The 57671-nt window shown below is 53.6% G+C and carries 51 protein-coding genes and 1 other RNA gene (1 of these 52 running past the window's edge); 31 read left to right on the plus strand and 21 right to left on the minus strand.

Going from position 1 to position 57671, the window contains the following annotated elements:
- The 3 genes from ACF8D4_RS17140 to smpB all read right to left on the minus strand — a co-directional run.
- Positions 1-233, minus strand: a 233-nt coding sequence (locus tag ACF8D4_RS17140) for an integrase arm-type DNA-binding domain-containing protein (RefSeq protein ID WP_392465965.1), incomplete at its 3' end; no start/stop codon positions are given.
- A 202-nt stretch (positions 234-435) separates the two neighbouring features.
- Positions 436-790: a transfer-messenger RNA gene (gene ssrA, locus ACF8D4_RS17145) on the minus strand.
- A gap of 116 nt (positions 791-906) precedes the next feature.
- Positions 907-1392, minus strand: coding sequence for an SsrA-binding protein SmpB (gene smpB, locus ACF8D4_RS17150; protein ID WP_025009743.1), 486 nt, complete (start codon positions 1390-1392; stop codon positions 907-909).
- 207 nt (positions 1393-1599) lie between these two features.
- On the opposite strand from smpB, the gene ACF8D4_RS17155 reads away from it, so the two are divergent.
- Both ACF8D4_RS17155 and ACF8D4_RS17160 read left to right on the plus strand, forming a co-directional pair.
- On the plus strand, positions 1600-2037 hold the full coding sequence (locus ACF8D4_RS17155; RefSeq protein WP_025009744.1) for an SRPBCC family protein: 438 nt from the start codon (positions 1600-1602) through the stop codon (positions 2035-2037).
- Positions 2027-2362: an RnfH family protein gene (locus ACF8D4_RS17160; protein WP_025009745.1), complete on the plus strand. Its 336-nt coding sequence runs from the start codon at positions 2027-2029 to the stop codon at positions 2360-2362. Before ACF8D4_RS17155 ends, ACF8D4_RS17160 begins: the two co-directional genes overlap by 11 nt.
- A gap of 85 nt (positions 2363-2447) precedes the next feature.
- Here the strand turns inward: ACF8D4_RS17160 and ACF8D4_RS17165 are convergent, their stop codons facing one another.
- Entirely contained in the window at positions 2448-2945 is a 498-nt protein-coding gene (locus tag ACF8D4_RS17165) for an outer membrane protein assembly factor BamE (RefSeq protein ID WP_345885998.1), read from the minus strand.
- 517 nt (positions 2946-3462) lie between these two features.
- Between ACF8D4_RS17165 and ACF8D4_RS17170 the strand changes: the two genes are divergently transcribed.
- Entirely contained in the window at positions 3463-5232 is a 1770-nt protein-coding gene (locus tag ACF8D4_RS17170; RefSeq protein ID WP_044734152.1) for a monovalent cation:proton antiporter-2 (CPA2) family protein, read from the plus strand.
- 49 nt (positions 5233-5281) lie between these two features.
- Here the strand turns inward: ACF8D4_RS17170 and ACF8D4_RS17175 are convergent, their stop codons facing one another.
- Positions 5282-7708, minus strand: coding sequence for a TonB-dependent receptor (locus tag ACF8D4_RS17175; protein WP_345855553.1), 2427 nt, complete (start codon positions 7706-7708; stop codon positions 5282-5284).
- A 731-nt stretch (positions 7709-8439) separates the two neighbouring features.
- Between ACF8D4_RS17175 and aceB the strand changes: the two genes are divergently transcribed.
- From aceB to ACF8D4_RS17190, 3 genes are all read left to right on the plus strand, one after another.
- The gene (aceB, locus tag ACF8D4_RS17180) at positions 8440-10050 is read left to right on the plus strand and encodes a malate synthase A (RefSeq protein ID WP_345855554.1); all 1611 of its coding nucleotides are present in this window, start codon (positions 8440-8442) and stop codon (positions 10048-10050) included.
- A gap of 73 nt (positions 10051-10123) precedes the next feature.
- Positions 10124-11446 carry an isocitrate lyase gene (gene aceA / locus ACF8D4_RS17185; protein ID WP_028779181.1) on the plus strand — a complete coding sequence of 441 codons (1323 nt, stop codon included), beginning with the start codon at positions 10124-10126 and terminating at the stop codon, positions 11444-11446.
- Between the two features lie 295 nt (positions 11447-11741).
- Positions 11742-13130: an HDOD domain-containing protein gene (locus tag ACF8D4_RS17190; RefSeq protein ID WP_221058659.1), complete on the plus strand. Its 1389-nt coding sequence runs from the start codon at positions 11742-11744 to the stop codon at positions 13128-13130.
- Here the strand turns inward: ACF8D4_RS17190 and ACF8D4_RS17195 are convergent.
- From ACF8D4_RS17195 to ACF8D4_RS17210, 4 genes are all read right to left on the minus strand, one after another.
- Positions 13110-13655, minus strand: a complete 546-nt coding sequence (locus tag ACF8D4_RS17195) for a nuclear transport factor 2 family protein (RefSeq protein WP_144133775.1) — start codon at positions 13653-13655, stop codon at positions 13110-13112. The genes ACF8D4_RS17190 and ACF8D4_RS17195 overlap by 21 nt on opposite strands.
- Positions 13656-13771: 116 nt before the next feature.
- The gene (locus tag ACF8D4_RS17200) at positions 13772-14596 is read right to left on the minus strand and encodes a zinc-dependent peptidase (RefSeq protein WP_025009748.1); all 825 of its coding nucleotides are present in this window, start codon (positions 14594-14596) and stop codon (positions 13772-13774) included.
- A 179-nt stretch (positions 14597-14775) separates the two neighbouring features.
- The gene (locus ACF8D4_RS17205) at positions 14776-15180 is read right to left on the minus strand and encodes a CopG family transcriptional regulator (protein ID WP_096141378.1); all 405 of its coding nucleotides are present in this window, start codon (positions 15178-15180) and stop codon (positions 14776-14778) included.
- Positions 15140-15883 (minus strand): AAA family ATPase, encoded by a 744-nt coding sequence (locus ACF8D4_RS17210; RefSeq protein ID WP_208190252.1) that lies wholly within the window; start codon positions 15881-15883, stop codon positions 15140-15142. Before ACF8D4_RS17210 ends, ACF8D4_RS17205 begins: the two co-directional genes overlap by 41 nt.
- A 668-nt stretch (positions 15884-16551) precedes the next feature.
- On the opposite strand from ACF8D4_RS17210, the gene ACF8D4_RS17215 reads away from it, so the two are divergent.
- A complete protein-coding gene (locus ACF8D4_RS17215) occupies positions 16552-17031 on the plus strand; it encodes a GNAT family N-acetyltransferase (RefSeq protein WP_186299515.1) in 480 nt (159 codons plus the stop codon).
- A gap of 9 nt (positions 17032-17040) precedes the next feature.
- On the opposite strand, the gene ACF8D4_RS17220 is transcribed toward ACF8D4_RS17215, so the two are convergent.
- The 3 genes from ACF8D4_RS17220 to ACF8D4_RS17230 form a co-directional block, all read right to left on the minus strand.
- Positions 17041-18108, minus strand: a complete 1068-nt coding sequence (locus ACF8D4_RS17220; RefSeq protein ID WP_392465973.1) for a saccharopine dehydrogenase family protein — start codon at positions 18106-18108, stop codon at positions 17041-17043.
- A gap of 82 nt (positions 18109-18190) precedes the next feature.
- Positions 18191-19135: an NAD-dependent epimerase/dehydratase family protein gene (locus ACF8D4_RS17225; protein WP_345845215.1), complete on the minus strand. Its 945-nt coding sequence runs from the start codon at positions 19133-19135 to the stop codon at positions 18191-18193.
- A gap of 277 nt (positions 19136-19412) precedes the next feature.
- A complete protein-coding gene (locus tag ACF8D4_RS17230; protein WP_345845216.1) occupies positions 19413-19844 on the minus strand; it encodes a MerR family transcriptional regulator in 432 nt (143 codons plus the stop codon).
- 118 nt (positions 19845-19962) lie between these two features.
- Here ACF8D4_RS17230 and ACF8D4_RS17235 point away from each other — a divergent pair, with 118 nt between their 5' ends.
- The 4 genes from ACF8D4_RS17235 to ACF8D4_RS17250 all read left to right on the plus strand — a co-directional run bounded on the left by ACF8D4_RS17235 (position 19963) and on the right by ACF8D4_RS17250 (position 21735).
- Positions 19963-20178 (plus strand): DUF3820 family protein, encoded by a 216-nt coding sequence (locus ACF8D4_RS17235; protein WP_028779188.1) that lies wholly within the window; start codon positions 19963-19965, stop codon positions 20176-20178.
- Between the two features lie 93 nt (positions 20179-20271).
- Positions 20272-20571, plus strand: a complete 300-nt coding sequence (locus ACF8D4_RS17240) for a hypothetical protein (RefSeq protein WP_025009756.1) — start codon at positions 20272-20274, stop codon at positions 20569-20571.
- A gap of 107 nt (positions 20572-20678) precedes the next feature.
- Positions 20679-21218: a GNAT family N-acetyltransferase gene (locus tag ACF8D4_RS17245; protein ID WP_231473479.1), complete on the plus strand. Its 540-nt coding sequence runs from the start codon at positions 20679-20681 to the stop codon at positions 21216-21218.
- 7 nt (positions 21219-21225) lie between these two features.
- Complete coding sequence (locus tag ACF8D4_RS17250; RefSeq protein WP_044734161.1) at positions 21226-21735, plus strand: GNAT family N-acetyltransferase; 510 nt, start codon at positions 21226-21228, stop codon at positions 21733-21735.
- A gap of 76 nt (positions 21736-21811) precedes the next feature.
- Here the strand turns inward: ACF8D4_RS17250 and ACF8D4_RS17255 are convergent, their stop codons facing one another.
- Positions 21812-22504 carry a pirin family protein gene (locus tag ACF8D4_RS17255; RefSeq protein WP_345845220.1) on the minus strand — a complete coding sequence of 231 codons (693 nt, stop codon included), beginning with the start codon at positions 22502-22504 and terminating at the stop codon, positions 21812-21814.
- Positions 22505-22628: 124 nt separating this feature from the next.
- Complete coding sequence (locus tag ACF8D4_RS17260) at positions 22629-23072, minus strand: DoxX family protein (protein WP_025009758.1); 444 nt, start codon at positions 23070-23072, stop codon at positions 22629-22631.
- A gap of 138 nt (positions 23073-23210) precedes the next feature.
- Between ACF8D4_RS17260 and ACF8D4_RS17265 the strand changes: the two genes are divergently transcribed.
- A complete protein-coding gene (locus tag ACF8D4_RS17265) occupies positions 23211-24104 on the plus strand; it encodes a LysR family transcriptional regulator (RefSeq protein WP_025887500.1) in 894 nt (297 codons plus the stop codon).
- Positions 24105-24239: 135 nt separating this feature from the next.
- On the opposite strand, the gene ACF8D4_RS17270 is transcribed toward ACF8D4_RS17265, so the two are convergent.
- Both ACF8D4_RS17270 and ACF8D4_RS17275 read right to left on the minus strand, forming a co-directional pair.
- Positions 24240-25985, minus strand: coding sequence for a bifunctional UDP-sugar hydrolase/5'-nucleotidase (locus ACF8D4_RS17270; protein ID WP_044735740.1), 1746 nt, complete (start codon positions 25983-25985; stop codon positions 24240-24242).
- Between the two features lie 170 nt (positions 25986-26155).
- Positions 26156-27232 carry a CNNM domain-containing protein gene (locus ACF8D4_RS17275; protein ID WP_025887502.1) on the minus strand — a complete coding sequence of 359 codons (1077 nt, stop codon included), beginning with the start codon at positions 27230-27232 and terminating at the stop codon, positions 26156-26158.
- A 202-nt stretch (positions 27233-27434) separates the two neighbouring features.
- Between ACF8D4_RS17275 and ACF8D4_RS17280 the strand changes: the two genes are divergently transcribed.
- The 8 genes from ACF8D4_RS17280 to der all read left to right on the plus strand — a co-directional run bounded on the left by ACF8D4_RS17280 (position 27435) and on the right by der (position 36290).
- Positions 27435-28556: a bifunctional tRNA (adenosine(37)-C2)-methyltransferase TrmG/ribosomal RNA large subunit methyltransferase RlmN gene (locus tag ACF8D4_RS17280; protein WP_025009762.1), complete on the plus strand. Its 1122-nt coding sequence runs from the start codon at positions 27435-27437 to the stop codon at positions 28554-28556.
- A 32-nt stretch (positions 28557-28588) separates the two neighbouring features.
- Positions 28589-29374 carry a type IV pilus biogenesis/stability protein PilW gene (gene pilW / locus ACF8D4_RS17285; protein ID WP_028779192.1) on the plus strand — a complete coding sequence of 262 codons (786 nt, stop codon included), beginning with the start codon at positions 28589-28591 and terminating at the stop codon, positions 29372-29374.
- A complete protein-coding gene (locus ACF8D4_RS17290; RefSeq protein WP_144158477.1) occupies positions 29374-30336 on the plus strand; it encodes a RodZ domain-containing protein in 963 nt (320 codons plus the stop codon). Before pilW ends, ACF8D4_RS17290 begins: the two co-directional genes overlap by 1 nt.
- Positions 30337-30399: 63 nt before the next feature.
- Positions 30400-31512 carry a flavodoxin-dependent (E)-4-hydroxy-3-methylbut-2-enyl-diphosphate synthase gene (gene ispG, locus ACF8D4_RS17295; RefSeq protein WP_025009764.1) on the plus strand — a complete coding sequence of 371 codons (1113 nt, stop codon included), beginning with the start codon at positions 30400-30402 and terminating at the stop codon, positions 31510-31512.
- Positions 31513-31630: 118 nt separating this feature from the next.
- Positions 31631-32908 carry a histidine--tRNA ligase gene (hisS, locus tag ACF8D4_RS17300; RefSeq protein ID WP_071237781.1) on the plus strand — a complete coding sequence of 426 codons (1278 nt, stop codon included), beginning with the start codon at positions 31631-31633 and terminating at the stop codon, positions 32906-32908.
- Between the two features lie 18 nt (positions 32909-32926).
- Positions 32927-33547 (plus strand): tetratricopeptide repeat protein, encoded by a 621-nt coding sequence (locus ACF8D4_RS17305; RefSeq protein ID WP_044734164.1) that lies wholly within the window; start codon positions 32927-32929, stop codon positions 33545-33547.
- 9 nt (positions 33548-33556) lie between these two features.
- Complete coding sequence (bamB, locus tag ACF8D4_RS17310; protein WP_392465985.1) at positions 33557-34744, plus strand: outer membrane protein assembly factor BamB; 1188 nt, start codon at positions 33557-33559, stop codon at positions 34742-34744.
- Between the two features lie 79 nt (positions 34745-34823).
- Positions 34824-36290, plus strand: coding sequence for a ribosome biogenesis GTPase Der (gene der, locus ACF8D4_RS17315; RefSeq protein ID WP_025887505.1), 1467 nt, complete (start codon positions 34824-34826; stop codon positions 36288-36290).
- 186 nt (positions 36291-36476) lie between these two features.
- Here the strand turns inward: der and xseA are convergent, their stop codons facing one another.
- Positions 36477-37820: an exodeoxyribonuclease VII large subunit gene (xseA, locus tag ACF8D4_RS17320; RefSeq protein ID WP_261753240.1), complete on the minus strand. Its 1344-nt coding sequence runs from the start codon at positions 37818-37820 to the stop codon at positions 36477-36479.
- Positions 37821-37938: 118 nt separating this feature from the next.
- Here xseA and guaB point away from each other — a divergent pair, with 118 nt between their 5' ends.
- From guaB to ACF8D4_RS17350, 6 genes are all read left to right on the plus strand, one after another.
- Positions 37939-39405 carry an IMP dehydrogenase gene (guaB, locus tag ACF8D4_RS17325; RefSeq protein ID WP_107352718.1) on the plus strand — a complete coding sequence of 489 codons (1467 nt, stop codon included), beginning with the start codon at positions 37939-37941 and terminating at the stop codon, positions 39403-39405.
- 103 nt (positions 39406-39508) lie between these two features.
- Entirely contained in the window at positions 39509-41086 is a 1578-nt protein-coding gene (gene guaA, locus ACF8D4_RS17330; protein WP_028779200.1) for a glutamine-hydrolyzing GMP synthase, read from the plus strand.
- A 190-nt stretch (positions 41087-41276) separates the two neighbouring features.
- Positions 41277-42158, plus strand: coding sequence for a LysR family transcriptional regulator (locus ACF8D4_RS17335; RefSeq protein ID WP_190535384.1), 882 nt, complete (start codon positions 41277-41279; stop codon positions 42156-42158).
- A gap of 236 nt (positions 42159-42394) precedes the next feature.
- Positions 42395-43492 (plus strand): alkene reductase, encoded by a 1098-nt coding sequence (locus tag ACF8D4_RS17340; RefSeq protein WP_261752763.1) that lies wholly within the window; start codon positions 42395-42397, stop codon positions 43490-43492.
- A gap of 8 nt (positions 43493-43500) precedes the next feature.
- Complete coding sequence (locus tag ACF8D4_RS17345) at positions 43501-44589, plus strand: alkene reductase (RefSeq protein WP_261752762.1); 1089 nt, start codon at positions 43501-43503, stop codon at positions 44587-44589.
- A 98-nt stretch (positions 44590-44687) separates the two neighbouring features.
- Positions 44688-45110 (plus strand): VOC family protein, encoded by a 423-nt coding sequence (locus ACF8D4_RS17350; protein WP_208135595.1) that lies wholly within the window; start codon positions 44688-44690, stop codon positions 45108-45110.
- 99 nt (positions 45111-45209) lie between these two features.
- On the opposite strand, the gene ACF8D4_RS17355 is transcribed toward ACF8D4_RS17350, so the two are convergent.
- Complete coding sequence (locus tag ACF8D4_RS17355; protein ID WP_025009774.1) at positions 45210-46097, minus strand: LysR family transcriptional regulator; 888 nt, start codon at positions 46095-46097, stop codon at positions 45210-45212.
- Positions 46098-46331: 234 nt separating this feature from the next.
- Here ACF8D4_RS17355 and ACF8D4_RS17360 point away from each other — a divergent pair, with 234 nt between their 5' ends.
- Together ACF8D4_RS17360 and ACF8D4_RS17365 are read left to right on the plus strand one after the other, a co-directional pair.
- Positions 46332-47588 carry an adenylosuccinate synthetase gene (locus ACF8D4_RS17360; RefSeq protein ID WP_025886539.1) on the plus strand — a complete coding sequence of 419 codons (1257 nt, stop codon included), beginning with the start codon at positions 46332-46334 and terminating at the stop codon, positions 47586-47588.
- A 172-nt stretch (positions 47589-47760) separates the two neighbouring features.
- A complete protein-coding gene (locus ACF8D4_RS17365; RefSeq protein WP_144132208.1) occupies positions 47761-47958 on the plus strand; it encodes a hypothetical protein in 198 nt (65 codons plus the stop codon).
- An 86-nt stretch (positions 47959-48044) separates the two neighbouring features.
- Here the strand turns inward: ACF8D4_RS17365 and ACF8D4_RS17370 are convergent, their stop codons facing one another.
- Both ACF8D4_RS17370 and ACF8D4_RS17375 read right to left on the minus strand, forming a co-directional pair.
- Positions 48045-51119: a MexW/MexI family multidrug efflux RND transporter permease subunit gene (locus ACF8D4_RS17370; protein ID WP_261752761.1), complete on the minus strand. Its 3075-nt coding sequence runs from the start codon at positions 51117-51119 to the stop codon at positions 48045-48047.
- Positions 51116-52309: an efflux RND transporter periplasmic adaptor subunit gene (locus ACF8D4_RS17375; RefSeq protein ID WP_392465991.1), complete on the minus strand. Its 1194-nt coding sequence runs from the start codon at positions 52307-52309 to the stop codon at positions 51116-51118. Before ACF8D4_RS17375 ends, ACF8D4_RS17370 begins: the two co-directional genes overlap by 4 nt.
- Before the next feature lie 119 nt (positions 52310-52428).
- On the opposite strand from ACF8D4_RS17375, the gene soxR reads away from it, so the two are divergent.
- Together soxR and tadA are read left to right on the plus strand one after the other, a co-directional pair.
- Positions 52429-52914: a redox-sensitive transcriptional activator SoxR gene (gene soxR, locus ACF8D4_RS17380; RefSeq protein ID WP_051472593.1), complete on the plus strand. Its 486-nt coding sequence runs from the start codon at positions 52429-52431 to the stop codon at positions 52912-52914.
- 108 nt (positions 52915-53022) lie between these two features.
- Complete coding sequence (tadA, locus tag ACF8D4_RS17385) at positions 53023-53535, plus strand: tRNA adenosine(34) deaminase TadA (protein WP_392465993.1); 513 nt, start codon at positions 53023-53025, stop codon at positions 53533-53535.
- A 512-nt stretch (positions 53536-54047) separates the two neighbouring features.
- Here the strand turns inward: tadA and mltF are convergent.
- Positions 54048-55499, minus strand: coding sequence for a membrane-bound lytic murein transglycosylase MltF (gene mltF, locus ACF8D4_RS17390; protein ID WP_392465995.1), 1452 nt, complete (start codon positions 55497-55499; stop codon positions 54048-54050).
- 291 nt (positions 55500-55790) lie between these two features.
- Between mltF and purL the strand changes: the two genes are divergently transcribed.
- Positions 55791-57671, plus strand: the start of a protein-coding gene (gene purL, locus ACF8D4_RS17395; protein ID WP_392466063.1) for a phosphoribosylformylglycinamidine synthase. 2001 nt of this gene lie beyond the right edge of the window; 1881 of the gene's 3882 nt are visible here — the first part of the coding sequence; it begins with the start codon at positions 55791-55793; the stop codon falls past the right edge of the window.

A 57671-nucleotide genomic window follows, 5' to 3' on the forward strand; every position in this document is an offset into this window, starting at 1 on the left:
TATTCCAAAACTAACTCGCGCGCTTTCGCTAGACCAATTTCAGGGTAGGGACCAATACCTATATTAACCCGCTTTTTGGTGATGGGATGATAATAGTTGAAGTTCCAAAGCTTAGAGCCGTTAGTTCTGACTCGTAGTTGTAACCCTCCACCATCAGATAAGACAATGTCCTTAGGGCCTGGCTTTTGATTCTTGATTTGGGTGTTGGTGAGACGCGTTGTGCTGGTGGCCATATTTACCCCCGATAGCCTCAAGTTGGATAATTTATAATCATGGTATTCCAAGAGTAAGTCAAATCACCTTGGAATACCGTTTGGAATACTAAAGCTGTGAGATTCAGTGAGACTATTTGATACGTTTTGGTACGCAATCTGTTGATTTTGTTGTTTTTTAGGCAATAAAAAAGACGTCCGAAGACGTCTTTTTACTTTGAATTGGTGGAGGCGGCGGGACTTGAACCCGCGTCCGAAAAACCTACGCTCAAGGCGCTACATGCTTAGTCTCTCTTTTGTTTAACCGGTTGAACTCCGAAAGACAGGATTCCAAACGGTGAGCCTGGTACTGTTTCGCGGTTCACCCCCAGACAAGGTTCCCTCGCTAGCACTATGTAAGGTGACCATCAAATCCACTGCCCATGTGCGAGACCTGTGGTAGATGGCTAGCGGCCTTAGGCTGCTAGAGCGTAGTTATCGTCGTTTGCAACTATAACTGTGCGGCTTTTTACGAGGCCAACCGCCCCTCGGCATGCTCCCGGAGTTTCGCGAATCCCGTCGAATCCAGAATCGCCCCCGTGATGTTTTGATTGTAACCCCTTTACCGCCGGCTTACCAAGGCTTTAATTGACAAAGGACAATCACTTGCTGGTTATCCGCACAATTTGCGTGCGAAATAACGGCAAAATATCAGTTACTTGCTTTTCATGACCCGGGCTTTCTCGATAGCCCAGTCACGTTGTTTAATATCATCGCGTTTATCGTGGGCTTTCTTACCTTTACCCAAGCCTATCTCAACCTTGACCCAGGCACCTTTGCGCCAGTACATGGAGATAGGTACTATGGCGTAACCTTGTCTTTCAACCAAGCCGGCCAGACGGTCCAGCTCACGGCGATTGAGCAGCAGTTTACGCATGCGGGTCGGGTCGCAGACCACATGAGTCGACGCCGCGCTGAGTGGGGTGATATTACAGTTGTGCAGGAAGGCTTCGCCATTTTTCAGCATGACAAAGCTTTCCGACAGATTCACCTTGCCGGCGCGGATGGATTTGACCTCCCATCCCATCAGGGACAGACCGGCCTCGAATTTTTCATCGAAGCGATATTCAAAGGTCGCACGCTTGTTCCGGGCAATGGTTGCCGGAGCGTTTGCGGATTTTTTTGCATTCTTCTTAGCCATAGGCTGGCTATTATACGCAGCAGCCACCAATTTGGAATTGGCCTGGAAGAATATTTTGAGTTGTGGGCAGTAGCTTAGGGTTTTGTTGCTGGCTTTTTGAGCGCTTATGGTGGCCGCTCCCATTGCGGTGGAACAAAGGATGCGTTTTTCGGCCGGCGTGCTAAAATCCGGGTCTGTTTTTGATCAGCCAAGAGTATCAACCAACGGATGCCACAGATTTCCCGCAGTGTTCTGGTGCGTTACAGTGCGATGCAGATGTACCAGCTAGTCAATGATGTCGAGTCTTATAAAGAGTTTCTTCCCGGTTGCGTTGGCGGTAAGGTGCTGGAGTTTGATGGCAAAACCATGCTGGCGTCGGTGGATATCAGTAAGGCCGGGATCAGCAAAACCTTTACCACCCGTAATCAGGTGGTGGAAGGCAAGAGTATCGAGCTGCAACTGGAGAATGGTCCTTTCAAGCATTTGACTGGTCATTGGTATTTTACCGAATTGGCCGAGGACGCCTGTAAGGTGGAGTTTGAGTTGAATTTTGAGTTCTCCAGCTCCTTGGTTGGTATGGCATTCGGCAAGGTGTTCAAAGAGTTGGTTACCTCTATGGTGACGGCTTTTACTCAACGGGCGAAGGAAGTATACAGTGGCAAGTGAACAGGAAAAATTCAGTGTCGATGTCATTTATGCATTACCGACACAACAGAAGGTGATCAGTGTTTCCGTGACGCCGGGTACCAGTTTTATTGAGGCTGTGCGTCAGAGTAACATCCAGGCCTTTTTCCCAGAGATTGATTTGGAAACGGTGAAACTCGGCACCTTCAGTCGCCAGGTCAAACACGATGAAGAAGTTGAGCCCGGGCAGAGAATCGAAATCTATCGCCCCTTGATTGCCGACCCCAAAGAGGTGCGCCGCAAGCGCGCTGAAAAAGCAGCCGAGGAAGGGCGGATCAATAAAGTGACCGGCGCCAAAATCAGCTGAGTGACTTGAGTAAAAGCAAGACATTAAAAAAGCGCCTGTTGGCGCTTTTTTAATGTCTTTGTCTGTGCAAGCTTGAAATTCGGAATTACTTACCGTCCTGCTCGTGCTTATTCATCTTGGCGGGATCTTGCTCTTCAACCAGAGGCTTTTCATCACCGCGTTGCTGCGGGATCTGTGGCGTCAGCTCTGGGCTGTTGGCCATTGGCAGGCTGCTTTGCTCCAGCGGGGTATTGAATTCATTACTCAGTTCATAATCCCCTGTGACTTTGACCAATTGATCACCGGTAAAATGCAGGATCAGTTCCTTATGGGTAATACTGGCATCACGACCACTCTTGTAATGGTAAACATAGTACCAGGTATCATCCTTGAAGCTGTCACGCAGCACAGGACGCCCAAGCACAAATTCCACCTGTTCCTTGGTCATGTCGATGCGCAGCTTTTCCACCTGCTGAGGCTCCATATAGTTGCCCTGTGGAATATCAGGCTTGTACACCAGCCAGTCAAAGACACTGCAGGCACTGAGTGAGAGGGTGAGCGCACTGACGCTCAGCAGGGTAAGACTTTGCTTTTTAATTGACATTGAATGTGCTACTTCATGAAAAACTGTCGGCCATAATACCCAAGCCCAGCCCGTGCTGACAAGGGCTATTGACTCGGCGCTTGAGGCTTCGACAACATAAAAGTGACTTGGTTCGTCTCTCTGTTGCCAAATTGTTGTCTTGGCTCAAATTAACACCCAACAAATAGAATAAGTTAACGGGGGGCGGCGGATTCTTCCTGGTTTAGCCAAACGCACCATTGACAGACTGACAAGAAATTTGAAATTGCTTTACCGGCTTGCAATAAGCCTGCTGCAGCATTGAAAACCATTTGTATTTAAAAGACTTATTTTTATATCTGCTCAAAATTTCGGTTATCAAGGTCTATAAAGCTGGCTATACTGAAACTCCCGTGATAGGCCTGAGCAAAAGCTGGTTTGGGCCGTTTCGATTATCCATGCAATGTTAGGGCTGAACTTGGTCTTAGTGGCAAAGTGCATCCCGGAATATAAGAGTGACAAACAACAGCCCTCTATCGCCATTTGTTAAGGAGTCTTGATGGAACAGGCCGGCATCTTTACCTCAGTGCTCATGTTTCTGCTCGCTGCCGTGGTTTTGGTCCCACTGGGCAAACGCTTTGGTATCGGCCCCATTCTTTCTTACCTCGCTGCCGGTGTCTTGCTTGGGCCGGGTGGCATTGCCGTGGTGTCTGAGCCTGCCGCCGTGCTTCATTTTGCCGAACTTGGGGTGATCCTCATGCTGTTTGTGATGGGGCTGGAGTTAACCCCGGGCAAACTCTGGGAGCTTCGCAGTGCCATATTTGGCCTCGGTAGTGGTCAGTTGCTGCTGTCCTGGGCCGCTGTCAGCGCCTTGGCATTCGGTGTCGGACTTTCCATCGAAGCGGCGGTGATTATCGGCGCGGCGCTGTCATTGTCTTCTACCGCATTTGCGGTGCAGTTGATGAATGAACAACGGCTGCTTACCACTCCAGTGGGGCGTGATGCCTTTGGGGTATTGCTGATGCAGGACCTGGCGGTGATCCCCATGATGCTGCTGATTGCTTACCTGTCGCCGAGCGGCGCCGATCCGGCTCATCATGCCGTGCCCTGGTATTGGACCTGTGTGGCTCTCTTGGGCTTTTTGCTGGTAGGTAAGTACCTGCTTCCCAAGGTATTGCAGCTGGTGGCGGCCAGTGGTGTCCGTGAAGTGCTGACGGCATTTTCGCTGTTACTCGTGATGGGCAGTGCGGCGTTGATGGCCTGGCTCGGGCTGTCGGCCGGTATGGGGGCATTTTTGGCCGGTATCATGTTGGCCAACTCTGGGTACCGCCATCAGCTTGAAACCGATATAGAACCCTTCAAGGGCTTGCTGCTGGGGCTGTTCTTTATGGCCGTGGGCATGACCATGGATCTTGGCTTGCTGCTGAAGGAGCCTTTGGCGTTGCTGGGGATCCTCTTTGGCATGTTGGCGGTCAAGACTCTGGTGCTGATGTTGCTTGGAAAGCTTAGGCACCATACCTGGCGCAGTGCCATGGTGCTGGGTTTGATCCTGGCAGAAGGCGGTGAATTTGCTTTTGTCCTGCTTTCCCAGGCGCAGCTGTCGGGGATCTTGTCTGAAAAAATCAGCCAGATGTTAGTGTTGGCTATAGGCTTGTCGATGGCGATAACCCCTTATCTGCTTAAGTTGTTCAAGCAGCTCGGTAAACCGGCCGAAACCAGCCGTCTGCCGGATGTGATAGAAGCGGCTGACAGTGAAGTGGTGATCGCCGGTTTTGGTCGCATGGGGCAGATAACCGGTCGTATTTTGGCATCCTCCGGGATCCCGTTTGTGGCGCTGGATAAAGACGCCCGCCACGTGGATGTGGTGCGCCAGTTTGGTGGTGAGGTGTACTTTGGTGATGCCAAGCGACTCGATATGCTGTTTTCGGCCGGTTTGCCCAAGGCGCGGGTGATCCTGGTGGCGGTTAATAATGTGGAAGACTCACTGCAAATAGTGACTCAGGTGAAGACTCACTTCCCCCATGTGGCCGTAGTCGCCAGGGCCCGTGACCGTAACCATGCCTATCGTTTGATGAGCCTGGGGGTGACTTCGGTATTTCGGGAAACCTTTGGTTCGGCGCTCAGTGCCAGTGAGAGTGTGCTGCATACGCTGGGTCTGAGTCAGGTACAGGCCAATGAGCGGGTGAAGATATTTGCCGAGCATGATAAGGCGCAGGTCGAGGCCGGGGCCAAACATAAGGACGATCTCAAGGCGCTTATTCGTTTGTCCAACAAGGGCAGGGCGGAGCTGGAGTCATTGATGCGGGCGGATAAAGACAAGGGCCTGTAAGGGTTCTGCCCTGAGACAAAAAGCGCGCCGATTGGCGCGCTTTTGCGGTTTAGAAGCGGTAGCTGACACTCAACTTGGCGTTGCGTTCGGCCCCCGGCATGCCGCCAAGGAACATCGCCTTGTCGTAGTAGCGGGTGTTGAACAGGTTATTGAGGTTCAGCTGCACACTCCAGTCATCGGCCTTGTAGGCAATGGCCGAGTCCCAAACTGTGTAGGCGGGCACTTTGCCATCCGGGATCCCGAAGGAATCCGAGTTGGTGCTGCGCTCGTCGACATAGCGAACCCCAAAGCTGACGGACAAGGGTTGCGGCAGCGCCTGCCACTGATGGCTGTAAGTGACCCAGGCACTGGCACTGACCTGAGGAACCCCTTTCTGGCGGCTGTTATAGCTGCTGGAGTTGGGGTCATTCTTGTTGCGTGCATCCTGATACAGACCATTGAGGTTTATCAACCATTCTTCATTGAGGTGAGCGTTGAGATCCAGCTCGGCACCTGTGGTCTTGTCCTTGCCATCGTAAAAGAACTCGGGCACTGAGATGTTGTAGTCAGGAGCACCTTCTTTGTCATTGTATTCCGGGTTACCGTAGCGCAGGTTAGTGCGCTCGCTCTGGAACAGGACCAAGGAGCCGAGCAGCTGATCGTCAAAGCCCTTGAAGCGCATACCGAGATCATAGCTCAGGGATTCAGAATCCTTCCTGTCCGCCGCGCCGCCGCTCTCAGCACCCGTTACGGCACCGAGCACGCTGTAGGCCGTGCGTCCTTTGGCATGATTGACGAAGAAGGACAGATTATCCGTCGGCATATAAGTTAACCCCAGGTTGTAGGTAATGCCGTGATCTTTGGTGTCCTGCTCCGGGGTCGGATCTTTTTTAGGGGTGCCCAGATGACTGTACTTCTGCTCAATCTCATTGAACGCTACACCCACCCTGGCAGTAAAGGTTTCACTCAGGTAACCCACATACTGCATGCCCAGACCCCAGGCGCGGACTTGTTTGTTGTAGTTGTCCTTGAGATCCGGGTTGTAGTCCTCAAAGGCTTTGTCACCCCAGTTGGGATTGCGGATATCCAGAATATAAGGCAGTTCACCGCCGCCATCTTTGTCGTACAGTGCCCAGCTCTTGTAGGCGATATCTCTGTCTTCCAGATTGGCATTCAGCAACAGCTCACTGTCTATGCCTGCCAGGCTGAAGTTGTAGCGCATATCGGCAAAGTACTGCCAGGATTTCTCGTGGGCATCTACCTTGCGGTATTCCTGTCTTCTGGCGGCATAAGGATACAGGACATCATCAATCACCAGTGGCGCGCGGGGATCGGCATTGATCACGTCTACGGATTTGACCTTGCGTTTCCAGTACACATAGTTATAGGCGCCAGTTTGGCGGATGAACCCGGACTGGTAGTCTCTATATTGTAACTGCTGATTGAGCTGCAGATTGTCACTGAGGGCAATGTTGTGGTTCAGCTTGAAGCGCCACTCTTCGCCTTCATTGGGCCTGCTGATGGGAGAGGCCAGGCTGGTATCGCCTATGTCGAAGGGTTCGATTCCATCGCTCGCCACCAGAGAGTCGGCCAGTTGTTGCCGCTGCGCCTCAGTCAGTTGAATGCCGGCGCCATTGGGGTCGTTAACCAAATCTTGCCAGCTGACTTGTGCGCCGCTCAGGCCGCCGGTAGAGGCGGCGTTGTAGATACGTATCGGGTGGCCTACAGAGTCTACTTGCATAGAGTCTTTAATCCAAGCGGCCGACAGCACCAGATCTTGAGAGTTTGAAGGCAGAATTTTCAACGAGGCATAGACTTCATCTCTGTCGCTGCCGATATCACGATAGCCATCGCTACGGGCATGTTTGGCCACCAGGCGATAGGCCAGGGTGTCGCTCAAGCCTCCGGTTGAGTCGAGCCCCAGGCTGTAACTGTTCCAGGAGCCCACTTCGGCGCTGACTTCTGTGCTGTCCTGAAATTGAGGTTTCTTTTCAATAAGGTTGATGATCCCGCCGGCGCTGCCCATACCATAGAGCCCGGTCGCCGGGCCTTTGAGCACCTCAACCGCTTCCACATTGGTCATGGAGCGAGTGGGATTAAAAGTGTTGCCGAGTCCTGCGCCGCCGTACATGCCGTCATAAGTGTAGTTGGCGTCCAGGCCACGGATCACCAGGTTATCACCTATGCCGTAGTTGTTGCCGGCTTGGGTAACACCACTGATGTTACGCACCAGATCCTGCAGAGAGTCGGCCCCCTGGGCGGCAAACAGCTCTTTATCTATCACCACCAAAGCCGCCGGGGTTTCCATCAGCGACATATCTGATTTTGTCGCCAGCCCTGAATTCATTACCACCTTGTTTTGTTTGCCATAAACGGTAATGCGTTCCACATCCTGTGATACCTGTTGTGACTGAGTCGCTTGGTTTGCCTGTGCGGCCTGTGCCATGGTCAGCGACAGGCAAGCCGTCACCGCCAGAGATATTGCGGATTGCTGCATTTGAGATCATCCCCCTCTAAAGTAGGGTGCGAATGATAATGGTTTTTATTTGTCTTGCAACAAAAGTTTCAAACTGTGTCAACCGAATGGATATTTTTTGACTAAGTCACTTGGATCCTGTTTCGGGAGCAAAATAGGCAAGTTTTTGAAAAAAATTTAAAAAAAATCGTTTTTTTATTGCTGCTGACCAAAGAGTTGGCCTGTGTTGATCACTATACGCAAGTCGTGAAAAACGGATCTCGATCACATTTAATTCTAACCTTTACGTAAAGGTTAGAATTAAACGCTCGTTTAATATCCATCACGGTTGCATTATTGTTAACTATTTATTTTTGTTGGTTATTTGAAGTTGACCCTGACGAGAGTTCGAAACGGATATTCGCGGATTAGACCTAAGTTTTAATGATATTTTGTGGAAATTAATTTTTCCTTCTTGTTATTTAATTACGTAATAAATTACTTTGTCGTTTGTGTGGTCAAGTTGTCTGACATTTTTCTATAACCTGCAGCATGAGTCTTTATGGTTTAATATTTTTTATTCTAAAAACAATCAATTGCGCTTTTGCTTTTGGCTTGGTCATACCAATTTTGAGTCAAGTTAAAGCCTATGTTTTGACGTTTTTTTCGACATGTCGACTGTTGCAAATACAAATGTTTATCGATAGGTTTTAGTACGAAACGAACATTTGCAGGGTTTGGCAGCCTTATCTGCCATCCAGGGAGACAGCAGCATGATAGCAGAGACAGTCGCACAGCAAGGGCTCAGTATTAAGGGGGCCGAAATACCACAGCAGCAGAGCCTTTTTACTGAAGGTGCGCTCAACTTCCTCGAGGCTCTGTGTCGGGAGTTTGCTCCGGAAGTGACCAGCTTGCTGGAAAAGCGTGAGCAACGTCAGCAGCGGATAGACGGCGGCGAGTTGCCGGACTTTTTACCGCAAACCCGAGCCATTCGAGATGGTGATTGGCAAATTCGCGGTATACCGGCGGATCTTAAAGATAGACGGGTCGAGATCACCGGGCCTGTGGATCGCAAGATGATCATCAATGCGCTCAACGCCAATGTAAAAGTCTTTATGGCCGACTTCGAAGATTCGCTGGCACCCAGCTGGCAGAAGGTGGTCGAGGGCCAAATCAACCTGCGTGACGCCGTCCGCGGTGAAATTGATTTCACCGCGCCGGAAACCGGCAAACACTATCAATTGCAGGCCAACCCCGCGGTATTGATTGCCAGGGTGCGGGGGCTGCACCTGCCGGAGGCGCATGTAGAATTCAACGGTAAGCCCATTCCCGGCTGCTTATTCGACTTTGCTTTGTACTTCTACCATAACTATCGCCAACTGCTAGCCAAGGGTAGCGGACCTTACTTCTATATTCCCAAGCTCGAGAGCCATCTTGAGGCGCGCTGGTGGGCCAAGGTGTTTGCCTTCGCCGAAGAGCGTTTCTGCCTGCAGAGCGGCACCATCAAGTGCACCTGTCTGATTGAAACTCTGCCGGCCGTGTTTGAGATGGAGGAGATCCTCTATGAGCTGCGCTCCAACATAGTGGCGCTCAATTGTGGCCGCTGGGATTACATTTTCAGCTATATCAAAACCTTGAAGAAGCATCCCGATCGTATTTTGCCGGACCGCCAGCAAGTGACCATGGATAAGCCATTTCTCAGCGCCTATTCACGCCTGTTGATCAAGACCTGCCACAAGCGCGGCGCTCTGGCAATGGGCGGCATGGCGGCCTTTATTCCCGCCAAGGATCCGCAAACCAATGCCCAGGTGCTGGAGCGGGTTCGCAAGGACAAAGAGCTTGAGGCCCGAAACGGCCACGACGGTACCTGGGTGGCACACCCTGGCCTGGCCGATACTGCCATGGGGATTTTCAACGAATATATAGGTGAAGAGCACGCCAACCAGCTGCATATCACCCGCGACGTGGACGCACCCATCCTGGCGACCGAGCTGCTCAAACCCTGTGATGGTGAGCGCACCGAAGAGGGGATGCGACTCAATATTCGTATTGCGCTGCAGTACATAGAAGCCTGGATTGGCGGCAATGGTTGTGTACCCATCTATGGCTTGATGGAAGACGCAGCCACAGCGGAAATCAGCCGCGCCTCTATCTGGCAATGGATCCAGCACGGGCAAAAGCTTTCCAACGGCAAGCCAGTGACCAAGGCACTGTTCAGCGCCATGTTGAAAGAAGAGTTGGCCAATGTGCGTGAAGAGCTCGGCAGCGAGCGTTTCGATAACGGACAATTCAAGCAGGCAGCAAGCTTATTGGAAGAGATCACTACAGCCGATGAGCTGGTGACCTTCCTGACCTTGCCGGGCTACGAGCTGCTTACCCGATAACCCCATAACCATTAACGGCTGCTGCCCGCGGGGGCTGGGTGGCTGCCAAATTACCCTACGAAGGAGAGTCAAAATGACCAAGGCAACACAGAATTCACGTCAGGCGCAGATAGAAGCTTTGAAAAAGGATTGGGCTGAAAATCCACGTTGGCAGGGCGTTCGCCGTCCATTTACCGCAGAAGAAGTTGTAGCATTGCGCGGTTCAGTGGTTCCTGAAAACACCATCGCTAAACGTGGCGCAGCCAAGTTGTGGGAACTGGTTAACGGCGGCGCGAAGAAGGGCTATGTTAACTCTCTCGGTGCTTTGACCGGCGGTCAGGCCGTGCAGCAGGCCAAGGCGGGTATCGAGGCCATCTACCTTTCAGGCTGGCAGGTGGCGGCCGATGCCAACCTGGCGGGCACCATGTATCCGGATCAGTCACTCTATCCGGCCAACTCAGTGCCTGCCGTGGTGGGACGGATCAATAACTCTTTCCGCCGCGCCGATCAGATCCAGTGGAATCAGGGCAAAAACCCGGAAGATGAGGGTTATGTCGATTACTTCCTGCCGATTGTGGCCGATGCTGAAGCCGGATTCGGTGGCGTGCTGAACGCCTATGAGTTGATGAAGTCCATGATAGATGCCGGCGCCGCCGGGGTGCACTTCGAAGATCAACTGGCCTCGGTGAAAAAGTGTGGTCACATGGGCGGCAAGGTTTTGGTGCCGACTCAGGAAGCGGTACAGAAGCTGGTGGCGGCCCGTCTGGCAGCCGACGTATCCGGAGTGGATACTCTGGTGATTGCCCGTACCGATGCCAACGCCGCGGATCTGCTGACCTCGGATTGCGACCCCTATGATCGCGACTTCATCACCGGAGAGCGTACCCAGGAAGGTTTCTACCGGGTGAAGGCCGGTTTGGATCAGGCCATTTCCCGCGGGCTTGCCTACGCACCTTATGCCGACCTTATCTGGTGTGAAACCGCCAAGCCGGATCTGGAAGAGGCGCGCCGCTTTGCCGAAGCCATCCATGCCCAGTATCCGGATCAACTGTTGGCCTACAACTGTTCACCTTCGTTCAACTGGAAGAAGAACCTGGATGACGCCACCATTGCCAAGTTCCAACAGGAGCTTGCCAACATGGGCTACAAGTACCAGTTTATCACTTTGGCCGGTATTCACAACATGTGGTACAACATGTTCGATCTCGCCTACGACTATGCCCGCGGCGAAGGCATGAAGCACTATGTTGAGAAGGTTCAGGAAGCCGAATTCGCTGCCGCGCAGAAGGGATACACCTTTGTGGCGCATCAGCAGGAAGTGGGTACAGGCTACTTTGATCAGGTGACCAATGTTATCCAGGGCGGCCAGTCCTCTGTCACGGCTCTGAGTGGTTCGACCGAAGAAGAGCAGTTTTAATCCCAAGTGTTGGCGTCCTCTCGGGCGCCACTTCCTCGGAAATGAACCTACGCCATTTTCGGGGGTAATTTGTGACTTCCCAGTCATTTGAGCCTTGTTGCTTGTGTTTTGGCGACTCATTGAGTCGCCTTTTTTTGTTGTAATTGTGTTATTTCTTTGAGGTTTGTGCTTTATTCATAACAAGAGTTCCATTCTCAAGCCCACCACTGGGCCAATACCTGAAAGAGTTGAGTCGTATTTGAAATCAGCCAACAAGGGGGTGGATTACTGGACCCGCAGGATCAGTGATCAGGAAATGCCCGCACTTTGCTCAACAATAAGGACATTGGAAAAACTCGCCAAGGACGATGTCTCCTCCATGGCGATTCTGGGGCGCAGCATAATGCACGACAATGCGCTCACTTCCCGTATTTTGCGGGTGGCCAACAGCGCCATCTATAACAAGGGAATAAGCCCTGTTACAACGGTCAGCCGCGCTGCCGTGGTACTGGGGTTCGACACCATCCGCAATATCTGCATTACCGCCAAACTCCTCTCCAGTTTGCTGGAAAGCAAAAATCTGGCGCCCTCGGTTTATCAAAGGTTGCTTAAGCTGATGGCTCAGGCGTTTCAGGCCGCCATGTTGGCCAAGATGATGCTCGATGGCTACGATGAGGAGTTGCAGGAGGAGGCGTTTATTGCCGCGCTGCTCTATCACTTGGGTGAGAGTGCCTTTTGGAGCACGGGAGCCGAACTGGCCGAGGAGCTGGATTCTGCCCTCAGCGCCGAGAGTGATGCCGTAAACAGGCTCAATCTGGTGCGTGAGGCGCTCGGGGCTTCATTCAATCAGCTCAGCCAGGGGCTGGCCCGCAGTTGGGGCCTGGGTGAACTCTTGTGCAAGTCGCTCAGCAATCCCGATGAACGCACGCCGGAAATTCGCAGTATTTTTCTGGCCAATAAACTCAGCGAAGCGCTGGCCGGCACCGCACTCAAACCCGAGGAGCTGGAGCGGCGCCTTAAACAAGCCGCCGATATGCTCAAGCTGGATACAGATGAGTTTCGTGGCCGGGTCCTTCGCTGCTCCAACGCTACCGTCAAGTTAGCCGAAGCCTATGGCGCCAAGGTGCTTATCGAGTATCTGCCGGACACAGATCTGCTGCTGCCCCAGGAGAGGGTGGCTGAGGTTGTAGTGCGCGAGGCAAATCTTGCGTTCCAGCTGAAAAAACTCAGAGAGCTGACCGGCTTTGCCGTCGAGAAGACTGATTTCAATAAGGTAGTGACCACGGCATTGGAGGGAATACTCGAGGGTATTGGTCTTGACCGCTGCGCCGTGCTCTTGCTGTCACCGAGCAGGCGCATGTTGCAGCCGAGAATCGCGCTTGGGGACGGCGCCGAGGAGATGAAAAACGACTTTATTCTCGAGCTGGAAGGGCGTGGCACCTTGCTGAGGGATTGTATTGAAAATCAGAAACTGGCCTGGCAGGGCGAGGGGGCCGACAAAGCCGTACTGGGTGAACAGCTGGCGAGAAAAGTCCCCGCCAGTGGTTTTATGCTGGCACCGCTGAAAGTGGACAATAAGGTAATAGGTGTCTATTACGCCGACAAGGCCAGTTCGGGACGGGACATTCATCCTGAAGATTTTGACAGTTTTGGCCACTTCGTGCAGTTGGCCAACATCTGTTTCTCAGTTGCCTTCAGGCACTGATTTCTGCTTTTTGCGATACAGCTTTATCTGATCGGTAATTCTGGGCGCCAGGGCGTTGGGAATGGGGAAACTCAGGCTGTATTGCAGTATTTGCCAGCCTTGTTCGGTTTTGACAAGCGTGCCTGTGCCCCGTCCAAGCCCATAGGACTGGCTGTCCAGCAGTTCATCGAACACTATCACATCGCCGTGCTGTACCAGGCGGCGCGAGGAACTTTGGTAAGTCCAGCCCTTGGTGGCACGGGCATACTGCTCAAATTCAACCATATTCCAGTATTCACTGGCATCTGTACCGATAAACCCCGCATCGGGGCTGAAGAGGCTAAAGTAGCTGTCCCAGTCGGCATTGGCAGCACTTTGGTGCAGCTTATCCAATACCGAAGCGGCCTGAGCTTGGCTAGCATCGAGTTGGCCGCTTTGCTCCTGGCTGTTTTGATTACCGGCTTCCAGGCTACTTGCCAAGACTGAATGGCCGTAAATCGGTAGCAGCAGCGCTGTACTCAGCAACAGAGGCTTAAGGTGCAACATAATGTTTCCTCTTATAAATTCTTATTGTTGGCCCCAGCTTAACCCAATTGGGCACAAGATGTGAGCCAAATGGGTTTTCTGTTTGCAGGTATGCCGTTATCCAGTTGAAAGCTGGCCTAGTGCCAACTCAGGGGATCGAGACGATAAAAGCGGCTCAGTTCCTGGTAGAGTGCCGGATAATCGGCTCTCATCTGCTGCGGCTGTTCGAAGAACACCTCGCTTATTACGGCAAAGAACTCGGCCGGATTAGTGGCGCCGTAGTAACTGAATAGGCTGGGCTCACCACTGGCGGCCTGAGCTTGCAGTTTGGCAAACTCTCGGCCAAGCACCTGCGACCACACAGGGTAGGCGTTGAACTCGCCGAGTCTGGGAGCGCCATTGGCATCGCCTGCTTCCTGATCCAGTTGATGGGCAAATTCATGGATCACGACATTCCGGCCGTCTGCCGGATCGGCGGCGTCATCCAGGGTATTTTGCCAGGAAAGGACGACCTTTCCCTGACCCCAGGATTCTCCCGCCAATAACCTTTGGCTGTGCCATTCCAGGCCATTGGCATCCCGCTGCTGCTGGCGAACAATAAAGGCCGATGGGTACACCAGAATTTGTCTCAGGTTAGGGTAATAGTCGGTTTGGCGATTGAGTAACAAGAGACAGGCCTGCGCGGCTATGGTCAGGCGGATTTCATCATCTATCTCCAACCCGTCGCAACCGACAAACTGCTTTTCCGCCAGAAACACCTGGATGTGTTTCTTGAGCTGCAGTTGCAGGTCACTGGGCAGGGAACGGAAATAGGGCATACGTTTTTTCAGGATAGTGCGCCATTCCTTGGGGAAGGGCTTGGCGCGTATCTTGTCTCTGCGTCTGCGATCCCGCCAGGATTGGCTGAGGATCCAACCTATGGCGCTGGCGCCGGCGGCAAGGGTGATCAGAATGGCCAGCATGATCCGGCTCCATGGCTAAAGAGTCTAATCAGATCTGTGGGGGCTCAGTGGGAATAACTCAAGCTCGGCGCATGAAAAACAAGCAAAAAAAAGCTGACAGCAAAGAGGTTGAAACCTGTTATCGGCTGTCAGCAAAGGGTGGGAGTGTCAAACAGTCCACACATTTCAAGGGAAAGGAATCAGTCCGGCATAAACTTCTGCTCCAACTCGCGACGCTCTTGCGGTGTCAGGCTGTGATGATGCTTGATAAGCAAACGTATCAGGCGTGACTTGGCAATATCACAGTCGCTGGCCATTTCGGCCAGGTGACTGATGGCCGCTTCACTCAGGGTGAAAGTTGCCTTGCGAAAAGGTTCGTGGCGGCGTTTGGGTATCAGTTTTTGCTGAGTGGCTTCCTGATTGGCGGAAGCTGTATTGGAATACCGCTGCTCAACCGGCATAGTTGCCGCCGATTGCTGTGTTTGCCCCATGGCGTAATAGATGGCACCGTCGATAAACTCATCCAGGGATTGCATGGCCAACATACGCTTACGGGCATCGACCTCAGATGGCGTAACGTTTTTCTTCAGATCGGCCAGTCCCATACTGAGTCCTCATGCTGTTGAGTTGGTTGGTCATCAGGCGGCTGCGGATCTCAGTGGCATTCTGTGCCTGCAGCATTTCGCAGGCGATGGCACGGATCTCGGCGGCGGCCTTGCCCTTGGGCTCAAATTCAATTACCGAGCGGCCAGACTCTTCGCTGTCATCATAGATGTTACGGCTGTAGGTAATGGCGTCCAGCACATTGATATCATAGGTTTTGCAGACTTCCTTGGCCTCGAGAATGCGGCTGACCTGATTGGGCAGGTTAGGGCACTGGGTGATGACAAAAGAGGCGCGCATCTTGGGGTTTATCATCATGCAGGTAGCGACTATGTCGTCCATATGGCTGACTGTTTTAAGATCGCGGCGTTTGGGCCTGAGGGGCATGAGTACATGGGAGGCCACTGACATGGTGGCACGCAGCGCCAGGTTGTCCTGGCCGCCGCAATCGACTATCACATAATCGTAGTGTTGCTCCAGGCTCAGCAGATCGTTGCGGATTTTGCCATAGAGTTGAACACAGTTGATCCCGGCTAGCTTGCTGTCGTTGTTGCGGGCCTGGATCCAATCAGAGGTGGTTCGCTGAGGGTCGCAATCCACCATGATCACCGATGCGCCACATTCCACCGTGAGAAAAACGGCAATGTTTTGTGCCAGGCAGCTCTTGCCGCTGCCCCCCTTTTCACCGCCAACGAGTATGATCATTGTCTTGCCCTCTGAAAGCCTGTTATTAAGTTATTTGCTCTTTCCCTGATGGCTTACAACTTTCCTTGGTTCGGGAGTGTTCCCAACCTGATGTTTGCCGTATCGCTGCTTTTCTGCACTCCGAAAAGTTGTTGCTGACGGAGGTGAACAGTGAACGGTAAAACAAATGTAAAAGCTAAATTGTTCTTGGTCAACTTGATGATTTTTATTGGTTTTTATTGTTTTTGTTGTGTCATGTTTTTGGCGTTGCCCCTTGGGTTGCCGTAATAATGGCAGTGTTGCCGGTGAGGGGAGGTGACGTAGGAAATTATCAATAAAATTATACTGTTAAAAAAATGTTTCCGCGTCATTTATTTGTTAAATCTGCTCTGCCACAGGGTAGGTTTCAGCAGAGCTTCTTTTATGACGCAGCAGATACCGTTTGTAGGAATTAAAAATATTTTTACTAGACCTAAAAAGTATAAATAAATGTGATCTTTGTCGATTGTCCATTAATCAGACTCTTGGTGTGCCTTTAAGTCGTTTGGGATGCCGGCTTTTTTCAGCTCTATCTTGTCACCCAGGTTGTTGCAACTGTCATCTGCTTGCCACAGTACTCTGCCATGTTGGCGTATTGGCTGGGGATACCCTGGCGTTCCGACCATCAGTATTTATGCAAGGAGGCATTTATGGGCCATGTACTCAACCAGACCAGTCGCTTTGAAGTGATGGAGTATTGTCTGGCAACCCACGAACTCTTGTTGCTCCGGGACAGAGCAGGACTGCCGGTGCATGGACTGGATGACAGTTGTTTGCCTGCCAAGCCGCTGCTGTCCTTATGTATCAGGGAAAGATCCGGTGGGGAAAACCTGCAGGAGGGACAACTGGTGGCCTTGGCTTTGGTGCGCAGCGGCTCAGCAGTTGAATCCAGTCAGGAACAGGAGCACTATCTGTTGCAGGACTTTCTGGTGTTGCCCGAATTTCGCCATCTTGGACTCGGCAGCTTTTTGTTGGAGACGGTTATTGAGCGATTATCGCTTCTAGGAGCGCCTAAGCGGCCACTGATGCTGGAGGTGCTTCCGGGAGACGAAGTCCTGGCGCAGCGCCTGGGGTTTAAGCCAGGCGGCCACAGTGTGCCGGGAAATCTTTGGCTGAGAAGCGTAGGTTGAATTAAAAGCCTAAATCAGCTGCAGCTCACCCGAGTGCGGTAATCGAGTTATCAAGTCGGCGCCCATGAGTTGTGATGGCGTATAACTGCCGCCATCATGATTATGCTGCAGCAGATAATCCACAACCGCCAGCGAGCCAAAAACCGTCAGACTATAACCATTGGCGGTTTTTATCCGCGCGGTGCGCCGCTCCCCTTGCGCATTACTGACTTCACCCCAGACAAAGGTCGGCAACTTTGCCCTTGCTGCTCCATCGGGCCCTGTCACCGTCTTGCCTATATGTGCCTTGAGCAGTTTCTGCAGCCAGCGGAATTTCAACAAGAGTCTGATGTAGTTGGCCCGTTTGGTGTTGGCTATCATCTTGGCCGAGCCTGGGATAAAGACCTCTATGTTGGGGATCCCTGTGGTGTAGAAAGCAGTTGCCACATCGCCCCAGGGAATTGTCATGGCCGGTTTCTCACCATCGCCGAAATCTATGTTTCTCACCTTATAGGCAAGCGGCACAGAGATTATTTTACCCTGTTTACGTACCTTGCCGCCCTGGGCCAGGCCTTCAACCGAGGTTTTGGCTGTACCGGGAGATAAGCCCGAGCGAGAGTCAAAACCGAGTGATAAGTGGTTGGCATCGGGCAAAGCACTTTTCAGGGTTGCGGCGAGACAGTCTGTGGGGATCACGTCGAAACCGACACCCGGACAGATAACAATTCCGGTGTCTTGGGCTTGCTGCTTGAGTGATTGCGCCAGCTCGAACACCGCAATTTCCCCTGTAATATCCAAGTAGTGCACCTTGGCAGCCAAGCAGGCTTGCATCATGGGTCCAGCCGTTGCCGAAAAAGGCCCGGCGCAGTTGAGTACCAAGCTCATGTCACCTATATGGCGTGGGATATCATCCAAGTCGAACACAGCTGACTCGAGCCGCAGCTCCTTGGCCAGTGCCCGGGTCTTTTCACGGTTGCGCCCGGCGAGTACTGGGCGCAGTCCTCGATGTGCGGCTTCCCGGGCGATAAGTTCACCCGTGTAACCGTAGGCACCGTAAATCATCCAGTTTCCCTGCTTGTTTGAACCTGTGTCTGTCATGGTTCTGCTCCAAAAAGATCTTGTAATCAATTGCTGGTGTCTGGCCCTGAGGCAAGGCATTCGGTTGCTGCTTGAGTGACCGCTAAGGATTGGCCGCCCGGTGGCTTCGCTCCTGGAAAATCTCACGCAATCCCTGTTCGTAGCCGGTGATTTGAAAGTCCGGGAAGCGCGCCTTGAATTTATCGGACACAAAGAGATTATCCACCTTATAACGCGGCAAGAGTTCGGCGGTATCTTTGAGCTTTTGGTTGAACTTGGCGCCCAGCCACAGCTGCCAGCTTTTGAGCACTTTATACTTGGCCGGAGTGCCGAAAATCTTTGCCGCCAGAAAGATGAACTCCCGGTAGGTCAAACGGTTATTGTCGCAGGGAAGATGCCAGGTTTGGCCATAGGCATCCGGGGTATTACCCAGCAGCGCCATCGCCCGGCTGGCATCCGGGGTGTAAATGAGGCTGCGCATAACCTTGTCATTCAGCAACACCTTGGCACTTTTGGCCGCTATCAGTCTGTCTATTACGGTGGTGTTGGTAAAGCTCTGGGTTTTACCCGGGCCATAAAATTCAGGCGCGCGGCAGATCATGGCTGTTACATTTCCCTGTTGCATCGCATCCAGCAGCATCTGGGTGATTTGGCCTCTGACTAACCCCTTGGGACCGTTGGGCACAAAAGGTGTATCTTCACTTTGAGGCACTGAGGTTTGCGGGTACATATAAGTGTTATCGAAATACACCAACTTGGCGCCGTGGGCACTGCAGGCGTTGATAACATTCCGCATCATGTCAGGCCATTGCTCAAGCCAAATCTGGGTATCCAGAGGTAACCCCGCGGTAAAATAGACAATTTCTGAACCTGCTACCGCCTTGAGTGTTTGCTCAGGATCTCGGAGATCGGCTTGAAATAGCTCATCACTGTCATTGACCTTCTGTGGTCTGCGGCTGACCAAGCGTATGGTGTCGGTGAAGTCGCGTTTGAGACTCAAGGCCAGCTCTCTGCCTATCTGCCCATTGGCACCCAGTATTGTTTGCATGACTCAGCTTACCTTTTGTTGTGAGGTTAAGGATAGTGCGAACAAGTCATGGTCTATTGGGCTCTGGCCCCTGATCCAGAGCAGGGCTTTTAGCGTCAGTTTAGCCGGGACTTGCTCTTACCCTGACTATCCTAAGGTTAAAGTTAAGTTTAAGGTCAAGAGGGAATCTTTATGATTAACCTGGCTGCCCTGAAAGCCGCTGGCTGCTGGAATCGGCGCGTGGTTTGGCCGCAAGGCTCTGCTGTGTCTGCTGGATATCGCCTGGGGAATGGGAAAATCACTTTTTGTTACTGCTGCGGGACAATATCTGCCAACCCAACTGGGACATGACTCTTTTGGCATTGCTGCTGCAGTCCAGGTCATCGGGCTTGGCTTCTATTTCGGCCAGAACCTGCAAGAGTTTGGCCTTGCTGGCGGCCACTTTGCGTTCAATCTCCTCCAGATCGGCTATCTTCCTGTGCAGTGAGCCAAGCAGTTGCTGGTGGTCCCATTGACCGAGTTCGCTCGGCAGCAGAGCCTTGAGCTCATCCAGGCTGAAACCGGCTTGTTGGCCTGTGGCTATCATATCCAGAAGTATCACGGCCTCGGGAGGATAGCTGCGATAACCATTGGCTTTACGGTTGACGGTTTTCAGCAGCCCAGTACGTTCATAGAAGCGGATCCGCGAGGGAGCCAGGCCGGTTTTCTGTGCCAGTTCACCAATTTTCATCTTTGTTCGTCCAAAATTGATTAATCCTGCTTTCATGAGCTGCGCAGATTGGCAGGCTTTCCACTCAAGTTTACTTTTCCGGAGTATACTGGCAACTTTAGCCTGAAACGGAGAGAAGATGCAGCCGGAACAGCAGTTGTTGGAAGCCATCAATCAGACCATGCCCTTTGGCAAGTACGCCGGACGCAAGTTATTGGAGCTTCCCGAGCCTTATCTGGTGTGGTTTCACTCCAAGGGGTTCCCCGAGGGCAAACTTGGGCAGCAATTGGCGCTTATCTATGAGGTGAAGCTCAATGGTCTTGAGTCTATGCTGCGGCCCTTGCTACGTCCGTGAAGCTGTCAAAAGTGTGAACCCTATTAGCGATTTATGAAATAACACATGTTTTAATGGCGCAGTATTTCCAACGACAACAGGAAGCAACAGACAATGGCAAAATTGGCAAAGATCTTGGCGACCGCGGCTTTGGCTCTGGGTATCTCTTCAGCCTGGGCGCAAGGTGCGGTACATGAAGGCACAGTGGTCGACACCATGAACAGTGGCGGTTATACCTATGTGCAGATTAAAGAAGCCGATAAGACATTCTGGGCGGCAGGCCCTCAGGTAGCGGTGGCCAAGGGTGATAAGGTGCAGGTTACCGAGCAGATGTGGATGACCAACTTCACCAGCAAGACCCTCAACCGGACTTTTGACAAGCTGATGTTTGTTGGTGAAATCGATAAGAAGTGATTTCATCCACTCTCTGTTAAAGTCGCGACTCTGTTCGCGGCTTTTTTATTTGCGCTTAAGGGCTTTGCCTGAGCACAAATGTCGGGCAAAATGCCTGCAATTCAACTGTGTTGGTACCAATTCTCATGTTGCGGGTAGAGGTTTACTCTCATTCTCGTCACAGGCACTTGGGGGAGCAGATAGCCAATCTCTACCACAGTGCCGTTACTGCCATAGATGATGCCCGCTATAGCGCGGCTCAGCGTCTGGCTTGGTCGGCGGCGCCGCGCTCGGGGCGATACTGGCAGCTAAGGCTCAAACGGGCTCAGGCCTGGGTGATGCTCAAAGGCAGCGAGCAAAGTCCTCAATGTGTCGGCTTTGTGTTGCTGGAGACCACCTTCCGTGAGCGAGGTTACATCGCCTGCCTTTATGTGGCGCCCGATAGCCAGCGTCAGGGTGTTGCCTCATCCTTGCTTGAAGCCGCCAAGAAGTGGGCACTCACCCAAGGCTATCATCACCTGACAACAGATGCTTCGGCACTGTCCAAACCTGTGTTTGAACGGGCCGGGTTTCGTTTGCATCACAAAAGCTACCAGGAAAAATCCGGCCAAATGTTCGGCAGCTACTTTATGAAGCTGATACTGCCGCCTTTGGAGCACAAGAGCTAAGCAGCCTATGATTTCACCAACGCCCATTCAAGCCGAGCACGGCTTTATTGTTCGCCAAGGTCGCCCCGAGGACAGCGCGGCCATCGCCGAGCTGTTTCATCTGGTGGTAAACGCCAGCACAGAGCATTACAGCCAGGCGCAATGCCAGGCTTGGTCACCTGCACAGCGCAGCGAAGATGAGTGGCGGAATCGTTTGCAGGGGACGGCGCTCTGGGTTGCCGAAGATGGTCGCAATTTGCTCGGATTTATTAACCTAAAGCCTTTGAATGCGCCGGGTGAAGCCGAGATAGACTGTCTTTTTACTCACCCCAATGCCCAGCGCCGGGGGATTGCCGCCGAGCTCTACCGGCAGCTATTGAGATACGCCGTCGATTCCGGGGTGCAGTGTTTGAGGGTAGAGGCTTCTTTCTATGCCAAAGCGTTTTTCGGCAAGCAGGGCTTTACAACCTTGAAGCGCAATCAGCATCAACGCCACGGGGAAGTGCTGACCAATTTCAGTATGCAGCTGCAGTTATAACCCAAGCCGCCCTGGAAAATCACCCAAATGAAGTTCCAAGGGCGGCCTGTGGGCAAACGCCAAGAAATGCTGCTTGTTATGGCAAATCAAACACCAGGGCGACGGCACTCTTGTTGCCGGCCTTGATGGCAAACTCCTCAAGTTCGTTGATGTGAATGCCATCGCCACTTTGCAGGGTTTCACCTGCCAATTGCAGCTCTCCTTCCACCACTTGAGCATAAAAGTTGCGTCCCTTTGCCAACTTGAAGCTCGTCTGCTCGGCTGCGGTCAGCTCCAGGCGGTAGACGCTGGCGTCCTGTTTGATGGACAGGGTGCCATCGCGGCCATCGGGAGTGACGACCGGGGTCAGGGCCGAACTCTGGGCAAAGGCTTTTTGCTGATAACCCGGGGTGCCACCCTGGCTGCTAGGTTGGATCCAGATCTGCAGGAAATGCAGTGGTTCAGTTGCCGAGGCATTGTACTCACTGTGATAGATCCCCGTGCCGGCAGACATAAGTTGGAACTCACCGGCCGGCAGGGTTTTCACGTGACCAAAGCTGTCTTTATGGGCTATTGTGCCGGAAATCACATAGCTGATGATCTCCATGTCCTTGTGGCCGTGGGTATCAAAGCCGGCGCTTGGCGCGACTCTGTCATCATTGATGACTCTCAGGGCCGAGATCCCCATAAATCTTGGATCATAATAGTTGCCGAATGAAAAACTGTGTTGGCTCTTGAGCCAGCCGAAGTCGGCCCGGCCGCGTTCGTCGGCATGACGTACATAAATCATAATTCAGTTCTCCTGCTGGGAAGGTGCAGACAAGTCTTTTGTGTGCTCTTCACAGACTTACAGGCCAGGATGCAAGGCCTGTAAGCAGTGAATGGCTTAAAGCAAGATGTGTGCTTTGCAAGAATTAATGTGTCTTGCGGGCTATCATGCTGTCGATGGACAGTTTACCGGCGCCAGAAATCGCCAGGGATACAGTGGCGGCCAGCAATGCCAGACCAAACTCGTAACCGTTGTTGGACATAAACAAGCCGTTGTCCAGGTGCACTGTGACTATCGCCATCAACATGGTGAATGCCAACACCGCGGAAGTGGGGCGAATCAACAAACCTATGATAAGCAGCAGACCACCGAAAAATTCACTGGAGCCGGCCATCAGCGCCATCAAATATCCGGGAGTCAGGCCGATAGAGGCCATCCATTGTCCTGTGCCTTCCAGGCCGTAACCGCCGAACCAGCCAAAGAGCTTCTGGGCGCCGTGAGCCATAAAAGTGATACCTATAGGCAGGCGCAGCGCCAGAGGAGCGAAACCGGCATCGGTGCGGAGCAGTTTAATAATCAGGTCTTTCATAATGGTGTCCTCAATGAATTTGAATAGGGTGGATAGGCTTTCCTGTCCAGTTGCTGTGCAGTTTATCCTTGACCTTTGTGGCTGAAAATCGGAACATTTTGATATTGAATTTCAAAAAAATTGAACATAGGTTTTATCATGCACTCTGTCATTAGCCTGGATGCGCTTAAAGTATTGGATGCTATAGATAAAAAAGGTAGTTTTTCGGCAGCGGCCGAGGCGCTTTTCAAGGTGCCATCTGCCTTGACCTATCAGGTTCAAAAGCTGGAGAGCGAGCTGGGAAGCAGATTATTTGAACGTAAGGGCACTCGGGCTCAACTTACCGAAGTGGGGCGTTTGGTGTTGACCCAGGGGCGGGAGATCCTGGCGGCCACCGCCCGGCTTGAGGATGCCGTGAGGCAATTGGAAACCGGCTGGGAGGCGCAACTGACACTGGCGCTGGATACCGTCTTGCCACAGGCGCCGCTGCTTTCATTAATTAAGGAATTCACCGAGCTGGGTAAACAGCTCACCGTCAGCGTGACCCATGAGGCTCTTGGCGGCGGCTGGGATGCGCTTTATTCCAACCGCGCCGATATCGCCATAGGCGTCACGGGTGAATTGCCAAGAGGTCAGTATGAACTGCAAAAGCTTGGTGAGCTGGAGTTTGTGTTTGTTGTGGCGCCTGAGCATCCCTTGGCGCAATTTGACACTGAGATAGCTTCTGAAGCCTTGTTGCAATTTCCATCCATCATAGTGGCCGATACCTCGCGCTCCTTGAGTCAGCGCTCCAGTGGGGTGTTTGACAGTCGCCAGCTTATCCGGGTGTCGTCGATGGAAGCCAAGATCACCGCACAGAAGATGGGAATAGGGGTGGGCTTTTTGCCGCTGCATTTGATCCGGGAGGCCTTGGCCAAAGGTGAGTTGGTGCAGCGCGAAGTGGCCTTGCCCAGGCCTTCACTGCCCATCTATATGGCCTGGCGAAAAGGGGAGATGGGAAAGGCGCTTGGCTGGTTTGCCGAGCGCCTGCAAGGCAGTGACTTTGGCTTATAAAGCAGTTTATAACGTGGTTTATGAAGCGGTTTATAAAATGGCTTATAACCTGGGTTTAGCATGCAGGCTGATGACCTTGAATGGTTGCTTTGTCAGCAAAAGGGGCGAGGCAAAACTGCTGTGAATACTACCGGCTTATTCGCCGGCAGCTTCGGCCCTATGGCTGGTATAGTGCACATGGGGCAATAGCAACTCATCCAGTTTGGGGGCCTTTTTCAGGAAGTTGATAAAGGCGCCCGGTAATGTCAGCGACGGCATCGACTCCTGCCAGCGGGCTTGCAGCAGGGGTTCATAGCCCTCTTTCCCGGCTGAGGTGTAACAGGTGGAAACCCCGATATAGTGCTGCTCTGGCGCCAGTGCTTGCCACAGGCCATTGGCCCGCAACAGCTCCAGCCGCAATAGCCTTTCTCCCTGCTCTTTGCGGCCATCATAGAAATATCTCAGCCCATAGGTATAGGGGAAACTGCCGGCGCCGGTGCCACGCACGCCGTTGTTGGTGGCGGCGTTAATGGCCGACTCCAGTGCCTGGTAGAGGTGTTCACCGGCAATTTCATATTTAACCAGCGGCAATTCAAACGGCAACAGACGCCCGAGCACGTCGGCTTTGGTCAGTTGTCCCTGGGGCACAGATTGACGCACGCCGCCGGCGTTATGCAGCGCAAAGTCCACTCTTTGGTCTTTGGCTCTGGACTCCAGAAACATGCTGCGGCTGACCCAGGGGGCAATTTCACTGCCGTGGGGCAGGGTGCGGCTTGGCAGGCGGGTATGCACCAGGGCCTTGGGTACCAGAGCCAGCACCTGATTTTCCATGCTGCTGATCGCCGGGCGGAACTCGTTGGCAATCACTTGCTCCATGGCTTCATCGTTATCATCCCAGTGGATCCCTGGGTGTTGTTCCAATATCGCCTTGGCGGCTTGATAGTCGGCTTCGCTGGCCGCCTGTGGGCCGCTCAGCAGAAACTGACTGTCCAGCATAAAGATGTTACTGCCTTCGAGCCGGATCACCCGGCCTGCATCATCGAACTGAATGTCGGCGAGCCCCAGGGTTTCGGCATGTTTGCCGGCATGGAGGATAGGCACGCCGTTGATGTTTTCACCATAGGGCAGGCATGGCAGGCCAAAACCGCGGAAATCACCCATCAGGGTATGGGTGTGGCCGCCGACTATCAGGCTGATCCCTGGGATGGTTTCGGCCAGTAATCTGTCTTGCTCCAACCCTAAGTGACTCAGCACTATGATATGCACTATGCCTTTGGCCCTGAGGGCTTCAACAGTCTTCCTGGTAGTGGCAAAGGCATCGGCAAACTCGGTATCGGGATCCGGCCTGGCGATGGCTTTCATTTGATCCAGAGTAATACCGACTATGGCCAGTTGCTTGTCGTGGAAAGGCTTTATCAGGCTGCGGCCGATACCTGAGGCGGTATCCAGATCATAGAGGTTGTCCAGCCCTCGAAGACGCCCGGGCTTATCTTCAGCTTCGCCGCTGAGATCCATATTGGCCGCCAGCACAGGGAAGCCGACCTCTTTGATAAAGCCGGCCAGCAGAGCGTTGCCATCGTCAATATCATGGTTGCCTATGACCATGGCATCGGGTGCCAACATCTTCAGCAGTTTGGCGTTGGCCCGGCCTTTGAACTGGCTGTAATACAAGGTGCCCTGGAAACAATCGCCGCCGTGGAGCAGGATAAAAGGCTGGTTTTGTGCTTGGGCAGCGTCTCTTGCTGCCTTGACCTGAGCCGAGATCCGCGCGTAGCCACCACTGTGGCTGTGAAGATCAAACTCGCGTCCCTGAGAGTCAATCTTGAACTGAACCCGGCTGGGATCCAAGTGTGAGTGGGTATCGTTGAGATGGGCAAGTCTTAAAACATAATCTGTGTGCATATCATCCTCATTCTGCGAGCGGGGATTGTACACCTCCAGAGGCGGATGAAAAAGGGGGAGCTCAAGCTCCCCCAAAATGATGACTGTATTGATGGGTGGGTCGTTAGCCTGTCAAACTATCTCCCACTTGGATGACACCTGTATTAAAGCACTGAATAAATATTCTGAAATCAGAGCCCTTGGGAGTCCGTGACCGGCTCTCTGTCATCCGAGAGTCGGATCCCCTTATCTTTCATGCGGCGTTTCCAAAGTCGCCTTGCCAGTTGCTGCATGTCGGTGGCCGGGTCATTGATATCGACAATCTCCAGCCCCAGCAAGGATTCGATAATGTCTTCCAGTGTCACCAGCCCCTGACCGCTGCCGTACTCGTCCACCACCATGGCTATCTGAGCGTTGCGTTTGATCATCAGCTCAAACAGCGGCAGGATGCGGGCGGTTTCCGGCACTATCACCAAATTGCGCTTGAGGTTCCCAAGGGGCGCATCGGGATTATCCCGCTCACTCAGCAGCACATCGGTACGGTTCACATAGCCTATGATGTCGTCGTGATCCTTGTCGAAAATAGGCACCCGGGTGAAAGGCTTATTGATATGCTGGCTGACAAATTCATGTTGAGTCAGTGCGGCCGGCAGAGTGAACATCACGGTTCTTGGAGTCATGATGGCGGTAACCGGCATCTCCTTGACGCTCAGCATCTGAGTCAGAATTTTGCTTTCCTGTTCATCCAGTTCACCGGATTCATGGCCTATTTTGGCCATGGCGCTCATTTCCTGACGGATATACTGGCCAGAGTCACCTTTGCCGAGCAAACGGGTAACCTTATTGGACATCCAGATAAGCGGTAGGGTGATGCGTTCCATCCACACCAGAGCCACAGACACACTGGGGGCCATGGCTCGCCAGTAGTTGGCACCTATGGTTTTGGGGATGATTTCGGAAAAGAACAGAATGAGGAAGGTCAGTACCCCGGAGAATACCCCCAACATCTCATCGCCAAACACTTTGGCAGCCTGAGCACCGGCCACGGCCGCACCTACGGTATGGGCTATGGTGTTGAGTGTCAAAATAGCGACCAGGGGAGATTCGACATTGTCTTTCTGTTTTTGAAGACGTTCGGCAGCATCCGGGTTGGACTGGCGCAGCGACGCAATATAGCTGGGAGTCACCGAAAGCAGCACGGCTTCAAACACACTACAGAGAAAAGAGACGCCGATGGCGACCAATACAATAACGATAAGCGTTAGCATAAGGGGGGAATTATCACTCCGATGCAAAGGCCAACATTAGCCCAGCGCTATTCTATCATAGAGCTTGTGAGCTGAAGCTTAATTTTCTGCTCGGTAGAGAGAAAGTCGGGTATAAGGGGATCCGCTGAATTACTGGCTATAGTGGCGGCCTATCTGTATAATTCGCCGCCCTGCTGCAGGTTTTGGTGTTGAGGTAAGTCAAATGAGTGAAAAAAAGATCAATCTTTTGGATCTTGATCGTAAGGCAATGCGTGAGCTTTTCGTCGAGTTGGGCGATAAGCCGTTTCGTGCCGAACAGCTGATGAAGTGGTTGTATCACTTCGGGATCAGTGACTTTGACCAGATGACCAACATCAACAAGCACCTGCGGGCCAAGCTGAAAGAGCGCTGTGAAGTGGTGGCACCGGAGATCTCCAGCTATCAGAAATCGGCCGATGGCACCATCAAGTTTGCCATCAATGTCGGCGAAGGTCAGGAAGTGGAAACCGTCTATATTCCTGAAGATGATAGGGCGACTCTGTGTATTTCATCTCAGGTGGGGTGTGCGCTGGAATGTACTTTCTGCTCCACTGCGCAGCAGGGCTTTAACCGTAACCTGACAGTATCTGAAATTATCGGCCAGATCTGGCGGGTATCCCATTTCCTCGGCTTCCAGAAGGAAACCGGTGAGCGCCCGGTCACCAATGTGGTGATGATGGGCATGGGTGAACCCTTGCTGAACCTGGCCAACGTGATCCCGGCGATGGATATCATGCTGGATGACTTTGGTTTTGCCCTGTCCAAACGGCGGGTAACGGTTTCCACATCCGGCGTAGTACCGGCGCTGGATAAACTGGGCGACGCCCTCGATGTGGCGCTGGCGGTTAGTATCCATGCCCCCAATGACGAGCTGCGTAACGAGCTGGTGCCTATCAACAAGAAGTATCCGCTCAACGAATTCCTGGCCGCTATTCGTCGTTATATCGCCAAGTCCAACGCCAACCGCGGCCGGGTCACGCTGGAATATGTGATGCTGGATCATATCAACGACAGCACAGAGCAAGCCCATGAGCTGGCCAAGTTGATGAAGGATACCCCTTGCAAGGTCAACCTTATCCCGTTCAATCCTTATCCTGGCTCTCCTTACGGGCGTTCTTCCAATTCCCGTATCGACAGGTTTGCCAAAGTGCTTATGGAATACGGCCTTACCGTGATAGTGCGTAAGACCCGCGGCGATGATATCGATGCCGCCTGTGGCCAGTTGGCCGGGGATATACGTGACAGAACCAAGCGTCTGGCGAAAAAACGCATGCAAGCCAATCAAATTTCGGTCACAATGGATTAACTCTTTGTTTGTCCAGATTTATAGGTTTGCCAATGAAGCACGGATTGCCAGGTTTAGCGCTCGCGTTACTGCTCGGGGCCACGTTGCCCGGATGTGTGACCGAGCGAACTTATGCCGGCACGGACATTCCGGTCTCGGAACGCCAGTTTGATAAGATTGCCGCCGCCAAGGAACGGACGCAGTTAGGCCTGACCTATCTGCAAAAGGGTAACTCCCAACAAGCCAAATTTAATCTCGACAAGGCCATGGAATACGCCCCTCATCTTGAGGAAGTGCATATTGCCATGGCCTATTACTATCAAACCGTGGGTGAAGCGGTGAAGGCTGAGCAAGCCTATGAAGCCGCCATAGACACCCGCAATGCCAGCGGCGACTCGATGAACAACTTTGGGGTATTTCTCTGCCAGCAGAAGAAATATGCCAAGGCAGAGAAGATGTTCCTGAAGGCAATCGACAACCCCAGATATACCCGCACTGCCTCCAGCTATGAAAACCTGGGTATTTGCAGCCGGGATGCCGGGGAAATAGAAAAAGCGCGACACTATTTTGAGATGGCGCTAAAGTATGAGCCCAGAAGACAGGTCTCATTACTGGAACTGACAGAATTGGAGCTTGACGCCCACAACTACGCCGCGGCCAGAGTGCAGTTGGAACGCCTTCACAGGGTGATTCCCGAAACAGCGGAGAGTTTGGCGTTGGGCATTAGCATTGAGCAAGGGTTAAATGATGACGCGGCCGCCAAGCGTTATGGAATACTGCTGCAGGCCAAATTTCCAGCGTCTCCCCAGGCCAAACAATACCGGGCAAGTATGCACTGATGACAGAGTTGAATAACCAAGTCAACAAGGATGAAGACGAGAGCCAAAAGGTTCCCGGGCAAGAGGATACGCTCGGGTCATTACTGAAAAGCGCACGCGAACAAAAAGGTATCACTATAGAAGATGCGGCTACCAGGCTGCATTTGCGTCCCTGTATTGTGGCCGATATTGAAGCCGATTGTTTCAGCAATATCGATTCCTCCACCTATGTCCGCGGTTACGTGAAGAACTACGCCCGCATATTGGATGTAGACAAAGAAGCCATTAACGCTTGTTTGGCGCGGCAGGTCCCCAAGGTGACTGAACCTGCGATGCAGAGCTTTTCGCGCAAGACCAGCCGTCAGGCTACAGACAGCCGTTTGATGTTGGTGACTTACCTTATCGGTTTTCTGCTGCTGGCTCTGCTGGTGGTGTGGTGGCTGCAAAAGCCCTCTGTGGTTTCCGATGTCGACTTCTCCAAACCGACGGCAGAAGAGGTGCAGCAGGCCAGAGAGTTTGAATCGCGTCAGGCACAAATGGAACAACAGGATGCATCGCAGCAACCAGTTGATGTACTGCCGGATAATGAGCCGGGCGCCTCTGCGGCAGCAAACCCAGCCTTGGAAACCGAGAGTGGTACTGAGAGCGCTGAAATAGACACAGACAGTGCCGGGAACAACACCAGCGGTGCCATCGCCGGCGTTGAGGCGGCAGAGCTGGAGCCGGTAACTGACCCGGCGCAAGCTTCGGTCGGTATTGAGCTTAACGGTGACTGCTGGATCAAACTCACAGATGCCAACGGCAAGACTCTGATAGATGGTCTGAGATCGCCAGGGCAAAGCATCAATGTACAGGGTAAAGCGCCTTTTAAACTGGTCTTGGGCGCGCCGCAGACAGTTAGCCTGACATTTAACGGCCAGGCCGTGAGCCTTGCCGATTTCCCCAACGGTCGGGTAGCCAGACTGACCCTGCCACAGGCATAATAGCATCAAGCAGGATAATTGAAGTGGCGCCCACAGGGCGCCGAGTCAACAGAGCAGAATACGATGTACAGTGAAAATCCCATAAAACGCCGTCCTTCCACCCGCATCTATGTCGGCAATGTGCCCATTGGTGATGGCGCTCCCATCGCAGTGCAGTCGATGACCAATACCCGCACTACAGATATAGAAGCCACAGTGGCGCAAATTCGGGCGCTGGAAACCGTAGGCGCCGATATCGTGCGGGTGTCTGTGCCTACCATGGATGCCGCCGAAGCGTTCAAGCTAATCAAACAGCAGGTCAAGGTGCCGCTGGTGGCCGATATCCATTTCGACTACCGCATCGCCCTTAAAGTGGCGGAATATGGCGCCGACTGTCTGCGTATTAATCCAGGCAACATAGGCAATGAAGAACGCATTCGCGCCGTGGTTGAGTCTGCCCGTGACAAAAATATCCCCATCCGTATCGGGGTAAACGGCGGCAGTCTCGAAAAAGACTTGATGGACAAATACAAAGAGCCCACCCCGGAAGCCTTGTTGGAATCGGCAATGCGCCATGTGGACATTCTCGACAGGCTCAACTTCGACCAGTTCAAGGTCTCGGTGAAGGCATCGGACGTGTTCCTGGCGGTGGAGTCCTACCGTTTGCTGGCGAAACAGATTAAGCAGCCGCTGCACCTTGGGATCACCGAAGCCGGTGGCGCCCGTGCCGGCGCCGTTAAATCGGCAGTGGGCCTGGGTATGCTGCTTGCAGAAGGCATAGGCGATACCTTGAGAATATCGCTGGCAGCCGATCCTGTTGAGGAGATCAAAGTCGGTTTCGATATCCTCAAGTCGCTGCGCATTCGCTCCCGCGGGATTAACTTTATCGCCTGCCCATCCTGCTCAAGACAGGAGTTTGATGTGATAGGCACGGTCAACGCCCTGGAGCAGCGCCTGGAAGATGTGACCACTGCCATGGATGTCTCCATCATAGGCTGTGTGGTCAACGGCCCCGGCGAAGCCCTGGTGTCCCATATTGGCCTCACCGGCGGTAACCGCAAGAGCGGTTACTACGACGAAGGTGAGCGTCAGAAAGAACGCTTCGACAACGACAATCTGGTCGATGCCCTCGAAGCCAAAATTCGCGCCAAGGCGCAAATGATGGAAAACCGTATTTCAGTCAAAGAAGCCGAATAATCCCCGATGATGTGAATGTGAACTGGCCAGCGCTGGCCAGTTTTACGTTTGCCGGTGAAGCGCCTATAATGGCTGGCATTTTTGAATTTTTAGCCCCAGAGCAAAACGAGTCGAGATAGTGGCAAAACAGATCCAAGCGATTCGCGGAATGAATGACATTCTGCCAACCCAAAGCCCCGTATGGCAAAAAGTTGAGGCGGTATTGCGCGCCTCTGTTGCCTCTTTCGGTTACAGTGAAATCCGCACACCTATCGTTGAGAACACAGACCTGTTCAAGCGTTCGATAGGGGAAGTGACAGATATTGTTGAGAAGGAGATGTACACCTTCGCCGATCGCAACGGTGACAGTCTCACCCTGCGCCCGGAAGGTACCGCCTCGACAGTTCGTGCCGGTAACGAACATGGCCTGCTGTACAACCAGGAACAACGTCTATGGTATATGGGCCCCATGTTCCGCCACGAGCGGCCACAGAAAGGGCGCTATCGTCAGTTCCATCAGTTTGGGGTTGAAGTTTATGGTATCAAGAGCGCCGATATTGACGCCGAAGTGTTGATGTTGTCCGCCTCTTTGTGGCAGAAGCTTGGATTGACCGAACACGTTTCCCTCGAGCTGAACACTCTGGGTGACAGCGAAGAGCGCGCTGCTTATCGCGAGGCGCTGGTGGCTTTCCTCGAACAGCATAAAGACAAGCTGGACGAAGACAGCCAGCGGCGCATGTACAGCAACCCACTGCGAGTGCTGGACTCGAAAGATCAGCAGGTTCAGGCCTTGCTGGCCGATGCTCCGGCGCTGATGGACTACCTGGGTGAAGACTCAAAGGCACATTTTGCCCGCTTGTGTGAACTCCTGGAGGCCGTTGGCATCCAATACAGGGTTAACCCACGCCTGGTACGCGGATTGGATTACTACAACCGCACCGTATTTGAGTGGGTCACCGACAGCCTGGGCGCTCAGGGCACAGTACTGGCCGGTGGTCGTTACGATGGCCTGGTGAGCCAGCTTGGCGGTAAAGAAACGCCGGCAGTGGGCTTTGCCATGGGACTGGAGCGGATTGTTCTGCTGCTGGAAACCCTGGAGCTGAACGCCGATGTTGCTGCCGAAGTGGATGTCTACGTGACTGCCATGGGCGATGACTGCGTAATCGAGGCGATGAAAATTGCCCAGGAACTGCGCGAGAAGCTGCCCAAGCTCAAGGTGATGAGTCACTGCGGTGGTGGCAACTTCAAGAAACAGATGAAAAGAGCCGATAAGAGCGGCGCGGGTTTTGCGCTGATTATCGGTGAGACCGAACTGGCCAATAACAAGGTGGCGGTGAAACCGCTGCGGGGTGATGGGGCTCAGCAGGATGTTGAACGCCAGGCCCTGGCCGACTATTTGGCAGAACTGATTAAATAATTTAGAGGGGAAGTGCGGGTGGAAATCTACAGCACAGAAGAACAACAAGTCGAAGCGATCAAGCAGTTCTGGAAAGACTATGGCACTTCGATAGTCGCAGGTGTCGTAATAGGTCTGGGTGGCCTCTATGGCTGGAACTACTACTCCGATGTCAAAGTGGAACGTGCCGAAGCCGCCTCTCAGGCTTTTAATCAGGCCTTGATGCAAAGCGGTGATGAAGCCGCGGTGATGGCTGCCGCTGCCGAATTTGACAAACAGCACGCCCAAGCCGGTTACTCGGCGCTGATGCAACTGATTGTTGCCAAAAGCGCAGTTGAGTCAGGCGATCTGCCCAAGGCCGAAGCCGCCCTCAAAACCGTGATTGCCGCCAAGCCGGGCGATGCCCTGACTGCGGTTGCCACCTTGCGTTTGGCACGTATTCAGGCTGAGCAGGGCCAGGTTGCTACCGCTTTGACCACGCTCGAACAGGTCAAGAACAGCGCATTTTCTACCCAAAGAGATGAATTTAAAGGCGATCTGCTGCTGCGTCAGGGCGAAACCGACAAGGCCAGACTGGCCTATCAGGAAGCCGTTAAAAATGGTGGCGTGACAACCAGTCCGGCGCTGCAGATGAAACTCGATAACCTGAATCAGGCATAAGGAAGGCCAATGAAGTCGTGGTGTAAAACCCTTTTGGCTTGTGGCATGGCCATAGGCGCACTGACAGGTTGTGCTTCCAGCGATGTGGAAGAAGAACCTGTGAGCCCGCTGCTGGAGATCAATGCCAGCGTATTCCCACAGGTTAGCTGGAGCGCTTCGGTTGGCAGTGGTGTTGGCGATTATTACTCCCGTCTGCGTCCTGCTGTGCGTTACGGCAAAATCTTTGTTGCCGACCGTTACGGTGAAGTAACCGCCTTTGACGAGACCAGCGGCGAGAAGGTCTGGAGCACAGACTTCAGCGAGGCGTTTCGTGATGGCGCCCTGAAAAAGAACAAGGGTGCCCGCTTGGCATCCGGCGTAACGGCGGCCCGTAACAAGGTATTTGTCGGCGGTGAAAGTGGCCTGCTGGCGGCGCTTGATGCCGAAACCGGTGAAGTGCTCTGGCATGCGGTAGCCGACGGCGAGCTGTTGTCCTTGCCCATAGTGGCCGAAGACATGGTGGTGGTTAACAGCAGCTCAGGCTCGCTGGATGCCTTCAATGTCGACACAGGTGAAAAGCTTTGGAGCTATGAAGCGTCCCTGCCGAACCTGACTCTGCGCGGTACCAGCTCTCCGGCTTATGCCCAGGGCGGTTTCTTTGTCGGTACGGCCGATGGCAAGGTCACTGTTGTTATCAAGAACAATGGTCAACCCGCTTGGGAACAGCCGATTTACACCCCTAAAGGTGGCAACGAGTTCAGCCGTATGGCCGATGTCGATATGACGCCGCTGTTGCTGGGTGACAACCTGTACGCGGTGAGCTACAACGGTAATCTGGTCAGCATGGAAATGCGCAGCGGCCGTATTGTCTGGTCGCGTAAGTATTCCAGTTTCCACGAGCTGGACACTGCGGGCCTGAGCCTGTTCCTGGTGGACGATCACAGCCGTGTATACTCAGTGGACAGACGTAACGGTCTGGAGCTGTGGAGCAACTCGGATTTGACCAATAGGGATCTGACTGCTCCGGCCGTGTTCCAGGACTATGTAGTGGTAGGTGACTTTGAAGGTTATCTGCACTTTATCGATCGCAGTAACGGCCAAATTGTGGGTCGGGTGCAGGTCGACAGCTCGGGCCTGTTCAGTCAACCTCTGGTGGTTGACGACAAAATCTATCTGCAGACCCGGGATGGCAAAATTGCCACAGTAACTCTGCCCTGAACCCAGGCTTTGATACTGCCAAGCCCCTGGGAGTGCGTTCCGGGGGCTTTTTATTGAGAAGTTTTAAAGAGGCAAAAAGATGATTCCTGTAGTGGCCCTGGTAGGGCGACCCAATGTCGGTAAGTCGACCCTGTTCAATCGTCTGACCCGCACCCGTGATGCACTGGTGGCGGATTACCCAGGCTTGACGCGGGATCGTAAATACGGTCGTGCCTATCTGTCAGGTTACGAATTCATCCTGGTGGATACCGGCGGTATTGACGGCACCGAAGAAGGCATAGAAACCAAGATGGCCGAGCAATCGCTGGCGGCTATCGAAGAAGCGGATGTAGTGCTGTTTTTGACAGATGCCCGCGCCGGTTTGACCGCGGCCGATCAGGCCATAGCCCAACATCTTCGCAGCCGGCAAAAGACCACCTTCGTGGTGGCCAACAAGATTGACGGTATCGATGCCGACTCCGCCTGCGCCGAATTCTGGGCCCTGGGCCTGGGTGAGGTGTATCAGATGGCGGCGGCTCACGGCCGCGGCGTTACTAATATGATTGAGTATGCGCTGGCTCCTTTTGCCGAGGCGATGGGGATTAACCCGGATGCGCCCGAGGAAGAGAAGGTCGACGAGCGTCAATACACAGAAGAGGAAGCCGAAGCCGAACAGGCCAGATTGCAGGACTTGCCTATCAAGCTGGCGATTATCGGCAAGCCCAACGTGGGCAAGTCGACCCTGACCAACCGTATCCTCGGTGAAGAGCGGGTAGTGGTTTATGATGAGCCGGGCACCACCCGCGACTCCATCTATATTCCAATGCAGCGTGAAGGCCGCGAGTACGTCATCATAGACACTGCCGGGGTGCGTCGCCGCGCCAAGGTGCATGAAGTCGTGGAAAAGTTCTCGGTGATTAAAACCCTGAAAGCGGTTGAAGACGCCAACGTGGTGCTCTTGGTTATCGATGCCCGTGAAGGTATCGCCGAGCAGGACCTTGGTTTGCTGGGCTTTGCCCTCAACGCCGGCCGCGCGCTGGTGATTGCGGTCAACAAGTGGGACGGCATAGACAATGACGTCAAGGAAAGGGTCAAGAGTGAGCTGGATCGTCGTCTGGGCTTTATCGACTTTGCGCGCATCCACTTTATCTCGGCGCTGCATGGCACAGGCGTGGGTCATCTGTATGAGTCCATCGAAGAAGCTTACGACAGTGCTACCAGACGGGTATCCACTTCGCTGCTGACCAAGATCATGCAGATGGCGCAGGACGACCATCAGCCGCCTCTGGTCAATGGTCGCCGGGTCAAGCTCAAGTATGCCCACGCCGGTGGTTACAACCCGCCTATCGTGGTGGTACACGGCAACCAGGTATCCAAGCTGCCGGATTCCTACAAGCGCTATATGATGAACTACTACCGCCGCTCGCTGAAGGTTGTGGGTACGCCCATCCAGCTGCGCTTCCAGGAAGGGGCCAACCCCTTTGAAGGTAAAGGGGAGAAACTGACCCTGAGCCAGGAAAGACGCCGCAAGCGGATGATGGCGCACATCAAGAACAAGAAAGCCTGATAGGGTTTTCGCAAAACAAAGCCGGGTTTAACCCGGCTTTGTTGTTTCTGATGACCAATATTGCACTTTAATTCAGTGAGTTGTGTTTAATAAAGGGCCTGTGAACTGGAATAACATCTGTCAACGACTCATAGGTATTTTCAATTCGGTTCCCTTCTCCAGCGAAGAGCATTTATCTGATTGATGCTATTCCTCAATAATGGCTTCAATTCTTGAGAGCAGCGCACCCTGTTTCAATTGGGTGCGCATCTGCTCGCCGACCACGGCGTCCTGGCTGTTTTCCAGGACTTTACCGGCTTCGTTCTTGCTGATGCTGTAGCCTCTGGACAGGGTCGACAGCGGGCTGACACTTTCCAGCGAATGGGCGCTGGCACCCAGGCGCGCCTTGGCCTCTTTCAGTTTATCGGCCATGGCGTCCTGCAACTGTTGACCGAGATAATTCAATCTGCTGCCTTCCAGGCTCAGCTTGTGGGCCGGGCTCTGGGCTTCGAGGCGGCTCTTGAGCTGCAGCTGCCTGTGCTCCAGCCGGTGGAGGCGACTGTTGATGGCGGCCGTCATTCTCAGTTGCTGCTCATCAAACTGTTGTACCAGCTGCTCCAGCCGCCGCTTGGGATCCTGGCGCTGCAACTTGTGATCCAGCAGCGACAGCTGTTGGCGCTTGGCCAAGTGCCAGTGTTGCCAGCCCTGGCGCAGCCTGGCCATGGCCGTGGTCAGCTTTTGCCGCTTGTTGTCGACATCCTGGGATACCAGCTCGGCGGCGGCCGATGGGGTCGGGGCACGCAGATCGGCGACATAGTCACTGATACAGGTGTCCACTTCATGGCCCACCGCCGAAATCACCGGCAGGGCACTGTTGTAGATGGCGTGAGCCAGATTTTCATCGTTGAAACACCACATATCTTCCAGGCTGCCACCGCCGCGGGTCAGCAGTAACAGATCCACTTCCAGCCGCTGGTTGGCCAGCGTGAGCGCCTCAATAAGCTGGTTGGCGGCAGTATCGCCCTGAACCTGGGAAGGATAGATCACCACTTCGATGGAAGGATCGCGGCGTTTCAGCACATGCAGTACATCGCGAATGGCGGCGCCAGTGGGAGAGGTGATCACCCCAATGCGCTGGATATTGGCAGGCAGTGGCCGCTTGGTGTCGGCGGCAAACAGGCCTTCGGCCGCGAGCTTCAGCTTCAACGCTTCATACTGCTGCGCCAGCAGGCCATCACCGGCAGGCAGCATGGTTTCGATAAGCAGTTGATAATCGCCCCTTGGCTCATACACACTCAGGGCTGCCCGCACCAGCACTTGCTGGCCGTTGGTCGGGCGAAAGGTCACATTCTGGTTGCGGCCACGGAACATGGCGCAGCGAATTTGTGAGTGGTTGTCCTTGAGCGTCAGATACCAATGGCCCGAGCTTGGGCTGGCAAAGTTGGAAATTTCACCATTGAGCCAAATTCTGCCGAGGTTTCCCTCCAACAAGGCGCGAACTTCGGCATTGAGGCGGGAGACGGTATATACCTGTTTTTTGGGCTCTGGCATGGAATTTGCGTTCAAATTGGAATTTTTCTCTATTTTCCCATTTACCACCCCGGGGTTGCAAGGTATAATGCCGCCGCAATATTTCACCTTCAAATCTGACCCCCGGGGAGATGTTGCAATGCTACGATTAATTAAAGAAGCGCTTACCTTTGACGATGTGCTGCTGGTTCCAGCCCACTCGACCGTTCTCCCTAATACCGCCAATCTCAAGACCCGTCTGACCGACAAAATCGAACTGAATATCCCCCTGGTGTCCGCTGCAATGGACACAGTGACCGAAGCCCGTCTGGCAATTGCCATGGCGCAGGAAGGCGGCATGGGCTTTATTCATAAGAATATGAGTATTGAACAGCAGGCCGAAGAAGTTCGTAAAGTGAAGATCTATGAAGCAGGTGTGGTTCAACAGCCTGTGACAGTGAAGCCTTCCACGACACTGGCCGAGCTTAAGGTATTAACTGCAAAGAACGGATTTGCCGGCTATCCGGTAATCAATGACGCCAACGAACTGGTGGGTATTATCACCGGCCGTGACGTGCGCTTCGTGACCGATACCAACCGCCTGGTTTCTGAAATCATGACCCCGAAAGAGCGTTTGGTGACAGTACCTGAAGGCACCAAGCTGGATGAAGTACAAAAGCTGATGCACTCCAACCGCATTGAAAAAGTGCTGGTTGTGAATGATGAATTCCAGCTCAAGGGCCTGATCACAGTTAAAGACTTCGAGAAAGCCGAGCGTAAGCCCAATGCCTGTAAAGATGAGCTGGGTCGTCTGCGTGTTGGTGCCGCTGTTGGTGCCGGTCCAGGTAACGAAGAGCGTGTTGATGCGCTGGTAAAAGCCGGTGTCGATGTACTCTTGATTGACTCTTCCCACGGCCATTCTGAAGGGGTACTGCAGCGTATTCGCGATACCCGTGCCAAGTATCCTGATCTGCAAATCGTTGGTGGCAATGTGGCGACCGCCGAAGGCGCCCTGGCGCTGGTAGAAGCCGGTGTGAATGCGGTTAAAGTCGGTATCGGCCCTGGTTCCATCTGTACTACCCGTATCGTTACCGGTGTGGGTGTACCGCAAATCACTGCAGTTTCCGATGCCGCTGCTGCCGTTAAACATCTGGGTATCCCTGTGATTGCCGATGGCGGTATCCGCTTCTCGGGCGATCTGGCCAAGGCGCTGGCCGCCGGTGCATCTTGCATCATGGCAGGGTCCATGTTTGCCGGTACCGACGAGTCTCCAGGTGAAACTGAACTCTACAAGGGCCGTGCCTATAAGTCTTACCGCGGTATGGGCTCACTGGGTGCCATGTCTCAGGGCTCTTCCGATCGCTACTTCCAGAGCGACAACGCTGCCGACAAACTGGTACCTGAAGGTATCGAAGGCCGTGTTCCCTACAAAGGCAAAATCAAAGAGATTATCCATCAGTACATGGGCGGTCTGCGCTCCTGTATGGGCCTGACAGGCTGCGCCACCATTCAGGAATTGGGTGAAAAGGCCCAGTTCGTCAAGGTGACTTCTGCCGGTATGGGCGAATCTCACGTTCACGATGTGACTATCTCCAAAGAAGCGCCGAACTACCGTTCAGGCGTTTAACAAATTCGGGGCGGCATGAGTGTCGCCCTTGGTTTATAAGCAGATAAAAACTGTGCCTGTTACGGCAGGCACTGCAATCAAACTAAAGAGATAAAGGTTATCAATGAGCAATATTCATGAGCACAAGATACTGATCCTTGATTTCGGATCCCAGTATACCCAGCTGATTGCCCGTCGTATCCGCGAAATTGGCGTCTACTGTGAACTCTGGGCCTGGGATGTCAGTGAAGAGCAGATCCGCGAGTTTGCCCCTCAGGGCATTATTCTGGCAGGTGGTCCCGAGAGTGTCACCGCCGACAATTCTCCCCGTGCCCCTGAGTATGTGTTTAACGCAGGCGTGCCTGTACTGGGTATCTGCTACGGCATGCAGACCATGAGCGAACAGCTGGGCGGCAAGGTTATCCAGGGCATAGGCGAGGGCGAGTTCGGTTACGCGCAAATCGAACTACTGGCCGAATCTGCACTGTTCAAAAACATCGAAGATGCCGTTAACGAAGCCGGTCGTCCATTGCTGGATGTATGGATGAGCCACGGTGACAAAGTCTCGGCCATCCCTGAAGGCTTTGTCGCGGTTGCCAAGACCGAAACCTGCCCTTTCGCCGCCATGGCCAATGAAGCCAAAGGTTTCTACGGCGTGCAGTTCCACCCTGAAGTGACCCATACTCGTCAGGGCAAGCGCATGCTGGAGCATTTCGCACTGGAAATCTGTGGCTGTGAAGCCAAGTGGAAACCCGCTTCCATCATCGAAGATGCCGTTGAGCGCCTGAAAAAGCAGATAGGTGACGACGAAGTGATCCTGGCGCTTTCCGGTGGGGTTGACTCCTCTGTTACCGCCATGTTGCTGCACCGCGCCATCGGCGACAGACTCACCTGTGTGTTTGTCGACAACGGCCTGCTGCGTCTGAACGAAGGCGAGCAAGTGATGGAGATGTTCGGCGACCACTTCGGTCTCAACATCATCAAGGTGGAAGCCGAAGACAGATTCCTCAATGCCCTTAAAGGCGAAAACGACCCTGAAGCCAAGCGCAAGATCATCGGCCGGGTATTTGTGGAAATCTTCGACGAAGAAGCCGGTAAGTGCGTTAACGCCAAGTGGCTGGCCCAGGGCACCATCTACCCTGATGTTATCGAGTCTGCCGGCAGCGCCACAGGCAAGGCCCATGTGATCAAGTCGCACCATAACGTCGGCGGCCTGCCGGAAGATATGGAGCTGGGTCTGGTTGAGCCGCTGCGTGAACTGTTCAAAGACGAAGTACGCAAGATAGGCCTGGAGCTGGGCCTGCCTTACGACATGCTCTATCGTCACCCATTCCCTGGCCCAGGCCTGGGTGTACGGGTACTCGGTGAAGTCAAGAAAGAGTACTGCGATCTGCTGCGCCGCGCCGATGCCATCTTCATCGAAGAGCTGCGCAAAGCCGAACTGTACGACCGTGTCAGCCAGGCCTTCACTGTGTTCCTGCCGGTTCGCAGCGTAGGCGTAATGGGCGATGGCCGTAAGTACGACTGGGTTGTGTCTCTGCGCGCCGTGGAAACCATCGACTTTATGACAGCCCATTGGGCTCACCTGCCGTACGACTTCCTCGGCCGGGTATCCAACCGCATCATCAATGAAATCGACGGTATCTCCCGCGTGGTGTACGACATCTCAGGCAAGCCACCGGCAACGATTGAGTGGGAATAAGTCCTCTCGGGATAGTGATTTAAAAAGGCGCTTCGGCGCCTTTTTTGCTGCCTATGGGCACAATACCCAAGGAGGACTCCGGCGTTTTCGAGCATTATGCGTAGAAATCAGTTTGTCAAAAATAAGTGTTTCAGTAGGTAATATTTGCTATAAATGCAAAAAATGCTGGTGATGTATTTAGGTAAGAGTGATGAAAACACGGTCCGATGACTTGGCAATACTGCTGGCGGTTGTAGACAATGGTGGCTTTTCTCCGGCAGCTGAGCTTTTGGATATCCAGGTCTCGCGGGTTTCAAGGGCGGTGAGTAAGGTTGAGAGTCAGCTTGGGGTTTCAATACTCAATCGTACTACGCGCCGCATAGATTTAACCGAAGAGGGACGGCAGTTTGTTGATACAGTTCGTCTTGGTTTGTCGCAAATTCAGCAAGCAGAAGAAGAGATTATCACCAGAGGGACATTACCCAAGGGGCGTCTACGCGTCGATGCTGCAAGTCCGTTTGTGTTTCACCAACTGGTGCCGCTTATCCAGCCCTTTATGCAAGCCTTTCCGGATATTGAACTGGAACTGACATCCAACGAGGGGTTTGTTGATCTGTTGGAAAAGAAAACAGATCTAGCGATTCGGATAGGTTCTTTAAGCGATTCGACTCTGCACGCACGGCCGCTCGGAAAGAGTTTGCTCTATGTTGTCGCTTCGCCTGAGTACCTGGCAAGACGGGGATTTATCAATAAAAGCAGTGAGCTTATTCATCACGATTTATTGGGTTTTTCCAGCCCTAAAACCCTTAACGATTGGCCGCTCAAAGGGATTGGTCGTATCACCCCAACAATAACATCGAGTAACGGTGAAACGGTGAGACAGCTGGCATTACAGGGCAATGGTATCGCTTGCTTATCGGGATTTATGGTGAAGAAAGATATCAGTGAGGGACGTTTAATCCCTTTATTGGAAAGAGAAAAAATCACCAATATAGGACGAGAGCAGATTAATGCCGTTTATTATAAATCCTCCAATGTTGCCAAGCGTATCTCCGCTTTTATTGACTTTATTCAGCCTAAATTGACGCTATGACTCGGCTTTGGGCAAGCTCTCTTTGCGGTTTGCGTCGGCGGTAATCCAGTCCTTCTCTAACGTTATTTGTACCTTCCATGGTTCAAGGGAGTCGAATGCTTTTCCTTATCTGGCATTGGGCTTTCATGTTACTTGGCAATTTTTGCGTATATGACAAAAATGATTTGTCTTTATTGCTCTCAATGCCTCTATTTGGGTTTGTTACTATGCCTGCCATCACATGAGAGGGCTTTTCTATGACGCAATCACTTTTTCAATCGATCAAACTGGGTGAGCTACTGCTCAACAACCGAGTTGTCATGCCACCTATGACGCGCTCAAGAGCCAGTCAACCAGGCGATGTGGCCAACGAGATGATGGCAACCTATTATGCGCAGCGTGCCGGTGCGGGCTTGATTGTCTCAGAGGGGACACAGATTTCCACCATGGCCAAAGGTTATGCGTGGACGCCGGGGATCTACACTCCCGAGCAGATCGCCGGTTGGCGCAGAGTGACTGAGGCTGTGCATGCCAAAGGCGGTGCGATTTTTGCGCAGTTGTGGCATGTGGGGAGAGTGACTCATCCGGACAATATTGGTGGTTTGCAGCCTATCTCGTCATCAGACATTAAGGCTGAGAACGTGAAAGTGTTCGTCGATAATGGCAGCGACAAACCCGGTTTTGTCGATGTGGTTCAGCCCAGGGCAATGATAAAGGCCGATATAGAGCAAGTTATCGCTGATTATCGTCAAGCAGCGCTCAATGCTATTGAAGCCGGTTTTGATGGTATTGAATTACATGCCGCCAATGGTTACTTGATTAACCAGTTTATTGATTCCGAAGCAAACAATCGTGGTGATGAGTACGGTGGCAGCCTTGAAAACCGTCTTCGTTTTCTTGATGAAGTGGTTACGGCATTGGTTGACGCCATTGGGGCAGATCGCGTCGGGGTGCGTCTGGCACCGCTGACCACACTCAACGGCACAGTGGATGCAAACCCTATTGAAACCTATACCGCTGCTGCAGCGCTACTCAATCGACATCGCATTGTTTATTTGCATATTGCCGAAGTGGACTGGGACGATGCGCCCGATACACCGCTTTCGTTCAAGCAAGCGCTCCGTGAAGCCTATCAAGGAGTGTTGATTTATGCCGGTCGCTATAACTTGGAGAAGGCAGAGCAAGCTATTAACGCTGGCCTTGCCGATATGATAGGTTTTGGTCGGCCTTTTGTTGCCAATCCAGATCTGCCGGAGCGTTTGCGACAGGGCTATCCCTTGGCTGAACATGATCCCAACACCCTATTCGGGGGCGGTGAAGCAGGGCTCATTGATTATCCAAGTTATCAGGCATAGGGGGTAGCATGTTAACAGCATTCCATGGTCAAGCATTGAAGACCAACAATCGCATCGTCATGGCTCCCATGACACGTTCACGTACTTCTCAACCGGGAGACATTCCCAATGAGATGATGGCTGAGTATTATCGGCAACGCGCCAGTGCCGGGCTCATTATTACAGAGGGAGCACCGGTTTCAGCCATCGCGAGAGGCTATTCGATGACCCCCGGGATTTATACCCCTGAACAGATCCAAGGCTGGAAAAAAGTCACTCAAGCTGTCCATCAGCAAGGGGGAAAAATCTTTGTTCAGCTTTGGCATGTGGGGCGTCGCAGCCATGCCAATATCGCCGGCTCGCAACCTATGGCACCATCGGCGATTAGCATTCCAGATCAGGTGTTTGGCCCGTTGGCTGAAGGCGGTTTCGGTATGGTGGCGACACAACAGCCAAAAGCGATGACGGAAGCAGAGATTAAAGCCACTACCGCAGATTTTGTGCAAGCAGCCCAAAATGCAATAGACGCGGGGTTTGATGGCGTTGAAGTGCACGCCGCACATGGTTATCTGTTCGACACTTTCTTAAGGCTGGAAAGTAATCAACGACAAGATCAATATGGTGGCAATCAAGAGAATCGGATGCGTTTCTTGCTGGAAACGCTACAGGCACTTTGTGAGGCGATTGGCGCAGGCAAGGTCTCTGTACGTTTGTCCCCTTATGTTAACGAAGGCTTTGCCGGCGAGGACCCGGAAATCGTGCCTTTGACGTTGGCCTTGCTGGAAAAGTTGCAGCCGATGAATCTTGCATATGTGCACTTTTCGGAGAATATCTCCCGTTACTCGGTAGTACCCGAGGCATTTCGTCGCCAGGTTCGCAGTGTATATAGCAATCCTATTATGGTGGCGGGCAAGCTGACCAGGCAAACAGCGCAAAGCTTACTCGACAAAAAGTATGCCGACTTTGTTGCCTTTGGTACGCCTTTTGTGACCAATCCGGACTTGGTTGCCCGTTTTACCCATGACTGGCCATTGGCTGAGTTCGATGCAGATGCAAGGCTAACTTTATATGGTGGTGGTGAACAAGGTTATATCGATTACCCAGCTTATGAGGTATAGCCGACAGGGTTCATTGGTTCCCCTGCTGCAGGAATACTGAAGGGATAAAATCTGGGGTTACATCATGTCCAAGTCAGTTCAGCGTATAAGGTAAGAAGATGAAGCAGAACATTGTCCATATTGCACTGGTAGTAAAAGACTACGATGAAGCAATCGATTTTTATACCAATAAGCTTCAATTTGAGCTTATTGAAGACACTTACCAACCTGAGCAAGATAAGCGCTGGGTTGTGGTTGCGCCGCCCAATTCTCACGGAGTGGCTTTGTTGTTGGCAAGGGCTTCAAAACCTGAGCAATTAGACTTCATTGGTAACCAAGCGGGAGGTCGTGTATTCCTTTTCTTGAATACCGATGACTTTTGGCGAGACTACGAGCGTATGCAGTCAGTAGGTATCGAGTTTGTACGTGCCCCCCAAGAGCAGGATTACGGTACGGTAGCGGTATTTAAAGATTTATATGGCAACCTTTGGGATTTACTTCAGTTGAATCCTGAGCATCCAATGGCGAAAAGGCAAGCATAACAAATGGCTATGGCGTCAATGGTTATTTTTCCATCTGACGCCGGCTTGTTAAGTTTTCCTGTAGCCGGAAGTCGTTGAATGCCTGTTACCTTCACACAGTTAACCCACACTCGGCGATTGCAATATCTCTTCATCCACCCAATGGAGCAGTTTCTTGATGGCTTTGGAGAGCACCTGGTTCTGACGCACTATGTAACCCAGGCTGGCGGAAGGGAAGCTGGGCAGTGGGGTAATGCTGGACTGCAAATTGAGTTTCGGGTGCAGGGCGAAGTCCGGCACTATGGCGATGCCGAAGCCGGCTTCGGCCCAGTCGATTTGGGCATCCACGCTGCCCACCTCCATGATGCGGTATTCCGGCAGTTTGAGCTCAGGCAGAGCCGGGTCAATCAGATCCCGGGTGCGGGTGTCGTGCCCCAGTAGTATCAAGGTCGGAGCTTCCTGCGGGCTGGGGACTTTTCCTCTCTGCCAGGCCTTGAGATCATTGCCCAAGGCGTACCATTTCACTTGTTTCAGCTCGGTAAAATGCAGCGGCTGACTCTCTTTTTGCGCCATCACAAAGCCGAGATCGGCCTTGGCACTTTTTACCAGGTCTGCCGCCTGAGAGGAGGTGGTGTTCAGCAGTGTCAGGTCGATGCCGGGGAATTCGGTTTTGAACGACTGAAACGGGCCTATCAACAGCCATCTGGAAATAATATCGCTGGCGGCTATGGTCATCGTGCCCTGGCACAGATCATTGATGGCGTTGAGATCGGCCTGGCAACTTTGCAGCTCCATCAGGGTATTGTGCGCACTCCTTAGCAAGCGCTCACCGGCTTGGGTCAGCCGAAATGGATTACGCTCAATCAGCTTTACTCGGGTGGTTTGCTCCAACTGCTTGATATGCAAGCTGACATTGGGTTGCGTCATATGCAGCTCATTGGCTGCCTTGCCGAAGTGTTCGAGGCGGGCCAGGGTGACAAAGGTTTTAAGCCAGTGGAGTTCGAGCATAACAGCCTCTTTAAGAGCTTTTTAGCGGTACTTTTGCAGCGTTAGGGCAGGCGCTTTATGGTTGGCTGCTTTTGGCCATGGCCTTAGTCATGGCCTTGGTCACGACAATTGCCCGCTATCTTCGATGCAAAGTATCCCGATATGGATTTCTTATCAAGCCAATAATGATTATTAATTTTTCTTATTTATGCCGTGGTCATAGGATAGACAGGTTTTTGTTTAGGAGAACTGGAAATGTCGTCTATCGTTGTAGTTGGTGCAAACTGGGGTGATGAAGGTAAAGGCCGTATCGTGGACTATCTGGCAGATAGCGCAGCGGCGAGTATACGTTTTCAGGGCGGCAACAATGCCGGCCACACAGTTGTGAATGACTTTGGTACATTCAAACTGCATCAACTGCCTAGCGGCGTATTCAATCCTGGTTGTTTGGCGGTATTGGGTCCCGGCATGGTGATAAGCCCGGCGCCACTTTCCGAAGAGATTGCCGAGGTAAAAGCCGCCGGTGTCAATGTCAATCTGTGCATTTCCGACCGGGCGACTCTGTGCCTGCCAATCCACGCCATTGAAGATACTCTGGAAGAGGAGCGTCTCGGTGACGGCGCTTACGGTTCTACCCGCCAGGGCATTGCCCCGGCTTACGGTGACCGGGTAATGAAAAAAGGCATTCTGGTGGGTTGGTTGAAGCAGCCTGAAGTACTGCGTGAACGTATCCAGTTTATGCTGGACTGGAAACTGCCGCAGCTCAAGGCGCTGTATCCCTCCTTTGAATTTTCGCAAACCGCAGAAGAGATGACAGCTTGGTTGCTGGAAGTGTCTGCCCCTTGGCGTGATGCCATCTGCAACGTGAGCGAGCCACTGAAAGCGCTGCAGGCAAAAGATGAAAACCTGCTGTTTGAAGCCCAGTTGGGCGCGGGTCGTGACCTGGTTTACGGTGAATACCCTTGGACCACTTCTTCCAACGTGACCGCCGCTTATGCCGGTCTCGGCAGTGGTTTACCGGCACTGCGCCCCGAGCGGGTGATTGCCGTAGCCAAGTCCTTCAGCTCATCAGTGGGAACCGGTACCTTGATTACTGCCATGGAAGAACAGGACAGCTTCCGCGAAGCCGCCAATGAGTACGGCGCGGTAACCGGGCGTCCCCGTGATATGGGCTATTTCGATGCCGTGGCCACCCGTAATGGTGTCGAGCTGCAGGCAGCTACCGAAGTGGCGCTGACCAAGCTGGATTGTTTGAGTGGGATGCAGGATCTGAAAATCTGCATCGATTATCAGGGCGATCACAGCGAAAACCCGATTTGGCCACAAACCTCAGCCTTGGCGCCGGTTTATGAGCAGATGGAAGGCTGGAGCGAAGACATCACGGCTTGTCGCACCTTTGAGAGCCTGCCTCTGGCGGCGCAAAAGTATGTGCAGCGGGTTGAAGAGCTGATGGGCGTACCGGTAAAAATGATCTCTGTCGGCCCGGAGCGGGCGCAGATGATCCTCCGCTAACAGCCTCTTGTGTGCCATGCCGCAACCTTAGCTTGTTAAAGAGAGCGGAATAAAGAGAACTGATTGAGGGCCCCATTCACTTTTACCGGGTGAATGGGGCCCTTTGGTTGTATCGGCTTGCAAGATAAACTCTTGGAGACATGGACCTGCTCCAGAAAAAGGAATAATGACCATGAACAAACAGCAGGAAACGGCAAAACCAAACTCAATATCTCAGCGAGATGAGCCGCTGGTTCGGCGGCTCACGGATGAGGAGATAGCCGAGCTCAGGCGGGATATGGCCGAATCGGCTGCCTGGATGCGCGCCGAATTGAAACGGCGCAGGGAAGCCAAAGATAAAGCGGACAAGGCTCAGGAAGCACAAGACTAAGGAATCGTCATGTCGCTTAAGGAGCGCTGCGAATAATAAACTGCCCGCAATCGCGGGCAGTTTGGTCTTTCTATAGCGAGCCCGAGTTACTGGCTCTGCAATACAGGCGCCAACTGCTGCTGTCTTTCGTCTATGCGGGTATGGTCCCGTGCCAGCAGGGTGTAGATGGTCGGCAATATAAACAGGGTAAACAGCGTGCCTATCAACATGCCGGAAACGATCACCAGGCCCAGACCGAAACGACTGGCGGCACCGGCGCCGCTGGCAAACAGCATGGGGATAAGCCCAAATACCATGGCGGCTGTGGTCATCAGCACCGGCCGCAGGCGGATCCTGGCGGCTTCCAGTATCGCCTGTTGACGGCTCAACTGTTTTTGCTGTTGCAGCTCGTTGGCAAACTCCACCATTAAAATGCCGTGTTTGCTGATAAGGCCTATCAGAGTGACCAACCCTATCTGGGTGTAGATATTGAGAGTGGTCAACCCCAACGCCAGTGGCAACAGGGCGCCGCAGATGGACAAAGGCACAGTGATCAGAATGATAAGCGGGTCAATCAGGCTTTCATACTGCGCCGCCAGCACCAGATAGATGATCAGCAGCGCAGCGATAAAGGCAAAGGCCAAACTATTGCCTTCGTGCACATACTGGCGCGAGTCAGACTGCCAGTCATGGCTGTAGTCGGCGGGCAGTGCTGCAAGCTGCTGCTCGAGGAAGGCCACAGCTTGCCCCATGCTTACTCCCGGCGCCGGAATCGCCTGTAAGGTGGCGGCATTTTGCTGGCCGAACTGACTCAGACGGTTTGGCTCGACTCCGCGCTCGAGTGTGACCAGGCCGGAGAGGGGCACCAGAGTGCCATCAGTGCTGCGTACATACTGTTTGCCAAGCTCTTCGGCCGAGAGGCGTTGTTCCCTCAGGCTTTGGGGGATTACATCATAGGCGCGGCCATCCATGGCGAAGCGATTGACATAGTTCTCACCTACCAGCAACGCCAATGACTCGGCGATATCCTGCATCCTCACCCCTAAGCTGTTGGCCTTGGCCCTGTCGACACTGAGTTGCACCACTGGGTTGTTGTAATCCAGATCGCTGTCCACCACGACAAACAAACCGCTCTGGCGCGCCGCCTGCTTGATTTGCTCCATGGTTTGATAAAGCTCGGGGTAAGCGCCGGGGGAGCGCAATACCATCTGCACCGGCAGCCCGCCGGTGGAACCTGGCAGGGGCGCCAACTGGAAGGCAAAGATACTGCTGCCCGGGATAGTGCCCGCCAGTTGCTGCAGCTCGGTCTGAATAGCACTGGCGTCTCGGCTGCGCTCACTCCAGTCACTGAGATTGATACCGCCGAAACTGGCCGCCGGGCCGTCGGTGCCATTGATTATCCAGGTACCCTGGGTTTCCGGGATCCGGGTAAATATTTGATCCAACTGCCGGTTGAAGTGCTCGGCATACTCTAGATTGGCATGTTGCGGCGCCTTGATGGCGGTTAATACGCCGGCCTGATCTTCCGTGGGGGCCAATTCCCGCTGCGGCTGCAAATAGAGCCATGGAAGAGCAAGCATCACCAGCAGGGCGAAGCCCAAGCTAAGGGTTCTATGGGCGAGCGACCATTTCAGCAGACGGCCATAGCTATCGCCCAAGCGCTCGAAAAAATGCTCGGCGGCGCGGGCCAGTCGGCCTTCGCTCTGCTTTGGTTGCAGCAACATTGAGCTCATTACCGGCGATAAGGTCAGGGCGACTATGCCGGAGACAAGTACAGCACCGGCTAGGGTCATGGCAAACTCACGAAACAGGCTGCCGGTAAGGCCGCCCATCAAGCCTATGGGGGCATAAACTGCCGCCAGGGTAATGGTCATGGCTATCACAGGGCCGGCCACTTCGCGGGCGCCTATCAGGGCAGCTGCCACAGGGTGTTTCCCCTCTTCGATATGGCGGTGGACGTTTTCTACCACCACAATGGCGTCATCCACCACCAGGCCTATGGCCAGCACCATGGCCAAGAGAGTGAGCAGGTTAATGCTGAAACCAAAGGCCAGCATCAGTGCAGCGGCGCCGAGCATGGATAGGGGAATGGTGGCTATGGGGATCAGCACAGAGCGCAGCGACCCGAGACACAAGAGGATCACCAGCACAACTATCAACAGTGCTTCGAGCAAGGTGCGCAGCACTTCATCTATGGATGCCTGAATAAAGCGGGCGTTTTCATAGGCAAGTTCCACCCGAACACCCGGCGGCAAGGTTTTGCGGATCTCCGGCAACTGCTTGCGAATGCCATCCACTATGATCAGAGGGTTGCCCTTGGGGGTGGCAAATAGCCCCAGATGCACAGCTGCCTGACCATCCATGGAGGCGCTGCTTTCTTTGGAAGCGGCGCCCAGCTCCACAGTGCCGACATCACCGAGGCGCACCAAGTCCCGCCCATCGTTTTTCAATACCAGATCGCGAAAGGCTGCGACATCAGTGATATCGGTATTCACCTTGATATTGGCGACAACAAACTGGCCCTTGACCACACCGGGAGCGGCCTGAAAGTTGTTACGTCGCAGCGCATCGGCCACATCGGCGGCCGTCAGGCCTCGTCCGGCAAGCTTGTCGCTGTCGAGCCAAAGGCGCACCGCCAGTTGTTGACCGCCAAACTGCTGGACCTTGGCCACACCGGTAATGCTGGCAAATCTGGGCTCGACCACCCGCGACAGATAGTCGGTCAGGGCCGGAATGCTCAGGCTGTCACTGGCAAAACCGACATAAGCCACGGCGGTGGATTCACCCGAGGAGCGCTCGATAACAGGATCGAAGGCATCCTTGGGCAATTTGTAGCGCACGGCACTGACCTTGGCCATCACTTCGGTCAGAGCCTGGGTGGAGTCACTGTTGAGTGTCATCCTGAGTTGAATTTGACTGCGGCCCTGAGTGGAGGATGAGGAGATAAAATCGACGCCCTCCACTGATGACAGCGCCTGAGTCAGCACCTGGGTCACAAAGCCCTGCATCAGCTCGGCCGAGGCGCCGGGATATTGGGTTGTCACACTGATAGTGGCGTTTTCCAGCTGCGGATATTGGCGCACCGGCAACTTGCCAATGGAGAACAGCCCCAGCAATAGGATAAGACTGCTGACCACCAGTGCCAGCACCGGACGCTCGACAAAACGGTCGGTAAATCTCATTGTGATTGCCCCTTGCTCTGATAAAGCAGCGCTGCGGTGAGGCTGTCCTGGCCCGTGCTGCTGACCTGGACGCCATCACTCAGCCTGAGTTGACCGGAGGTGACCACCAGTTGATCAAGCGACAGGCCGGAGATGACCTCGACCCAGCCATTCTGACGTTGGCCGGTTTTAACTGCCACTTTGTGGGCCGTGAGGCTTTGTTCTCCGGCATCGACCCGAAACACGGTTTCGCCCCAGGTGTTATAAGTGATGGCGCTTTCGGGGATCATCAGCGCCTGGCGTCTTGACTTTTCCAACGCCACCCGGGCAAACATGCCGGCTCTCAGCTTGGCTGCGCCATTCTCCTGGCTTGGATAGCTGGCCGCCTTTTCGGCAGGCTTGTCGTCGACTCGCTCTTTATCATCAGGCTCGCCATCAATAGGTTTTGGCAGCAATATCGCCTGCAGTTGCAGCATTCGTGAGCTGCCGACAATCGGCTCTATGGCGCTCAGTTTGGCGGGCCAGCTTTCATTGGGGCGTAAGTCTGTCCAGAGTTGCAATGTTTGCCCAAGCTCAAGTTTATCGGCCTGGGCTTCGCTGATCGCAAAGTTGATTTTGAGCTGACTGTCATCCACCAATTGGGCGATGGTTTCACCGGCGCCAAGGTATTGGCCCAAGTGAATTTTGCGGATCCCCAAGGTACCGGAGAAGGGGGCCTTGATGGCCTTTTGGGCTATCAGAGCCTGGGTTCGGGCGACAGCCGCGCGGGCCATATCGCGCTCGGCCAGGGCATTGTCCAGTGCTTCCCTGGAGGCCAGATTATCGGCGGCCAGGCTAACGAGACGCCGATAGGCACTCTCGGCTGCCAGTAACTGCGCCTCTTGCTGCAACAGTTCGGCTTGCTCCACCGCATCATTGAGCTGCACCAAGAGTTCACCGGCTTTAACCTGTTGCCCCGAGTCGAAGTGCAGCGCCGTTACCCGGCCAGATGTCTCGGCAGCGACGGCGATTTGGGCAGCGGCTTCCAGTTCGCCAACGGCGTCGAGTTGCTGTGGCAGGCTGATTTGTTGCACGCTGGCCAATGACACAGCCACAGGGCCATAACCATGGCCGCCACTGTCAGCCTCATCATCGGCTTTCAGGCCGTAGGTAAGACCCAGGCCGAGAAGCAGCGAAAGGCCAAGCATCAGAGATAGGGATTTGTTGATCATGATAGCGACAAGTTTCCTGTGTTTTTTGTCGTTTATGTAAAGGGGCCATCCTTGGCGGGGGTTGATTTATTCCTTCGGCGGCACTATAAAACCTCAAGTTAACTTGAGGTCAATAGTCAATGAACACAAAATTTACTGCCGAACCTGAAAATGATGACGAAGGGGCATCCCGCGGTGCTCTGACCATAGGCCAGGTCGCCAAACGCAGTGGGGTACCGGTGTCCACTATTCACTTTTATGAGTCCAAAGGGCTTATCAGCAGCCAGCGCAGCAGTGGCAACCAGCGGCGCTTTCCCTCGACTGTGCTTAGGTTGATTGCCATCATTAAGGTGGCGCAGCGCACCGGAGTGCCGCTGGAGGAGATAAAGCAGGCACTGGCCAAATACGGCACCAACGCCAAGTTGACGGCGGCGCAGTGGCGGACCATTTCCGCCGAGTTAAGGGCCTCGCTGGATGAGAGGATCAAGAAGCTGACCCGGCTGCGGGACGAGCTGGACAGCTGCATAGGCTGCGGTTGTTTATCGCTGGCCGAATGTCCACTCAGAAACCCAGATGATGTGCTGGGTCAGGAAGGCGCGGGCCCGAGGATCCTGGAGCGGCCTTGAGTCTATGCCGCATGCAGGCGCCGAAAGAGTCGATATCCGCGGATCTCGGATTTGGTACTGGTATTCATGCCAGTTATACTGGCGCCGCATTGAGAACGGATGAATAGAATGACAGAGAATCGCGACTTACATTGGATGCAGTTGGCCATGGAGATGGCGCAAAAGGCTGAGGCCCTCGGGGAAGTGCCGGTGGGGGCCGTGCTGGTCAAAGATGACAAGCTTATTGCCTGCGGCTGGAACCAGCCTATTGCCGCCAACGACCCCTGTGCCCACGCGGAAATTCTCTGCCTCAGGCAGGCGGGCAGTCAACTGGAAAACTACCGTCTGCTGGATACTACCCTCTATGTGACGCTGGAGCCTTGCGCCATGTGCGCCGGGGCCATGGTGCATGCCAGGGTGGGGAGACTGGTGTACGGGGCTGCGGATCCCAAGACAGGCGCGGCCGGTTCAGTGCTGGATCTGGTGCGTCATCCCCTGTTCAATCACAAGTTGGCGGTCAGTGCCGGGGTGATGGAACAGGACTGCAGCGAACAGTTGAGCGCCTTTTTCAGGCGACGCAGACAGGAGCAGAAGGCATTGAAGCAGGCAAGGAAACTTAATCCGCCTGCTGCAGAAAACTGAAGAAGAGTTTGTGACGGTTGAGAATGCGCTTGTGACGGGTTTTAACCAGGCTGCGGCGACGGGCCATTGCATTGTTAATGGTCTTTCTTTTCATAAGCTTACCTTAGGGAAGGTGCGAACAAGTCCCATGTGTGCTCTGCGTCGGCTTACGGGCCTGGATGCAAGGCGTGGTTCGCAGCAAATGGCCTTAGTCCTTTGCAAGAGGCACAACACAGCAGGCAGGCCAGTAAGCCACGCCCTTCGGGGCTTTCACAGCAACCGGCTCTCTGCGTTATCCGACTTCGACAGGCCCCGGCATGCCTTCAGTCAGATGCCTTGAACGCCAATTACTGTGCAAGCCAGAGTGCCACGAGGACTTATTCACACCTTCCTTAGTTTATTCAGATGTTTTTGTGAGTTTTTTGGCATCAATGACAAGCTAACAGCTTATTTAAGCTTGCGCCAGCCCCAAATGGCGGGCTGCGCATCAAAGCAAGACTGTTTGGCGCGAAAATGAGTCGTGTGCGGGGTTTTCAGTTGGGCTGGGCACCGCTGAGTTCGGTTTCTTCCCCGGCCTGGGATTCAGCTTCTCTTTGTGCTGCCTCTTCCTGAGCCTGCTCCCTGGCCAGGGCTTCCAGTTTGGCCTGATTGTCTATCCACACCAGAGTGTCATAGTAACGGCGAATGCTGTCGACATAATGCACCGCCTCGTTGCCTCTGGCATAGCCATAGCGGGTGTGCTGGTAGTATTTGCGCTTTTGCAGCAAGGGTAATACCTGCTTGAGATCTTTCCAGGCACTGGGGTTAAGGCCGCTGGCCTGTGCCAACTTACGGGCATCCTCCACATGGCCATAGCCTATGTTGTAAGAGGCGAGGGCAAACCACATCCGCTCCTCCTCCGGAATAGACTCAGGCAGGCGTACCAAAATGTCGCTCAGATAACGGGCACCGCCACGGATGCTCTGCTCGGGATCGAGGCGATTCTCCACCCCCAACTGTTTGGCGGTTGCCAGAGTCAGCATCATCATGCCGCGCACGCCGGTCGGTGAGCGGGCCCTGGGGTTCCAGTGCGACTCCTGATAACTGGTGGCGGCCAGCTTGCGCCAGTCGAGTTCACCGGCATAGGTTTCAAACAGATGGCGGTACTTGGGCAGCTTGCTGTCGACCGCACGGATAAAGGCGCGGGTGTCGACATAGTCGAAACGTTTGACATGACCGAAGTACTTTTCCACCAAGTGTTCCAGCGTGCCGTCTCTTTGTTCCTGATGCCAGAAACGCAGCAGTTGGCTCATCAGTTGATCGCTGCCTCTGGGGGGCAACAGCCAAACCACAGCCTGTTGCTGCTCCAGCACCTGGCCGGATCTCAGCTCAGGCATAAAACGGCGATTGATATTGATGCTGGTGGAATCTGAAATGGTGTAGCTGAGTTCGCCGCTGGCTATCATGCTCAGCAGCTCTTCATTATCTTTATCTGCGACCTGTTGCCACTCAAGGTTGGGATTATCTGCCTTGAGTCGGTTCAGGGTTTCCACAAACGACGAGTCGGCTATCACAGTAACAGGCGCATCCAGGGCGTTGAGATCTTTGGGGACAGGGGTGCCGGCGCGGTAGACCATCACCTGATTTACCCGATAAAGCGGTGGTCCCAGACGAAACTGCTGTCTGCGGCTCCGGGTATCCGACAGCCCGGCGGCAATCAAATCTATCTCGTTTTGTTTCAGCGCCTGGTAGAGCTCATTGATATTGCCATAGGGCTTCATCTCCAGCGGCTTGCCGAGAAAGTCGGCGAAACGCGCCGCCATCTCATAATCAAACCCGGCACTGCCCTGGGTGGAAGAAACATAGATTTGTGGGCCATAGAGGGTGCCAACCCTGAGTTCCTTGGCCTCATTCACCGCCGGGGTTACCTGAGCATCATCCACGACAGGTTGCCGGCAGCCTGCCAGCAAGATTATCAGGGTGAGAGTCGCGGTGAATCGTTTCATTATCTATCGGTAAAAGCCCTTAGCCTGTGGTTTGCCGCTGAGATAGGGGTTATTCCTTTTGTTTGATTAATTTGTAAATAAATTCAATGAATTGCGTCTTGGTTGCAGGCCTGGTATCCCCGTGATTGAACCATGGGGTCAGGCACCGGAGGGTATATTACCCCATAGGATTACTTTATATCACAGGAAACACTGTTTTAAGCAAAGTCTGAGGTGATTTGTAGGGCGCATTTACCTATAATAGCGCCACCTCTGACCCTGTAATTATAAATAATAAGGTGATAAGACGTGATGGAGATCATCCGCGGAGCCCCCGCACTCTCGGCATTCAGAGTGCAAAAGCTGATGCAGGCCTGTGAAGCCGCCCAGCTTCCGGTAAAGCAAATCTATGCCGAATATGTTCATTTGGCTTATCTGAGCGAAGCGCTCAACCCCGATGACCAAGCGCAGTTGAGTAAGATTCTAACCTACGGTCCGGCCATCGAATCCCACGAGCCCCAAGGCACTCTCCTTTTTGTTACTCCCCGTCCCGGTACTATTTCTCCCTGGTCTTCCAAAGCCACCGATATCGCCCAGAACTGCGGCCTCAAGCAGGTAAAACGTTTGGAACGCGGTCTGGCTTACTATGTGGAATCCGACGCTCTGAGCGGCGAACAGCTCAAGAGCCTCAAGGCGCTGCTGCACGACCGCATGATGGAAGTGGTACTGGACAGCTTTGAAGCGGCCGATGTGCTGTTTGCCCGCACTGAGCCCAAGCCTTTTGTCAGCGTCAACATTCTCGGCGAAGGCCGCCGGGCGCTGGAAATCGCCAACCGCGAAATGGGCCTGGCCCTGGCCGATGATGAAATCGACTACCTGGTCACCAATTTCCTGCGCCTTGAGCGCAACCCCAACGACATTGAACTTATGATGTTCGCCCAGGCGAACTCAGAGCACTGTCGTCACAAGATCTTCAACGCCGATTGGACCATTGACGGCGAAGTGCAGCCCAAGTCGCTGTTCAAGATGATCAAGAATACCTATGAGAAGACCCCGGACTATGTGTTGTCGGCCTATAAAGACAACGCCGCGGTAATGACAGGTTTTGAAGCCGGGCGTTTCTTCCCCGACAGTGACGGCGTTTATCGCTATCACACAGAGCCGATGCATATTCTGATGAAGGTGGAGACCCACAACCACCCGACCGCCATCAGTCCTTATCCTGGTGCTGCCACCGGCTCTGGCGGTGAAATCCGTGACGAAGGCGCTACCGGCCGCGGCTCCAAGCCCAAGGCGGGTTTGACCGGCTTCAGCGTATCCAACCTCAAGATCCCGGGCTTTGTGCAGCCTTGGGAAGGCGACTACGGCAAGCCGGACCGGATTGTGACTGCCTTTGACATCATGATCGACGGCCCTCTGGGCGGCGCCGCTTTCAACAACGAATTCGGTCGTCCGGCCCTGTTGGGTTACTTCCGCACCTATGAGCAGCAGGTTTGCAGCCACAACGGTGTCGAGGTGCGCGGTTATCACAAGCCTATTATGCTGGCCGGCGGCCTTGGCAACATTCGTGAAGAGCACGTACAGAAAGGGGAGATCTCCTTAGGCGCCAAGCTGATTGTACTGGGTGGCCCGGCGATGAACATTGGCCTTGGCGGCGGTGCGGCTTCCTCCATGGCGTCCGGCCAGTCCAGTGAAGATCTGGACTTTGCATCGGTGCAGCGGGAAAACCCGGAAATGGAACGCCGCTGTCAGGAGGTTATCGACCGCTGCTGGCAGATGGGCGATGCCAACCCTATCCAGTTTATTCACGATGTGGGCGCCGGTGGTTTGTCCAACGCCTTCCCTGAGCTGGTAAGCGATGCCGGTCGCGGCGGTAAGTTTGAGCTGCGTAACGTGCCTTCCGATGAGCCAGGCATGAGCCCGCTGGAGATCTGGTGTAACGAATCCCAGGAGCGTTACGTGCTGTCTGTGGCAGCCGAAAACCTCGATACCTTCGCCGCCATTTGTGAGCGCGAGCGCGCGCCATTTGCTGTGGTGGGTGAGGCGGTTGCCGAGCAGCACCTGAGCCTGAGCGACGAGCACTTTGACAACAAGCCTATCGACTTGCCGCTGGAAGTCTTGCTGGGCAAACCACCGAAGATGAGCCGTGATGTAGTGACTCAAAAGGCGCAGTCTGCGGCGCTGGATGAAGCG

The sequence above is a fragment of the Shewanella sp. YQ_9 genome, assembly GCF_043103185.1.
Taxonomy (GTDB): domain Bacteria; phylum Pseudomonadota; class Gammaproteobacteria; order Enterobacterales; family Shewanellaceae; genus Shewanella; species Shewanella algae.

Bases quoted from the DNA above. Each gene is read 5' to 3' on its own strand.
- smpB (WP_025009743.1), bottom strand. From the start codon at position 1,392: ATGGCTAAGAAGAATGCAAAAAAATCCGCAAACGCTCCGGCAACCATT.
- ACF8D4_RS17155 (WP_025009744.1), top strand. From the start codon at position 1,600: ATGCCACAGATTTCCCGCAGTGTTCTGGTGCGTTACAGTGCGATGCAG.
- ACF8D4_RS17165 (WP_345885998.1), bottom strand. From the start codon at position 2,945: ATGTCAATTAAAAAGCAAAGTCTTACCCTGCTGAGCGTCAGTGCGCTC.
- ACF8D4_RS17170 (WP_044734152.1), top strand. From the start codon at position 3,463: ATGGAACAGGCCGGCATCTTTACCTCAGTGCTCATGTTTCTGCTCGCT.
- ACF8D4_RS17175 (WP_345855553.1), bottom strand. From the start codon at position 7,708: ATGCAGCAATCCGCAATATCTCTGGCGGTGACGGCTTGCCTGTCGCTG.
- aceB (WP_345855554.1), top strand. From the start codon at position 8,440: ATGATAGCAGAGACAGTCGCACAGCAAGGGCTCAGTATTAAGGGGGCC.
- aceA (WP_028779181.1), top strand. From the start codon at position 10,124: ATGACCAAGGCAACACAGAATTCACGTCAGGCGCAGATAGAAGCTTTG.
- ACF8D4_RS17190 (WP_221058659.1), top strand. From the start codon at position 11,742: ATGCCCGCACTTTGCTCAACAATAAGGACATTGGAAAAACTCGCCAAG.
- ACF8D4_RS17195 (WP_144133775.1), bottom strand. From the start codon at position 13,655: ATGTTGCACCTTAAGCCTCTGTTGCTGAGTACAGCGCTGCTGCTACCG.
- ACF8D4_RS17200 (WP_025009748.1), bottom strand. From the start codon at position 14,596: ATGCTGGCCATTCTGATCACCCTTGCCGCCGGCGCCAGCGCCATAGGT.
- ACF8D4_RS17205 (WP_096141378.1), bottom strand. From the start codon at position 15,180: ATGGGACTGGCCGATCTGAAGAAAAACGTTACGCCATCTGAGGTCGAT.
- ACF8D4_RS17210 (WP_208190252.1), bottom strand. From the start codon at position 15,883: ATGATCATACTCGTTGGCGGTGAAAAGGGGGGCAGCGGCAAGAGCTGC.
- ACF8D4_RS17215 (WP_186299515.1), top strand. From the start codon at position 16,552: ATGGGCCATGTACTCAACCAGACCAGTCGCTTTGAAGTGATGGAGTAT.
- ACF8D4_RS17220 (WP_392465973.1), bottom strand. From the start codon at position 18,108: ATGACAGACACAGGTTCAAACAAGCAGGGAAACTGGATGATTTACGGT.
- ACF8D4_RS17225 (WP_345845215.1), bottom strand. From the start codon at position 19,135: ATGCAAACAATACTGGGTGCCAATGGGCAGATAGGCAGAGAGCTGGCC.
- ACF8D4_RS17230 (WP_345845216.1), bottom strand. From the start codon at position 19,844: ATGAAAATTGGTGAACTGGCACAGAAAACCGGCCTGGCTCCCTCGCGG.
- ACF8D4_RS17235 (WP_028779188.1), top strand. From the start codon at position 19,963: ATGCAGCCGGAACAGCAGTTGTTGGAAGCCATCAATCAGACCATGCCC.
- ACF8D4_RS17240 (WP_025009756.1), top strand. From the start codon at position 20,272: ATGGCAAAATTGGCAAAGATCTTGGCGACCGCGGCTTTGGCTCTGGGT.
- ACF8D4_RS17250 (WP_044734161.1), top strand. From the start codon at position 21,226: ATGATTTCACCAACGCCCATTCAAGCCGAGCACGGCTTTATTGTTCGC.
- ACF8D4_RS17255 (WP_345845220.1), bottom strand. From the start codon at position 22,504: ATGATTTATGTACGTCATGCCGACGAACGCGGCCGGGCCGACTTCGGC.
- ACF8D4_RS17260 (WP_025009758.1), bottom strand. From the start codon at position 23,072: ATGAAAGACCTGATTATTAAACTGCTCCGCACCGATGCCGGTTTCGCT.
- ACF8D4_RS17265 (WP_025887500.1), top strand. From the start codon at position 23,211: ATGCACTCTGTCATTAGCCTGGATGCGCTTAAAGTATTGGATGCTATA.
- ACF8D4_RS17270 (WP_044735740.1), bottom strand. From the start codon at position 25,985: ATGCACACAGATTATGTTTTAAGACTTGCCCATCTCAACGATACCCAC.
- ACF8D4_RS17275 (WP_025887502.1), bottom strand. From the start codon at position 27,232: ATGCTAACGCTTATCGTTATTGTATTGGTCGCCATCGGCGTCTCTTTT.
- ACF8D4_RS17280 (WP_025009762.1), top strand. From the start codon at position 27,435: ATGAGTGAAAAAAAGATCAATCTTTTGGATCTTGATCGTAAGGCAATG.
- pilW (WP_028779192.1), top strand. From the start codon at position 28,589: ATGAAGCACGGATTGCCAGGTTTAGCGCTCGCGTTACTGCTCGGGGCC.
- ACF8D4_RS17290 (WP_144158477.1), top strand. From the start codon at position 29,374: ATGACAGAGTTGAATAACCAAGTCAACAAGGATGAAGACGAGAGCCAA.
- ispG (WP_025009764.1), top strand. From the start codon at position 30,400: ATGTACAGTGAAAATCCCATAAAACGCCGTCCTTCCACCCGCATCTAT.
- bamB (WP_392465985.1), top strand. From the start codon at position 33,557: ATGAAGTCGTGGTGTAAAACCCTTTTGGCTTGTGGCATGGCCATAGGC.
- der (WP_025887505.1), top strand. From the start codon at position 34,824: ATGATTCCTGTAGTGGCCCTGGTAGGGCGACCCAATGTCGGTAAGTCG.
- xseA (WP_261753240.1), bottom strand. From the start codon at position 37,820: ATGCCAGAGCCCAAAAAACAGGTATATACCGTCTCCCGCCTCAATGCC.
- guaB (WP_107352718.1), top strand. From the start codon at position 37,939: ATGCTACGATTAATTAAAGAAGCGCTTACCTTTGACGATGTGCTGCTG.
- guaA (WP_028779200.1), top strand. From the start codon at position 39,509: ATGAGCAATATTCATGAGCACAAGATACTGATCCTTGATTTCGGATCC.
- ACF8D4_RS17335 (WP_190535384.1), top strand. From the start codon at position 41,277: ATGAAAACACGGTCCGATGACTTGGCAATACTGCTGGCGGTTGTAGAC.
- ACF8D4_RS17340 (WP_261752763.1), top strand. From the start codon at position 42,395: ATGACGCAATCACTTTTTCAATCGATCAAACTGGGTGAGCTACTGCTC.
- ACF8D4_RS17345 (WP_261752762.1), top strand. From the start codon at position 43,501: ATGTTAACAGCATTCCATGGTCAAGCATTGAAGACCAACAATCGCATC.
- ACF8D4_RS17350 (WP_208135595.1), top strand. From the start codon at position 44,688: ATGAAGCAGAACATTGTCCATATTGCACTGGTAGTAAAAGACTACGAT.
- ACF8D4_RS17355 (WP_025009774.1), bottom strand. From the start codon at position 46,097: ATGCTCGAACTCCACTGGCTTAAAACCTTTGTCACCCTGGCCCGCCTC.
- ACF8D4_RS17360 (WP_025886539.1), top strand. From the start codon at position 46,332: ATGTCGTCTATCGTTGTAGTTGGTGCAAACTGGGGTGATGAAGGTAAA.
- ACF8D4_RS17365 (WP_144132208.1), top strand. From the start codon at position 47,761: ATGAACAAACAGCAGGAAACGGCAAAACCAAACTCAATATCTCAGCGA.
- ACF8D4_RS17370 (WP_261752761.1), bottom strand. From the start codon at position 51,119: ATGAGATTTACCGACCGTTTTGTCGAGCGTCCGGTGCTGGCACTGGTG.
- ACF8D4_RS17375 (WP_392465991.1), bottom strand. From the start codon at position 52,309: ATGATCAACAAATCCCTATCTCTGATGCTTGGCCTTTCGCTGCTTCTC.
- soxR (WP_051472593.1), top strand. From the start codon at position 52,429: ATGAACACAAAATTTACTGCCGAACCTGAAAATGATGACGAAGGGGCA.
- tadA (WP_392465993.1), top strand. From the start codon at position 53,023: ATGACAGAGAATCGCGACTTACATTGGATGCAGTTGGCCATGGAGATG.
- mltF (WP_392465995.1), bottom strand. From the start codon at position 55,499: ATGAAACGATTCACCGCGACTCTCACCCTGATAATCTTGCTGGCAGGC.